The 56,599-nt window shown below is 34.2% G+C and carries 67 protein-coding genes (2 of these 67 only partly in view); 50 read left to right on the forward strand and 17 right to left on the reverse strand.

Translation table 11 applies throughout. The features are described 5' to 3' along the window. A protein-coding gene (locus tag MHB70_RS08945) for a GNAT family N-acetyltransferase (RefSeq protein ID WP_061529898.1) crosses the window boundary here: on the forward strand, positions 1–267 show its 3' end. Its footprint begins 318 nt before the window's first position; 267 of the gene's 585 nt are visible here — the last part of the coding sequence; its start codon lies beyond the left edge, outside the window; it ends in the stop codon at positions 265–267. A 23-nt stretch (positions 268–290) separates the two neighbouring features. On the opposite strand, the gene MHB70_RS08950 is transcribed toward MHB70_RS08945, so the two are convergent. Beyond that, complete coding sequence (locus MHB70_RS08950; RefSeq protein ID WP_000442807.1) at positions 291–1,193, reverse strand: aldo/keto reductase; 903 nt, start codon at positions 1,191–1,193, stop codon at positions 291–293. Positions 1,194–1,358: 165 nt separating this feature from the next. Between MHB70_RS08950 and MHB70_RS08955 the strand changes: the two genes are divergently transcribed. Beyond that, positions 1,359–2,309: a CobW family GTP-binding protein gene (locus MHB70_RS08955; RefSeq protein ID WP_000613433.1), complete on the forward strand. Its 951-nt coding sequence runs from the start codon at positions 1,359–1,361 to the stop codon at positions 2,307–2,309. Between the two features lie 136 nt (positions 2,310–2,445). Here MHB70_RS08955 and MHB70_RS08960 read toward each other — a convergent pair whose 3' ends face one another. Further along, entirely contained in the window at positions 2,446–2,916 is a 471-nt protein-coding gene (locus MHB70_RS08960; protein WP_001048673.1) for a GNAT family N-acetyltransferase, read from the reverse strand. A 137-nt stretch (positions 2,917–3,053) separates the two neighbouring features. Beyond that, the gene (locus MHB70_RS08965) at positions 3,054–4,004 is read right to left on the reverse strand and encodes a metal ABC transporter substrate-binding protein (protein WP_001126163.1); all 951 of its coding nucleotides are present in this window, start codon (positions 4,002–4,004) and stop codon (positions 3,054–3,056) included. A 264-nt stretch (positions 4,005–4,268) separates the two neighbouring features. On the opposite strand from MHB70_RS08965, the gene MHB70_RS08970 reads away from it, so the two are divergent. Continuing rightward, positions 4,269–4,418: a hypothetical protein gene (locus MHB70_RS08970; protein ID WP_000540935.1), complete on the forward strand. Its 150-nt coding sequence runs from the start codon at positions 4,269–4,271 to the stop codon at positions 4,416–4,418. 116 nt (positions 4,419–4,534) lie between these two features. After that, entirely contained in the window at positions 4,535–5,194 is a 660-nt protein-coding gene (locus MHB70_RS08975) for an oxidoreductase (protein ID WP_001042745.1), read from the forward strand. Positions 5,195–5,223: 29 nt separating this feature from the next. Here the strand turns inward: MHB70_RS08975 and namA are convergent, their stop codons facing one another. Next, positions 5,224–6,261, reverse strand: a complete 1,038-nt coding sequence (namA, locus tag MHB70_RS08980) for an NADPH dehydrogenase NamA (RefSeq protein ID WP_000555707.1) — start codon at positions 6,259–6,261, stop codon at positions 5,224–5,226. Between the two features lie 133 nt (positions 6,262–6,394). On the opposite strand from namA, the gene MHB70_RS08985 reads away from it, so the two are divergent. The 6 genes from MHB70_RS08985 (at position 6,395) to MHB70_RS09010 (ending at position 11,264) form a co-directional block, all read left to right on the forward strand. After that, entirely contained in the window at positions 6,395–6,847 is a 453-nt protein-coding gene (locus MHB70_RS08985) for a methylated-DNA--[protein]-cysteine S-methyltransferase (protein ID WP_000283917.1), read from the forward strand. Positions 6,848–6,872: 25 nt separating this feature from the next. Continuing rightward, entirely contained in the window at positions 6,873–7,871 is a 999-nt protein-coding gene (locus MHB70_RS08990) for a DUF2628 domain-containing protein (protein ID WP_000388939.1), read from the forward strand. Positions 7,872–7,942: 71 nt separating this feature from the next. Beyond that, complete coding sequence (locus tag MHB70_RS08995; RefSeq protein WP_000824261.1) at positions 7,943–9,604, forward strand: peptide ABC transporter substrate-binding protein; 1,662 nt, start codon at positions 7,943–7,945, stop codon at positions 9,602–9,604. Positions 9,605–9,663: 59 nt separating this feature from the next. Further along, entirely contained in the window at positions 9,664–10,080 is a 417-nt protein-coding gene (fosB, locus tag MHB70_RS09000; protein ID WP_000911701.1) for a FosBx1 family fosfomycin resistance bacillithiol transferase, read from the forward strand. Between the two features lie 13 nt (positions 10,081–10,093). Next, a complete protein-coding gene (locus tag MHB70_RS09005; protein ID WP_000543132.1) occupies positions 10,094–10,636 on the forward strand; it encodes a short-chain dehydrogenase in 543 nt (180 codons plus the stop codon). A gap of 16 nt (positions 10,637–10,652) precedes the next feature. Beyond that, positions 10,653–11,264 (forward strand): phosphoserine phosphatase 1, encoded by a 612-nt coding sequence (locus MHB70_RS09010; protein WP_000859190.1) that lies wholly within the window; start codon positions 10,653–10,655, stop codon positions 11,262–11,264. Positions 11,265–11,310: 46 nt separating this feature from the next. Here MHB70_RS09010 and exsB read toward each other — a convergent pair whose 3' ends face one another. Then, on the reverse strand, positions 11,311–11,892 hold the full coding sequence (gene exsB / locus MHB70_RS09015) for an exosporium protein ExsB (protein WP_000817491.1): 582 nt from the start codon (positions 11,890–11,892) through the stop codon (positions 11,311–11,313). A 181-nt stretch (positions 11,893–12,073) separates the two neighbouring features. Here exsB and cotH point away from each other — a divergent pair, with 181 nt between their 5' ends. The 8 genes from cotH (at position 12,074) to MHB70_RS09055 (ending at position 19,853) form a co-directional block, all read left to right on the forward strand. Then, positions 12,074–13,150: a spore coat protein CotH gene (gene cotH, locus MHB70_RS09020; protein ID WP_000938007.1), complete on the forward strand. Its 1,077-nt coding sequence runs from the start codon at positions 12,074–12,076 to the stop codon at positions 13,148–13,150. A gap of 104 nt (positions 13,151–13,254) precedes the next feature. Then, positions 13,255–13,872 carry an NUDIX hydrolase N-terminal domain-containing protein gene (locus tag MHB70_RS09025; protein ID WP_000153580.1) on the forward strand — a complete coding sequence of 206 codons (618 nt, stop codon included), beginning with the start codon at positions 13,255–13,257 and terminating at the stop codon, positions 13,870–13,872. Between the two features lie 104 nt (positions 13,873–13,976). After that, positions 13,977–14,579 carry a DedA family protein gene (locus MHB70_RS09030; protein ID WP_000880689.1) on the forward strand — a complete coding sequence of 201 codons (603 nt, stop codon included), beginning with the start codon at positions 13,977–13,979 and terminating at the stop codon, positions 14,577–14,579. A gap of 96 nt (positions 14,580–14,675) precedes the next feature. Beyond that, on the forward strand, positions 14,676–16,055 hold the full coding sequence (locus MHB70_RS09035) for a putative polysaccharide biosynthesis protein (RefSeq protein ID WP_002038509.1): 1,380 nt from the start codon (positions 14,676–14,678) through the stop codon (positions 16,053–16,055). A gap of 184 nt (positions 16,056–16,239) precedes the next feature. Continuing rightward, on the forward strand, positions 16,240–17,181 hold the full coding sequence (locus tag MHB70_RS09040; RefSeq protein ID WP_000933700.1) for a magnesium transporter CorA family protein: 942 nt from the start codon (positions 16,240–16,242) through the stop codon (positions 17,179–17,181). A 198-nt stretch (positions 17,182–17,379) separates the two neighbouring features. Next, on the forward strand, positions 17,380–18,276 hold the full coding sequence (locus MHB70_RS09045; RefSeq protein WP_000418718.1) for a permease: 897 nt from the start codon (positions 17,380–17,382) through the stop codon (positions 18,274–18,276). A 3-nt stretch (positions 18,277–18,279) separates the two neighbouring features. Continuing rightward, positions 18,280–19,149, forward strand: coding sequence for a TIGR03943 family putative permease subunit (locus tag MHB70_RS09050; RefSeq protein ID WP_061529899.1), 870 nt, complete (start codon positions 18,280–18,282; stop codon positions 19,147–19,149). A 197-nt stretch (positions 19,150–19,346) separates the two neighbouring features. Continuing rightward, positions 19,347–19,853, forward strand: coding sequence for an acyl-CoA thioesterase (locus MHB70_RS09055; RefSeq protein WP_000141169.1), 507 nt, complete (start codon positions 19,347–19,349; stop codon positions 19,851–19,853). A 126-nt stretch (positions 19,854–19,979) separates the two neighbouring features. Here MHB70_RS09055 and MHB70_RS09060 read toward each other — a convergent pair whose 3' ends face one another. After that, positions 19,980–20,066 carry a YjcZ family sporulation protein gene (locus MHB70_RS09060; protein WP_000505094.1) on the reverse strand — a complete coding sequence of 29 codons (87 nt, stop codon included), beginning with the start codon at positions 20,064–20,066 and terminating at the stop codon, positions 19,980–19,982. Between the two features lie 160 nt (positions 20,067–20,226). Here MHB70_RS09060 and cls point away from each other — a divergent pair, with 160 nt between their 5' ends. From cls to MHB70_RS09080, 4 genes are all read left to right on the forward strand, one after another. After that, positions 20,227–21,411, forward strand: a complete 1,185-nt coding sequence (gene cls / locus MHB70_RS09065) for a cardiolipin synthase (protein ID WP_033658410.1) — start codon at positions 20,227–20,229, stop codon at positions 21,409–21,411. A gap of 30 nt (positions 21,412–21,441) precedes the next feature. Further along, on the forward strand, positions 21,442–21,912 hold the full coding sequence (locus MHB70_RS09070; protein ID WP_000340531.1) for a spore coat protein: 471 nt from the start codon (positions 21,442–21,444) through the stop codon (positions 21,910–21,912). 182 nt (positions 21,913–22,094) lie between these two features. Then, positions 22,095–22,274 carry a hypothetical protein gene (locus tag MHB70_RS09075; protein ID WP_001045965.1) on the forward strand — a complete coding sequence of 60 codons (180 nt, stop codon included), beginning with the start codon at positions 22,095–22,097 and terminating at the stop codon, positions 22,272–22,274. 101 nt (positions 22,275–22,375) lie between these two features. Further along, entirely contained in the window at positions 22,376–22,996 is a 621-nt protein-coding gene (locus MHB70_RS09080) for an NAD(P)-dependent oxidoreductase (RefSeq protein WP_000861677.1), read from the forward strand. Between the two features lie 24 nt (positions 22,997–23,020). On the opposite strand, the gene MHB70_RS09085 is transcribed toward MHB70_RS09080, so the two are convergent. From MHB70_RS09085 to MHB70_RS09095, 3 genes are all read right to left on the reverse strand, one after another. Then, entirely contained in the window at positions 23,021–23,503 is a 483-nt protein-coding gene (locus tag MHB70_RS09085; protein ID WP_061529900.1) for a DUF456 domain-containing protein, read from the reverse strand. Position 23,504: 1 nt separating this feature from the next. Beyond that, the gene (locus tag MHB70_RS09090; RefSeq protein ID WP_000353739.1) at positions 23,505–24,812 is read right to left on the reverse strand and encodes a hemolysin family protein; all 1,308 of its coding nucleotides are present in this window, start codon (positions 24,810–24,812) and stop codon (positions 23,505–23,507) included. Positions 24,813–25,020: 208 nt separating this feature from the next. Next, positions 25,021–25,890 carry a hypothetical protein gene (locus MHB70_RS09095; RefSeq protein WP_000055276.1) on the reverse strand — a complete coding sequence of 290 codons (870 nt, stop codon included), beginning with the start codon at positions 25,888–25,890 and terminating at the stop codon, positions 25,021–25,023. 256 nt (positions 25,891–26,146) lie between these two features. Between MHB70_RS09095 and cbpA the strand changes: the two genes are divergently transcribed. From cbpA to MHB70_RS09115, 4 genes are all read left to right on the forward strand, one after another. Next, positions 26,147–26,794, forward strand: coding sequence for a cyclic di-AMP binding protein CbpA (gene cbpA / locus MHB70_RS09100; RefSeq protein WP_001220521.1), 648 nt, complete (start codon positions 26,147–26,149; stop codon positions 26,792–26,794). A gap of 448 nt (positions 26,795–27,242) precedes the next feature. Next, complete coding sequence (brnQ4, locus tag MHB70_RS09105; RefSeq protein ID WP_395935011.1) at positions 27,243–28,580, forward strand: branched-chain amino acid transport system II carrier protein BrnQ4; 1,338 nt, start codon at positions 27,243–27,245, stop codon at positions 28,578–28,580. A gap of 66 nt (positions 28,581–28,646) precedes the next feature. Further along, a complete protein-coding gene (gene csaA / locus MHB70_RS09110; protein WP_001263027.1) occupies positions 28,647–28,976 on the forward strand; it encodes a chaperone CsaA in 330 nt (109 codons plus the stop codon). Between the two features lie 20 nt (positions 28,977–28,996). Beyond that, on the forward strand, positions 28,997–29,524 hold the full coding sequence (locus tag MHB70_RS09115) for a DUF1572 domain-containing protein (protein WP_061529901.1): 528 nt from the start codon (positions 28,997–28,999) through the stop codon (positions 29,522–29,524). Here MHB70_RS09115 and MHB70_RS09120 read toward each other — a convergent pair. Continuing rightward, the gene (locus tag MHB70_RS09120; protein ID WP_044810160.1) at positions 29,497–29,802 is read right to left on the reverse strand and encodes a hypothetical protein; all 306 of its coding nucleotides are present in this window, start codon (positions 29,800–29,802) and stop codon (positions 29,497–29,499) included. The genes MHB70_RS09115 and MHB70_RS09120 overlap by 28 nt on opposite strands. Before the next feature lie 4 nt (positions 29,803–29,806). Beyond that, the gene (locus tag MHB70_RS09125; RefSeq protein WP_000770733.1) at positions 29,807–30,103 is read right to left on the reverse strand and encodes a hypothetical protein; all 297 of its coding nucleotides are present in this window, start codon (positions 30,101–30,103) and stop codon (positions 29,807–29,809) included. Positions 30,104–30,192: 89 nt separating this feature from the next. Here MHB70_RS09125 and spoIIP (MHB70_RS09130) point away from each other — a divergent pair, with 89 nt between their 5' ends. The 5 genes from spoIIP (MHB70_RS09130) (at position 30,193) to MHB70_RS09150 (ending at position 34,993) form a co-directional block, all read left to right on the forward strand. Next, on the forward strand, positions 30,193–31,347 hold the full coding sequence (spoIIP, locus tag MHB70_RS09130; protein WP_001079305.1) for a stage II sporulation protein SpoIIP: 1,155 nt from the start codon (positions 30,193–30,195) through the stop codon (positions 31,345–31,347). Between the two features lie 265 nt (positions 31,348–31,612). After that, a complete protein-coding gene (locus tag MHB70_RS09135) occupies positions 31,613–32,110 on the forward strand; it encodes a GNAT family N-acetyltransferase (RefSeq protein ID WP_000617587.1) in 498 nt (165 codons plus the stop codon). Positions 32,111–32,121: 11 nt separating this feature from the next. Beyond that, positions 32,122–32,862: a M15 family metallopeptidase gene (locus MHB70_RS09140; protein ID WP_000747716.1), complete on the forward strand. Its 741-nt coding sequence runs from the start codon at positions 32,122–32,124 to the stop codon at positions 32,860–32,862. A gap of 23 nt (positions 32,863–32,885) precedes the next feature. Then, on the forward strand, positions 32,886–33,332 hold the full coding sequence (locus MHB70_RS09145; protein ID WP_000178277.1) for an NUDIX hydrolase: 447 nt from the start codon (positions 32,886–32,888) through the stop codon (positions 33,330–33,332). Positions 33,333–33,517: 185 nt separating this feature from the next. Then, a complete protein-coding gene (locus MHB70_RS09150; protein ID WP_061529902.1) occupies positions 33,518–34,993 on the forward strand; it encodes an amidase family protein in 1,476 nt (491 codons plus the stop codon). 49 nt (positions 34,994–35,042) lie between these two features. Here the strand turns inward: MHB70_RS09150 and MHB70_RS09155 are convergent, their stop codons facing one another. After that, complete coding sequence (locus MHB70_RS09155; protein ID WP_000267075.1) at positions 35,043–36,260, reverse strand: MFS transporter; 1,218 nt, start codon at positions 36,258–36,260, stop codon at positions 35,043–35,045. A gap of 273 nt (positions 36,261–36,533) precedes the next feature. Here MHB70_RS09155 and MHB70_RS09160 point away from each other — a divergent pair, with 273 nt between their 5' ends. The 7 genes from MHB70_RS09160 to MHB70_RS09190 all read left to right on the forward strand — a co-directional run bounded on the left by MHB70_RS09160 (position 36,534) and on the right by MHB70_RS09190 (position 42,713). Then, positions 36,534–36,962, forward strand: coding sequence for an NfeD family protein (locus MHB70_RS09160; protein ID WP_000929499.1), 429 nt, complete (start codon positions 36,534–36,536; stop codon positions 36,960–36,962). A 2-nt stretch (positions 36,963–36,964) separates the two neighbouring features. After that, entirely contained in the window at positions 36,965–37,933 is a 969-nt protein-coding gene (locus tag MHB70_RS09165) for an SPFH domain-containing protein (RefSeq protein WP_000561128.1), read from the forward strand. After that, the gene (gene spoIIP, locus MHB70_RS09170; protein ID WP_002093778.1) at positions 37,911–39,158 is read left to right on the forward strand and encodes a stage II sporulation protein P; all 1,248 of its coding nucleotides are present in this window, start codon (positions 37,911–37,913) and stop codon (positions 39,156–39,158) included. The genes MHB70_RS09165 and spoIIP (MHB70_RS09170) overlap by 23 nt, the downstream gene beginning before the upstream one ends. Before the next feature lie 92 nt (positions 39,159–39,250). Continuing rightward, positions 39,251–39,841 carry a histidine phosphatase family protein gene (locus MHB70_RS09175; protein WP_001166469.1) on the forward strand — a complete coding sequence of 197 codons (591 nt, stop codon included), beginning with the start codon at positions 39,251–39,253 and terminating at the stop codon, positions 39,839–39,841. Positions 39,842–39,847: 6 nt separating this feature from the next. Further along, entirely contained in the window at positions 39,848–40,624 is a 777-nt protein-coding gene (locus MHB70_RS09180) for a Cof-type HAD-IIB family hydrolase (protein ID WP_061529903.1), read from the forward strand. A 145-nt stretch (positions 40,625–40,769) separates the two neighbouring features. Then, the gene (locus tag MHB70_RS09185; protein ID WP_000377478.1) at positions 40,770–41,315 is read left to right on the forward strand and encodes a MarR family winged helix-turn-helix transcriptional regulator; all 546 of its coding nucleotides are present in this window, start codon (positions 40,770–40,772) and stop codon (positions 41,313–41,315) included. 201 nt (positions 41,316–41,516) lie between these two features. After that, complete coding sequence (locus tag MHB70_RS09190) at positions 41,517–42,713, forward strand: MFS transporter (RefSeq protein WP_061529970.1); 1,197 nt, start codon at positions 41,517–41,519, stop codon at positions 42,711–42,713. Here MHB70_RS09190 and MHB70_RS09195 read toward each other — a convergent pair. Further along, a complete protein-coding gene (locus MHB70_RS09195; protein WP_000497988.1) occupies positions 42,682–43,143 on the reverse strand; it encodes a DinB family protein in 462 nt (153 codons plus the stop codon). The genes MHB70_RS09190 and MHB70_RS09195 overlap by 32 nt on opposite strands. A gap of 171 nt (positions 43,144–43,314) precedes the next feature. Between MHB70_RS09195 and alr the strand changes: the two genes are divergently transcribed. Continuing rightward, positions 43,315–44,490 (forward strand): alanine racemase, encoded by a 1,176-nt coding sequence (gene alr, locus MHB70_RS09200; RefSeq protein WP_002093776.1) that lies wholly within the window; start codon positions 43,315–43,317, stop codon positions 44,488–44,490. Between the two features lie 48 nt (positions 44,491–44,538). On the opposite strand, the gene MHB70_RS09205 is transcribed toward alr, so the two are convergent. Together MHB70_RS09205 and MHB70_RS09210 are read right to left on the reverse strand one after the other, a co-directional pair. Continuing rightward, on the reverse strand, positions 44,539–45,414 hold the full coding sequence (locus MHB70_RS09205) for a GNAT family N-acetyltransferase (protein ID WP_001019357.1): 876 nt from the start codon (positions 45,412–45,414) through the stop codon (positions 44,539–44,541). Positions 45,415–45,437: 23 nt separating this feature from the next. Continuing rightward, positions 45,438–46,316 (reverse strand): hypothetical protein, encoded by an 879-nt coding sequence (locus MHB70_RS09210; protein ID WP_000941385.1) that lies wholly within the window; start codon positions 46,314–46,316, stop codon positions 45,438–45,440. A gap of 418 nt (positions 46,317–46,734) precedes the next feature. Here MHB70_RS09210 and MHB70_RS09215 point away from each other — a divergent pair, with 418 nt between their 5' ends. Next, complete coding sequence (locus MHB70_RS09215; protein ID WP_061529904.1) at positions 46,735–47,943, forward strand: macrolide family glycosyltransferase; 1,209 nt, start codon at positions 46,735–46,737, stop codon at positions 47,941–47,943. A gap of 320 nt (positions 47,944–48,263) precedes the next feature. After that, positions 48,264–49,109: a YitT family protein gene (locus tag MHB70_RS09220; RefSeq protein WP_000831972.1), complete on the forward strand. Its 846-nt coding sequence runs from the start codon at positions 48,264–48,266 to the stop codon at positions 49,107–49,109. A gap of 103 nt (positions 49,110–49,212) precedes the next feature. On the opposite strand, the gene pdxR is transcribed toward MHB70_RS09220, so the two are convergent. After that, positions 49,213–50,613 carry a MocR-like pyridoxine biosynthesis transcription factor PdxR gene (pdxR, locus tag MHB70_RS09225; protein WP_000348006.1) on the reverse strand — a complete coding sequence of 467 codons (1,401 nt, stop codon included), beginning with the start codon at positions 50,611–50,613 and terminating at the stop codon, positions 49,213–49,215. A 130-nt stretch (positions 50,614–50,743) separates the two neighbouring features. Here pdxR and MHB70_RS09230 point away from each other — a divergent pair, with 130 nt between their 5' ends. Then, the gene (locus tag MHB70_RS09230; RefSeq protein WP_001101104.1) at positions 50,744–51,166 is read left to right on the forward strand and encodes a GNAT family N-acetyltransferase; all 423 of its coding nucleotides are present in this window, start codon (positions 50,744–50,746) and stop codon (positions 51,164–51,166) included. A 101-nt stretch (positions 51,167–51,267) separates the two neighbouring features. Next, positions 51,268–52,395: a metallophosphoesterase gene (locus tag MHB70_RS09235; protein WP_000411335.1), complete on the forward strand. Its 1,128-nt coding sequence runs from the start codon at positions 51,268–51,270 to the stop codon at positions 52,393–52,395. Positions 52,396–52,462: 67 nt separating this feature from the next. On the opposite strand, the gene MHB70_RS09240 is transcribed toward MHB70_RS09235, so the two are convergent. Then, positions 52,463–52,663 carry a hypothetical protein gene (locus tag MHB70_RS09240; protein WP_050569263.1) on the reverse strand — a complete coding sequence of 67 codons (201 nt, stop codon included), beginning with the start codon at positions 52,661–52,663 and terminating at the stop codon, positions 52,463–52,465. Between the two features lie 170 nt (positions 52,664–52,833). Between MHB70_RS09240 and MHB70_RS09245 the strand changes: the two genes are divergently transcribed. The 7 genes from MHB70_RS09245 to esaA form a co-directional block, all read left to right on the forward strand. After that, entirely contained in the window at positions 52,834–53,400 is a 567-nt protein-coding gene (locus MHB70_RS09245; RefSeq protein ID WP_001181779.1) for a GNAT family N-acetyltransferase, read from the forward strand. Positions 53,401–53,406: 6 nt separating this feature from the next. Next, on the forward strand, positions 53,407–53,967 hold the full coding sequence (locus tag MHB70_RS09250) for a 2'-5' RNA ligase family protein (protein ID WP_000270900.1): 561 nt from the start codon (positions 53,407–53,409) through the stop codon (positions 53,965–53,967). After that, positions 53,964–54,449 carry a GNAT family N-acetyltransferase gene (locus tag MHB70_RS09255; protein ID WP_053446439.1) on the forward strand — a complete coding sequence of 162 codons (486 nt, stop codon included), beginning with the start codon at positions 53,964–53,966 and terminating at the stop codon, positions 54,447–54,449. The genes MHB70_RS09250 and MHB70_RS09255 overlap by 4 nt, the downstream gene beginning before the upstream one ends. Before the next feature lie 12 nt (positions 54,450–54,461). Next, positions 54,462–54,833, forward strand: a complete 372-nt coding sequence (locus MHB70_RS09260) for a cupin (RefSeq protein WP_000688064.1) — start codon at positions 54,462–54,464, stop codon at positions 54,831–54,833. Further along, complete coding sequence (locus tag MHB70_RS09265; RefSeq protein ID WP_053446438.1) at positions 54,830–55,258, forward strand: GNAT family N-acetyltransferase; 429 nt, start codon at positions 54,830–54,832, stop codon at positions 55,256–55,258. The genes MHB70_RS09260 and MHB70_RS09265 overlap by 4 nt, the downstream gene beginning before the upstream one ends. A 343-nt stretch (positions 55,259–55,601) precedes the next feature. Then, positions 55,602–55,898 (forward strand): WXG100 family type VII secretion target, encoded by a 297-nt coding sequence (locus tag MHB70_RS09270; RefSeq protein ID WP_000918601.1) that lies wholly within the window; start codon positions 55,602–55,604, stop codon positions 55,896–55,898. 126 nt (positions 55,899–56,024) lie between these two features. Next, positions 56,025–56,599: the beginning of a type VII secretion protein EsaA gene (gene esaA / locus MHB70_RS09275; protein WP_341343684.1), read on the forward strand. The gene runs 3,181 nt beyond the window's last position; only the first 575 of its 3,756 coding nucleotides appear in the window; it begins with the start codon at positions 56,025–56,027; its stop codon lies off the right edge, out of view.

The following is a 56,599-nucleotide window of genomic DNA, read 5'->3' on the forward strand; positions in this document are numbered from 1 at the left end:
TGGATTGATTCGAGATTTAGTGGAAAAGGCTATATGGTAGAGGCTGCGAAAGGTATAACGGATTATGCTTTTTCTGAACTGAAAGCAAACCGCGTAGAAATTCGTTGTGATGCTCTAAATAAAAAGAGTAGAGCGATACCTGAGAAATTAGGTTTTAAATTAGAGGGTATTTTAGAAAGTGCCAGTGTTGCGGTAGATGAAAATGGATTAAGGGACATGTGTGTATTTGCAATGACTAGAAATACATATGAAAAAGAAGAGCTGTAAAGAAACAGCTCTTCTTTTTCATATTATGGTACAGGATGACCGTTAGAGCTTTCAAAAATTGTAAACCATTGTTGACGATCTAAGTTAACTTTTGTAGCAAGAGCGGCCGTTTTTATACGATCTAATTTCCCAGAGCCAACGATTGGCATCATGTTAGCTGGATGAGCAAGTAGCCATGCATACATAACCGTATCGATGCTAGTAACACCTAGCTCATTAGCAACTTTTTGTACAGTTTCACGTACACGTACTGCACGTTCAGTTTGACCGGTAAAGATTTCGCCACCAGCAAGAGGTGACCAAATCATTGGATTGATTCGTTTTTCTTGGCATAAATTAATCGTACCTTTTTCAAAGTGCTCAAGCTGCAGCGCAGATACCTCGATTTGATTTGTAATGAGCGGGAAATCTAAATATGAACTTAACATATGAAACTGTGAAGGTAAAAAGTTAGATACACCGAAGTGACGAACCTTTCCTTCTTGTTTTAAGCGTGAGAACGCTTCTGCCACTTCATTTGGATCCATAAATGGATCAGGACGATGGATGAGTAATACATCAATATAATCTGTATGTAAGTTTTGTAATGAATCCTCCGCGCTCTTTATGATATGTTCAGTACTTGTATTGTAGTGAGCAACATATCGCTCTGGAAATTTTGGTGATGGGGGAGCGATTCCACACTTGGTAACAATTTGCATGTTTTCTCGTAAGGAAGGCTTTAGTTGTAAAGCTTCTCCAAACAGCCCTTCACACGTATATCCGCCATAAATATCAGCGTGATCGAAAGTAGTAATCCCCATATCCATGCATTCTTCAATGAAAGAAAGTAACTCTTGTTTCGTCATATTCCATTCTGCTAAACGCCAAAATCCTTGAATAATACGAGAAAATTCTAGTGTTTCGGCCATTTGAACTCGTTCCATTATAAGTACCCCCTTGATGTATGATTATTATTTTGAAAAGGCTTTCTTACTACATATTATTATATAGTTTGAGGAGCGTACAAACAATAAATATGTTTTGCTACAAAAACGATTTTCTCTATATGCTATAATGTAGACACATATAGCTATAAGGAGATGTAAGGGATGATTCCAGTAACAATATTAACTGGTTTTCTTGGATCAGGGAAAACGACTTTATTAAATCGTATTTTATCAGAAAATCACGGTAAGAAATTAGCGGTGATTGTAAATGAAATAGGACAAATTGGTATCGATAATCAGTTGATTATGAATGTTGAAGAAGAAATTATGGAAATGACTAACGGTTGTCTATGCTGTACTGTACGTGAAGATTTACTCGTTGCGTTAAAACAATTACTGGACGTAAAAGCAGAAGGGAAAATGGACTTTGAAGGCTTAGTAATTGAAACAACAGGTCTTGCAAATCCAGGCCCGATTATTCAAACATTTTTTTTAGATCCTGTTATTCAATCTGCATACCAAATTAATGGCGTTGTAACTGTAGTAGATAGTTACCATATACATAAACATTTTGAAAAGGGACTAGAAGCAAAGGAACAAATTGCATTTGCTGATGTAGTGTTGGTGAATAAATTAGATTTAATTGAAGAAAGTGAAAAGGAAAATCTTTTGCATGAACTGCAAGGTATTAACCCCACTGCAAAGTTAATCGAGGCAACTAACTGTGAGGTAGATATACCATCATTATTACAAATTCAAACGTTTAAAACGAAAGATACGTTACAAATTTATCCTCATAAAGAGCATAATCATTTAGAAGGTGTAAAATCATTTGTACTACGTGAAGAGCGTCCGTTAGATTTACAAAAACTAAATGAGTGGATGTCAGCTGTCGTGCAAGAGCTAGGGGAGTATTTATATCGTTATAAAGGGATTTTATCTATCGATGGAGTAGATAAACGTATCGTGTTCCAAGGTGTACATACATTATTTGCTGCTTCGTATGATAGAGAGTGGCAAGAGGGTGAAAAGCGAGTAAGTGAAGTCGTATTTATCGGTAAAGATATTAATAAAGAATGGTTCCAAGAACATTTTGGGGAGTGTGTGAAATAAGTCTGCGTCAACTGCAGGCTTATTTTTATATGAGCATTCTATTGAGATTGTACTAGATTTCAATAACGAAACACATAAGGGAAAGAAACGGAAAATAGAAAATAACATTGATAAATATATAATAACAAGCCTGTTTTCACAGGCTTGTGTTTTCGTTTATTAGTAACTCCATTACAACACCTACAACTGGACCCTCATCATCAATATCCCCGTTTAAATGGAAACCAAATGATTCATATAGGCCCATGGCAAGTTTGTTGCCCGGATGTAAACTTAAGTAAATTATTTTACATGTAAATTGTTGTTGTAAAAATTGAATGAGTAAGCGAAGGAAACGCTTTGCGTATCCTTTTCCTTGATGTTGTTGGTCAATCATAAAACGATCTAACCAGATGCTTTCGTGTTTTTTTGAATACCAACCGTACATTGCGTATCCAACAAGTGTTTCTCCATCATATAAACCTACTGACGTCCCGTTTCCTTCATATAATGATTCTGCTAAAGAAAACGCATTACTTTCAATAAATTGCTGCTGGTTTTTTGCGACGTTTAAAGCAGCTACTGAACGCCAATTTTTTGCTGTTACTTCACAAATGTGAAGATTCATAATTCCAACTCACCTTCTAAAAGAGTATAGCTTAAAGCTAATATGGATAATTTTACTTGTTATTTTGGTCAAGTCAAGGATACATACATAAAAAGGCAGCTGAACAATAGATTCAGCTGCTTAGAAAATATAGTAAATTAGTTTGTTGCTTCTTTCAATGTGTTTACGTTTTCTTCCATTAAAGTAAAGTAATCTTTATTGTTCTTCGCATCATCTTCAGAAATAGTAGCAAGGTGATTTAAGCGTAAAACTGTTGTACCAGTTTCTTTTTGAATAACTGATGCGACTTTTGGCGTAGAGAAAGTTTCAAATAAAATATATTTTAGACCGTGTTCTTTTACTGTTTTTGTAATGTCAGCAAGCTCTTTTTGAGATGGCTCATCAGAAGCTGAAATTCCGGCGATAGGAATCTGTTTTAAACCATAGCGTTGTTCCCAATAACCATAAGCAGCATGAGAAACTAAAATTTCTTTCGTTTTCGCATTTGCTACAGCAGCTTTAAATTGATCGTCTAAATCGGTAAATTTAGTTTGAAGTGCTGCAAAGTTTTTCTCGAATTCTTGTTTATGGTCAGGTTGTAATTCCACAAGAGCATTTTTGATTTTTTCAGCTTGTTTCATCGCAAGAGTAGGGTCTATCCAAACATGCGGGTCTTTATCATGATGGTGATCATCTTCTTTATGACCATCTCCGTGATCGTGATGTTCTTCTTCAGAAGAAGCACGAAGTTTAATTCCTTTTGATGCATTTACAATTTTAACATTTTCTTTTTGTAATGTTTTTTCCATCTTCTCAGCAAATGGTTCTAATTCAGCACCGTTATAAACGAATAAATCGGCTTTTGCAACTTGTACTGTTTGTTTTTGACTCGGTTCAAATGTATGTGAATCGGCACCAGGAGGGTAAATTGCTTCTACTGTTACATAGTCGCCACCAATTTTTTTTGCGAAATCTGCAAGAGGGAAGATGGTTGTATAAACAGTTAGCTTTCCATCTTTCTTGGCAGTACCTTCTTTTTTATTTGAGCAGCCAGTAAAAATTAAAGTGAAAATAAGTAAGAATGAAAATATAGTCAATCTTTTAGGCATGAAGTTCTCCTCTTTTCTTTTTTTACGGATATATCTTCAATTATAGAAGAAAAATATCATTTTAATACAAAACGGAATAATTACGTTTTAGTTTGCGAACTTAGTATAATACATCTTTCATAAAGTTGCAATAAATAATAATCATTACGATTTGATTTTGTTATAAAGTTGTCAAATATAGATGTATTATTTTTGTGAATGCATGCATATGTGACAACGCTGCTTTCATATATTTGAAAGGAAGGTGAAGAGGGGGATGAGCGCTTGGGATATTTAATGGAAGCTATCTTATTGATATTAGCGGTAGTATTGCCATTATCTTTCGTTTTAATCTTTTTAAGACGCTTAATAAGTAATTTAGGGAATGCATCAACGATAACGAAATTACCAGAGAAAGAAAAGAAAAAAGAGTAAGTAAAGCACTATGCATACGCATAGTGCTTTACTTATGGTAAAATAAAAAGAAGGAAACTCCTAAAAGTTGCATGTCACTGAAGGAGAGAAAAGTAAAATAAGAGGTATATGCATATATGAATAAGCGAACAGCGTTAGTACTTGGTGCAAGTGGTTTAGTTGGACAAGAGATAACGCGTCTATTACTTGAATCAGATTACTACGATTCGGTTACTATTTTTGTAAGAGAACCAATGCAATGGCAACATGAGAAGTTACAGCAGAAGAAAGTAGATTATTCGGCATTAGAAGAATATAAAGAATTTTTTGCAGTAGATGATGTTTTTAGTTGTCTAGGAACAACAATAAAAAAAGCAAAAACAAAGGCGAATTTCAAAAAAGTAGATTATGAATATACGTTACGAGCTGCTTGTTTAGCTGAAAAGCAAGGGGTGCAAAACTTCCTTGTTGTGTCTTCGATGGGAGCAAATCCTAAATCATTTTTCTTTTATTCACAAGTAAAAGGGAAAATGGAAGAGGAATTGCAAAAGTTAGTGATTGGTGGTATTCATATTTTTAGGCCGTCTTTATTAGTTGGAAATCGACAAGAGTTTCGTTTTGGTGAACGAATGGCTGAAAAGTTAACTCGAATTATTCCTTTTATATTTAAAGGGGCTTTCAAAAAGTATAAACCAATTTCAGCTAAAGATGTGGCGAAAGGGATGTATATAACTGCGCTGCGAGAAGAATCTGGTCTCCACATTTATAATTCAAATGAAATTACAACGATAGAATAAATAAAACCGAGAAGAATGGCTTCTCGGTTTTATTTATTCATATTGATTTTCCCAGGAGCCCGCTTATATTGATACGGTTCTTGCAATTCAAAACCAAGTTCATTTGCGGCTATTCTTGGGAAGTACGGATTGCGAAGTAACTCACGTCCGATAAAAATTAAATCTGCTTCGTTATTATTTAATATTTGCTCTGCCTGTGCCCCAGTCGTAATCAATCCAACTGCCCCAGTTGCAATGTTAGCATGTTCTTTAATATGTTTAGCATATTGTACTTGGTAACCAGGATAAACATCAATATGTGTCGGTACAACTGCACCAGAACTACAATCGATTAAATCTACTCCTTGTTCTTTCATCCATTTTGAATACCGAACGTAATCTTGAACGGTTAGCCCGTCAGGATGATAATCATTTGCTGAAATACGAACAAATAACGGTCCGTCCCAAACTTCATTTATAGATTCGATGATTTCACGTAAGAAACGATAGCGGTTTTCAGATGAACCGCCATATTCATCCGTTCGTTTATTGGAAAGTGGAGAAAGAAATTCGTTAATTAGATAACCGTGAGCGCCATGTATTTCAATAACGTCAAATCCAGCTTGTTTTGAACGCAGTGCAGCCTTCTGAAAAGCTAGTGCGGTGTCTTTAATTTGCTCTTTACTCATTTCCAGTGGTATTTTCATTGTTTCATTAAATGGAATTGCTGAAGGTGCTAACGCATCTGTTTCTAACTCAGCTTTTCTTCCGGCGTGAGCGAGTTGAATGGCAGCTTTTGCACCATTATCATGTATAAAAGTTGTCGCTGTATGTAATCCTTCAATTAGACTGTCGTCCCAAATACCTAAATCTTTGTTAGAAATGCGACCTTCAGGTAACACAGCTGTTGCTTCAATCATAACTAAACCGACTTGACCGGCAGCCCTAGTTCCATAATGAACGAGGTGGAAATTCGTTACTTTTCCATCCTCATTTTCCGAAGAATACATACACATAGGCGACATGACGATACGGTTTTTTAGTGTAACATCCTTAATTGTGTAGGGTGAAAAAAGTTTGGAATGCATCAAATAGCCTCCTTGATTGAATTTTCTTATATTTTACCATTCTCTTTTTTGTTTCTCTAATAAAACGCTTATACGAAAAATTTTGTCTATTCGTGTTACAATGACTAATATGAACTGAATTGGAGGATGACATATGTACCAGGCTTATTATAAAAGTGAATTAGGTTTGCTAGAAATTACAGCGAACGAAGAAGGCATTACGTCTGTTATATTTGTTGATGAACGACAAGAAGAAAATACAAATGAAATGATAGATCAATGTATAAATGAGCTAGATGAATATTTTAAAGGAAAAAGAAAAGAGTTTACTGTACCACTGTCTGCAGAGGGAACATCATTTCAAAAAAATGTATGGGATGCGCTCTACACTATTCCTTATGGCGTAAGTGCTTCATATTTAGATATTGCGGAGAAGGTTGGTAATACGAAAGCTGTACGAGCAATAGGAGGAGCAAACAGTCGTAATCCCATTTCAATTATCGTTCCGTGTCACCGTGTAATAGGAAAGAGTGGAAAGCTTGTAGGGTATGCGGGTGGTTTATGGAGGAAAGAGTGGCTGTTAAAACACGAAGGTATTTTGAAATGAAGTATGAATGGAAAGAGGGATTGTTTTGGAATGTATAAATTGTGGGCAACCTTGTGCGAATGAACAGTTAAATTGTGCAAACTGTCAGCAAAAACTGCATAATAAACAAGGTGAAGGAAGCTCGCTAATAGACAAAGAATTAGAAGAATATGTAGGGAGACAATATCCGTACTACAAAAAAAAATGGGAGCTTGAAAATAAGCGAATTGCAAAATGGAGCTGGAATGGTTGGGCTGCTATTTTTAATGTAGGTTGGCTTGGCTATCGTAAGTATTATTTACCTGCTGCACTATTTATACTGTTATTAGTAGTGTGTGATGCGTTTTCATATTATATGGGCTTCAACGTAGCATTGCCAATCATTAATATGGTGCCTCTTACGTTTTTATTACTCGTTTTTATCTTATTCGGGCTAGGGATTTTTGCGAATGGATTATATTATCAATTTGCAGAAAGACGTATATACCGCATAAAGGCACGTGAAATTAAAGATGAATCGGTTGAAAATTATCTCATTCGTGATAGTGGAGGAACGAGTAAAATGGGAGCAACGATCGTTACAATGTTAGCAGTTGCTAGTATTTTGTTCAGTCATTTCTTTTTCCCAACTGATCAGGATATTATTCAAAAAGTTCGTACAAGCTCGCTTTATGAATATCCAGTCTTTTCAATTGGTGAATCGTTCGAAAATTATTTTCAAAATTCAGGATGGATATACTATCGTGGAACGGAAGGATTAGAATTAGTAGAATTTCAGGGGGAGAGTCCTGAGATGCCAAGGAAAAAGGTGACAATTCAATTTATTGTTGATTATAAATTGGGAGAAGTGGAACCATATTCACTTACGATTAACGGTGAATCTAAAAATGAAGAAGAGTTTTTGAAAATAATGGAGGAAATATTTAAAGTTCAAAATCCATTTGATATAGAGGATGGCTTACAAGTAAATACTATTCAACAAAGCGGAGGGAAAGCAATTTCTGACCGCTTTTTTTCTTTTTATGAAAATAAATATTTAAAATAATCAGAATCTTTTGTATAATAAAATATATTATACAAGTTTTAACTTATACATATAGATTGGGGGAAGGAAGAATGAAAAGAAAGACAACAACAATTGCTGCACTTGCGTTATCGACTAGTGTACTGGTTGCGGGATGTGGGAATGGGGAGAAGGCTTCGACAACGAAGAAAGAATCAAGTAAGGGAATGGCAGATAAACAAGTTTTAAATTTGCTAGAAACAGCTGAAATTCCTTCAATGGATACATCTAAATCAACAGATTCTGTATCTTTCCGTGTATTTGTAAATGCAATGGAAGGATTATATCGTCTAGATAAAGATAATAAACCAACTCCAGGTATGGCCAAAGATGTGAAGATTAGTGAAGATAAAAAGACATATACATTTGAATTACGTGATGCAAAATGGTCAAATGGTGATCCAGTTCGAGCGCAAGATTTTGTATATGCATGGCAACGTACATTAGATAAAGCAATAGCAGCAGAATATGCATTTATTTTATTTGATGTGAAAAATGCACAGAAAGTAAATAAAGGAGAAGTACCGTCGGATCAATTAGGTGTTAAAGCGAAGGATGATAAAACGTTGGTAGTAGAATTAGAGCAACCAGCACCTTATTTCCTTGAGCTTACTTCGTTCCCTACATTCTTCCCATTAAATGAAAAGTATGTAAAAGAACAAGGGGATAAATACGGATTAGAAGCAGATAAATTATTGTACAATGGACCATTTACAATGAGTGAATGGAAACATGAACAAAGTTACCAGTTAAAGAAAAACCCAAATTATTGGGATAAAGATGCTGTAAAATTACAAGAAATTAATGTGGGTATAGTAAAAGAGACAAGTACTGGGGTAAATTTATATGATAGTGATCAAGCAGACCGTGTCATTTTAAGTTCTGAGTTTGTAGACAAATATAAAAAGAATAAACCAGATGAATTTAAAACGAAGCTAGACCCACGTATGTATTTCCTACGTTTTAATCAAAAAAATGCAACGTTTAAAAATCAAAAGGTTCGTGAGGCGATTGATTTAGCGTACGATAAAAAAGGAATTGCGGATGTAATTTTGAATGATGGATCATTGCCAGCGTATTTCTTAGTACCTGAAAAGTTTACGACAGGACCAGATGGAAAAGACTTCCGTACTGTAAATAAAAATTTCCGTGACAGTAAAGATAATGCTGCGAAAGCAAAAAAACTGTGGGAAGAAGCGAAGAAAGAACTTGGTCAAGATACAATTACAGTAGAATTACTAAATGATGATAACGGTAGTCGTAAAAAAGTGGGCGACTTTATTAAAGAAGAATTAGAGAAAAACTTACCAGGTATTAAAGTGAATTTGAAGCAACAACCATATAAGCAGAAGTTAGATTTAGAAAAGAAATTTCAATATGAATTCTCATTATCTGCATGGAGTCCAGATTATCCAGACCCAATGACATATATTGATATGTTCGTTACTGGAAGTTCATTTAATGAAATGGATTATTCAAATCCGAAGTATGATGATTTAGTAGCGAAATCAAAAGGAGAACTACTAAAAGATGACGCAGCACGCTGGAAAGCACTTGCAGAAGCTGAAAAAATCTTAATTGGTCAAGATGTTGCAATCTCTCCTACGTACCAACAAAGTACAGCTTACTTAGAGAAGACGTATGTAAATGGTATTGCTAACCATACGTTCGGTGGCGACTTCAGTTATAAATGGGCATATATTACAAAAAAATAGTATAATAAAAGATGAGTGAATTTTCGCTCATCTTTTGTTTGTTTAAGGAGGAACGTGGAGTGTTGAAAGGAATCAATCATCTTTGTTTTTCAGTATCAAATTTAGAAAACTCTATTCTGTTTTATGAAAGAGTGCTAGAAGGAGAACTATTAGTTAAAGGGAGAAAACTTGCATATTTCAATATATGTGGAGTATGGATAGCACTGAACGAAGAGGCACATATTCCAAGAAAGGAGATTCATCAATCTTATACGCACCTCGCATTTTCTGTTGAACAAAAAGATTTTGAACGCCTGTTACATCGGTTAGAAGAAAATAATGTTCATATTTTACAAGGAAGAGAACGTAATGTGAGAGATTGTGAGTCTATATATTTTGTTGATCCTGACGGTCACAAGTTCGAGTTTCATTCAGGGACACTGCAAGACCGTCTAAATTATTATAGGGAAGAAAAACCACATATGACATTTTACTAGGGAGGAAGAGCATTTGCATGCACTTGTAATCGGGGGAACAGGGATGTTAAAGAAAGTTTCTATGTGGCTTTGTGAGCAAGGATTCCATGTTTCTATTATTGGACGAGATGAAGTGAAATTAGAATATGTGAAGCGAGCAAGCTCTGCACCAGAAAATATCACATGCCTTCCGTTAGATTATCATAATAATGACGAAGTAAAGATAGCTATTAAAGGTACAATTGAGAGAAATGGTCCCATAACATTAGTTGTGGCATGGATACATTCAAGTGCAAAGTATGCGTTATCACTCATTTGTAAGGAGATAGAATTTTCGTCAGAGACATACAGTTTATTTCATATTTTAGGCAGTAAAGCATCGCGTATGAATGCAGGGAAAATAGGTGGTACGCTTTGCCTGTATCATAGAATTATATTAGGTTTTATTTTAGAAGATACATTCGGAAGGTGGCTTACTCATCAAGAAATATCAGATGGAGTAATTAATGGGATTGAAAGTAATTGCAATGAATGGATTGTGGGGCAAATAGAACCATGGGAATTACGACCAAATTGATAAGGGGGAATGGGAAATGAAAACAACTGTATATGTAACAAGGCACGGTGAAACAGAATGGAATGTAGCGAAGCGAATGCAAGGACGGAAAAATTCAGCTTTAACTGAAAATGGTATGTTACAAGCGAAACAATTAGGGGAGCGTATGAAGGATTTACCACTCCATGCCATATATAGTAGTCCAAGCGAAAGAACACGTCATACTGCTGAATTGATTAAAGGGGAACGCGATATTCCAATTATAGAAGATGAACGTTTCTATGAAATAAATATGGGGATATGGGAAGGGCAAACAATTGCTGATTTGGAAATGCAATATCCAGAAGAAGTACATTTATTTTGGAATGAACCACATCTTTTTCAGTCAACATCAGGGGAAAACTTTGCGGCCGTTTATAAAAGAGTAATTGAAGGGATACACTTTCTTTTAGAAAAGCATAAAGGAGAAAACATTTTAATAGTTACTCATGCTGCAGCAGCGAAACTACTTGTAGGACATTTTGCAGGTCTTGAAATTGAACATGTATGGGAAGAGCCATTTATGCATAGCGCGAGTCTTAGTGTAATTGAATTTGATGAAGATCTTGGTAAAGTAAAACAATTTGCAGATATAAGTCATTTTCAGTAAACGTAAAAAAGGCCGCAACGCGGCCTTTTTTGGTGGACATAAAAAACTAGCAATTACGTTTTTTATACCAGAAGTGATCGAATTTTTTATTCTTGCAAGAAGAAGACTTGTGTCTGCTATCTTTGCAATCATTCCATTTGTGTCCGTCATCGTGACAGTCTCTACCGTGATCACATGAATCATCGCAAGAGTGACCGTGTCCGTGAGGGAAGAATTCGCATTTTTTACAGAAACTTCGTTTTGTCCAGTAAAATTTCTTTTCAAAGCGTATGCATTTTGTAACGAAAGTACAATGTTTTCTACGAGTACGTTTTGTAACTAAAACGCATTCTTTTCTACGCGTCACTTTCGTAACGAATGTCCATTTTTGAACACGAACACGAGTACATTTCGTAACAAATGTCCATTTTTTTACGTGCGTACATTTTGTAACGAACGTACAATGTTTCACGCGAGTACATCTTGTTCTTGGACATCTACCTCCTGTAGTGCATTTACATCCTGTAGTACATTTATGATGAGAGAATTTATCATCATCGCACTCAAAAGTACTTGGATCTTGATGTAAGAAATCCTCCATCCCAGCACTTTTGATTTCTTCAACAGCTTTTCTAATATCACGTTTCATAGAAATCCTCCTTATCATGTATTAAAGTGAAAAGGTATTCTTTTTCCTTAACATGATATGAGATATGACGACGTTCTGAACAGGACAAGAGTGTAATTTTATATAAATAGATGATAGCGGATGTATGGACAAGACAAGGCGCATACATTGAATGAAGAGAACTGAGAAGGGATGAGAAAACATGCTGCCTTCATATGATTTTTTTGTTCATCCAATGTACTTAGTGGAATTGAAAAAAGATATTTGGTCAGATAGTCCAGTGCCAGCAAAATTAACTTATGGAAAAAAGAAGTATGACATTGATATCGTATACCGGGGTGCTCATATTCGCGAATTTGAGAAAAAGTCTTATCATGTTGTATTTTATAAACCGAAAAAATTTCAAGGCGCGAAAGAGTTTCATTTGAATTCTGAGTTTATGGATCCGTCACTCATACGAAATAAATTATCTTTAGATTTTTTTCATGATATTGGTGTACTTTCGCCAAAATCACAACATGTATTTATAAAAATCAATGGTCAAATTCAAGGTGTATATTTACAGTTAGAATCAGTTGATGAAAATTTTTTGAAAAATAGAGGATTACCGAGTGGTTCTATTTATTATGCGATAGATGATGATGCGAATTTTTCATTAATGAGTGAGCGAGATAAAGATGTTAAGACAGAGCTCTTTGCGGGTTATGAATTTAAATATTCGAATAAAAATAGTGAAGAACAACTAAGTGAATTTGTATTTCAAGCGAATACTTTGTCGAGGGAAGATTATGAAAAAGAAATTGGGAAGTTTCTACATGTAGATAAATATTTACGATGGTTAGCTGGAGTAATTTTCACGCAAAACTTTGACGGTTTCGTTCATAACTATGCACTATACCATAACGATGAGACAAATTTATTTGAAGTTATACCGTGGGATTATGATGCAACTTGGGGGCGAGATGTACAAGGGAGACCGCTTAATCATGAATATATTCGCATTCAAGGGTATAACACGTTAAGTGCAAGATTGTTAGACATACCTGTATTTAGAAAGCAGTATCGAAGTATTTTAGAAGAAATATTAGAAGACCAATTTACAGTTTCGTTTATGAGGCCGAAAGTAGAAGCGTTGTGTGAATTGATTCGTCCATATTTACTACAAGATCCATATATGAAAGAAAAATTAGAAACGTTTGATCAAGAGGCTGATATGATTTATGAATATATAAATAAAAGAAGGAAGTATATACAAGACCACTTACATGAATTGGATTAATTTTGAAAGAGATTGGAACATTATCAATCTCTTTTTTTGTATAATAAAGGTGTACCAAAAAAGTGAAATGATATGTATTTGATAGAGAATGGGGTTGTGTAGAGATGACGATTAAATGGATTGATTGGGTAAAACAAATACAATCTATAGCCCAAGCGGGTTTAACGTATTCTAAAGATGTGTACGATATAGAACGTTTCCAACAATTACGAGACATTTCGATTTCGATGATGTCACATTACACAAAAACAGATTGGGAAGTAGTAGCGAAACTATTTGCAAGTGAGACGGGCTATCAAACACCAAAAGTTGATATACGAGCAGTTGTTTGTCAAAATGAAAAGCTATTATTTGTGAAGGAAAAAAGTGATGGGAAATGGGCATTGCCAGGTGGATGGGCTGATGTTGGTTATACGCCAACAGAAGTAGCAGCAAAAGAGGTTTTCGAAGAGACAGGATATGAAGTAGATCGTTTTAAGCTACTAGCTATATTTGATAAAGAAAAGCATCAACCATCGCCTTCAGCAACGCATGTATATAAGATTTTTATTGGTTGTAATATTGTTGGTGGGGAAAAGAAGGTTAGTATTGAAACAGAAGAAATAGAGTTTTTTGGTGAAGATGAATTGCCGGATTTATCAATTGCTAGAAATACAGAAGAGCAAATTAAAGAAATGTTTGCTTATATGAAAGACCCACAGAAAGAAAAAATAATAGATTAATGCTGCTTGAATTGTACATATTGTTAAAATGAAGATATTGGCAGATTGCAATCTTTATGTGATAATGGGATGGTATGTGAAGAAAAAAGGAGATAGAAAAGAACATGTTAGCAAATATAATAGATCAGTTATTGCAATTTTTTGCAAGCTTAGGGTACTTTGGAGTAGCTCTTGCTTTAATGATTGAAGTAATCCCAAGTGAAATTGTACTTTCGTATGCTGGCTTTTTAGTAGCGGATGGTAAAATTAGTTTTGTGGGGGCAGTTATCGCCGGAACGATTGGTGGTACTTTAGCGCAAATCTTTTTATACTGGCTTGGATACTACGGAGGGCGTCCGGTTGTAGAGAAATATGGGAAATATCTACTTATTAATAAACACCATTTAGACATAGCGGAAGGTTGGTTTAAACGTTACGGAGCAGGCGTAATATTTTCTGCACGCTTTATTCCAGTAGTACGTCATGCGATCTCTATTCCAGCAGGACTAGCTAAGATGCCATTAAAACTATTTACACTTTATACGGTTGTAGCGATTATTCCGTGGTCAATTCTATTTATATACTTAGGTGAAAAACTTGGTGGGAATTGGCGTCATATTAAAGAGTATGCATCTGATTATACACATTACATAATTATAGGAGCTGTGCTCTTTATTGCACTATACTTCGGTTTAAAGTATTTGAAAAAGAAAAAAACAACACGTTAAAGTCAATGATGATTCATTGGCTTTTTTATTTGTTTCGGTTCTAAACAAAAGGAGTTGTCCATAATGTGTAATAATAAAGCGTAGCGGAGGAATGTGATGAAAGGGTCACCGTTTATACGTGGAACGATATTTTTAACGATGGCAACGATGATATCTAAAATGTTAGGGTTTATATATATTATACCATTTACAGCAATGGTTGGTACGAGTGGGTACGTTCTATACGCGTATGCATATCGTCCTTATACGATTATGCTGAGTATAGCGACGATGGGGTTACCGCTCGCTGTTTCAAAGATGGTATCAAAATATGATCAACTAAATGATTATCATACAGTTAAAAGAGTACTAAAGAGTGGTATCGTTTTTATGTTAATAATGGGAGTTGTATCGTGTGTCACACTGTATGTATTAGCCCCGCATTTAGCTGAACTTGTAGTTGATGGAAGTGATCAAACGGGGAATAGTGTAACTGCTGTCGCTACTAACATTCAAATTGTAAGTTTTGCGTTAATACTTGTACCAGTAATGAGTTTATTAAGAGGCTTCTTTCAAGGATTTCAGTCGATGGGCCCTTCTGCATTAAGTGTAGTTGTAGAGCAATTCTTTCGGGTCTTAACTATATTGATAGGAAGTTTTGTCGTATTATATGTTTTAAAAGCTTCTGTATCGCTAGCAGTTGGTATTTCAACGTTTGGTGCTTTCATGGGAGCAATAGGTGGATTAGCTGTTTTAACTGCGTATTATGTAAGAAGGAGAAGGCATTTAAAGAAAAAAGAGATGGCAAGTATACCGCAAACGACGAAATCTTTCTTCTCGTTGTATAAGGAGCTCTTTACATATTCTATTCCTTTCGTCGTGGTTGGTTTAGCTATTCCTTTGTATCAGACTATAGATACATTTACAATTAATAAACTACTTATACAAATTGGATATATGCAAGGAGAAGCGGAAAAAATCAATGCGATTATTGGTCTTGTTCAAATGGTTGTACTTATCCCAGTTTCAGTTGCGACTGCTTTTAGTATGTCTCTCGTTCCAGAGATGACGAAAGCTTATACAGCAGGGAATACGAAGTTACTATATAAACATTTTACAAAGACGAATCTATTAGTAGTAGGGATTACGGTACCAGCGGCGATTGGAATGATGGTGTTAGCAAAACCAATATATACGCTTTTGTTTAGTACGGGGAATGATCCGGAGATAGGGAGTGTTATTCTACAATATTATGCTCCTGCGTGTATACTATTTTCACTCTTTACTGTAACGGCTGCCATGCTGCAAGGAATTAATCAACAACAGAAAACAGTATTAGGTTTAGTAATCGGAATTATTGTAAAGATAATATTAAATATTGTATTGCTTCCGTATTTCGATTATGTAAGTTTTATCATTTCAACTTACGCTGGCTATACGATTTCAGTTGGTTTTAACTTGTGGATGCTTTCTAAATATGTTATAAAGGCAACATAAGCTTTTTAAGGCAGAGAATCCTCTGTCTTTTTCTACGTTTATAATATTTTTCACGTAAAAGCGTTTTCAAAATAATTTTTCTATTGAAATTTAAACGTATGTTTCATATGCTGAGAATGGCGGTTCAAAAACTGTTATGTAAGAGAGGTAGATTCCTACATGTAAAAAGAATCGGGGTGATAGTATGTTAAATATGTATTTAACAGACCGAAACGGAAAACTACAAGAGATTGAGGAAATGCAAAAGGGTTGCTGGATTAATGTACTTCATCCAACTGAAGAAGAAATTCAGTATTTAGTACAAACTTTAAATGTAGACTTAGATTTCATTAAAGACCCTTTGGATGATGAAGAACGCTCTCGTATTGAAAAGGAAGACAATAATACCTTAATCATCGTCGATATTCCGACAGTTAGGCATGATGAAGAGGGGAATTCGATTTATGACACGATTCCAATAGGTATGATTGTAATGCCAGATTGTTTCGTTACAATTTGTTTAGAAGAGAATCCAATTTTTGAACGTTTTATTAATCAACGTATTAAAGAATTTTATACGTTTAAAAAGACACGCTTTGCACTGCAGCTCTTATATACGATTTCTACTTATTATTTAAGATACTTAAAGCAAATAAATCGAAAAACAATCGATTTAGAGCACCAATTAAATAAATCAATGAAAAACAAAGAAATTTTTACATTGTTAGGCCTTGAAAAAAGTTTAGTTTACTTTACAACATCACTAAAGGCTAATAAAATTGTAATTCAAAAATTAATGCGAAACAGTACATTTTTAAAAATGTATGAAGACGATCAAGATCTATTAGAAGATGTATTAATTGAAAATAAACAGGCTATTGAAATGGCGGAAATATATAGTCACATTTTAAGTGGAATGATGAATACATTTAGTTCCGTTATATCAAATAATTTAAATAGTGTTATGAAACTGTTAACGTCTATTACAATTATTTTATCTTTACCAACAATGGTTTCTAGTTTCTTTGGAATGAACGTAAAGGTTCCATTTGAAGGTGAAGCGTATGGTTTTGTAATTGTACTCATTATATGTGTAACTTTATCGTTCACATTGGCATTTGTTTTTTGGAAGAAACGTTACTTTTAACAATAAAAAAGCTGCTCTAGCATAGTTGTAAAACTACGCTAGAGCAGCTTTTTTGCTATGAAATCTCAATTTTGGAATAGAATATAACATGTGAAATGTAATGTGTATGAAGGTTATGAATTCCGTATAAGCCTTGTCCAATTAATAAAATGGGGTTAAAATTACATATTGTTAAAGAAAAGTTGGAGGAAATACATCATGGAATTGTTTCAATTACCGAAAGCATTCCTGCAAATGAATACAATTTTTATCTCAATATTAATCGAGGCACTTCCGTTTGTGCTAATTGGTGTATTTATTTCAGGATTCATTCAAATGTTTGTGACAGAAGATATGGTGGCAAAATGGATGCCGAAGAACCGATTTCTGTCAGTTTTATTAGCTACTTTTTTAGGCATGATGTTTCCAGGATGTGAATGTGGAATTGTTCCGATTGTAAGACGGTTAATCGGAAAAGGCGTTCCGCCATACGCAGGGATTGCATTTATGTTAACTGGACCGATTATTAATCCGGTTGTACTATTTGCTACATATGTCGCTTTTGGAAGTAGTATGCACATGGTATGGTATCGTTCTATTGTAGCGATTATCGTAGCAATTATCGTTGGAATTATATTATCATTTATGTTTAAAGAACATCAATTACGAGACGATCACTTCCCAGAAGTGAATCATAAGCGTCCGTTACGTAAAAAAATGTGGGAGGTATGTACGCACGCAGTTGAGGAATTCTTCTCAATGGGAAAATACTTAGTACTAGGTGCGTTAATTGCAGCAGCGGTTCAAACGTTTGTACAAACTTCAACACTTCTTGCTATCGGACAAGGGCCGTTTTCTTCATCAGCTGTAATGATGGGACTTGCCTTTATATTATCACTTTGTTCAGAAGCAGATGCATTTATTGCTTCGTCATTCCAAAGTACATTTTCAACAGCATCACTCGTCGCGTTTCTCGTATATGGACCGATGGTGGATATTAAAAATATGTTTATGATGCTTGCGACATTTAAAACAAAATTTGTAATTGTCGTTACAGTTACAGTTACTCTTGTTGTTTATGCAAGCTCACTACTCATTTATGCGATGGGGTGGTAGGTTATGTTTCGAGCATATATATTATTAGGTTTCACAATATTAATTGCACAGCTTCATATTTCAGGTAATATTACGAAATATATCAATATGAAGTATGCTTATTTATCAACAACAGCAGCCATTATTTTAGGGTTTTTAACGATTGTTCAAATTATTATCGTTTTCCAAAAAGAACATCAAAAAGAAAAAGATCAGCACAATTGTGGTTGCGATCATAGTCACTGCGGGCATGATCATTCGAAAGATGAGAATACATGGTGGAAAAAAGTGTTTTCTTACACATTATTCTGTTTTCCAGTCATTACAGGATTGTTTTTCCCAATTGCAACATTAGATTCCGATATTGTTAAGGCGAAGGGATTCCATTTTCCAGTAGCGCAAGCAGAAAGTAAAGATCCATTTATGACAAGGCAATTTCTAAGACCTGATACGAGCATTTATTACGGGAAAGAAGGATACCGTGGTGTAATGGAAAAAGGGAAGAAAGAGTTTGTTACGAAAGACAGTATTACTTTAAAAGATGAAGATTTCTTAAAGGGTATGGAGACGATTTATAACTATCCTGGCGAGTTTACTGGGAAAAAATTATCTTTTAAAGGGTTTGTATTCAGAGATGATTCTTCTAAAAAAGAACAATACTTCTTATTCCGTTTCGGTATTATACACTGTGTAGCAGATTCTGGTGTATATGGTATGTTAGTGAAAAAACCAGAAGGGGTAGAGTGGAATAATGATGACTGGATTCAAGTCGAAGGAGAAATAACAACTGAGTTTTATCAGCCGTTCCATGCAAATATTCCTGTTTTAGAAGTAACGAAATGGAATAAAGTTGAGCAGCCGAAAGAACAATATGTATTTAGAGGAGCCGATTGATAACATCGGTTCTTTTTTATGGACTAAAAGTTCTGAATGTTGTTAATATTAAATGTGTAGTTCACTTAGTGTAGTGAACAAGTACATGGTTAGTTGAACTCATTGAAAGTATACGGACAGCCCGACTTCCACCTAATTTCTTCTGGGAGTCTTACTACCCGCAAATAGCAGGATAATTAATCAAAGGAGCGATAACAATGACTGAAGTAAAGGGGAAAACAGCTAATGAGTCTAGAGTGTTTAAAACGAGCCGAGTATTTCCAACGGATTTAAATGATCATAATACACTATTTGGTGGAAAAATATTAGCGGAGATGGATATGGTTGCTTCTATTTCAGCAACGAGACATGCAAGAAAAGAATGTGTCACAGCGTCTATGGATTGGGTTGATTTCTTACATCCTGTTCGTTCATCTGATTGCGTTAGTTATGAATCCTTTGTAATTTGGACGGGAAGAACTTCAATGGAAGTTTTTGTGAAGGTAGTGGCTGAAGACTTAATTTCAGGTGAAAAGCGTATAGCTGCAACGTCATTTGTTACATTTGTTGCACTTAGTAAGGAAAATAATCCAGTTCCTGTACCACGAGTTATTCCTGAAACAGAAGAAGAGAAAGAATTACATCGTATTGCTGTATTACGTGCGGAACAACGTAATATTCGTAAGGCAGAGAGTAAGAAAGTAGCCACATTGTTAACTTTTTGAATTGAATATATAGCCGTTAAGGTTACCATAACAAACGATAATGGTTTTAAAATAAAAAGCGGACACCTAAAAATAGGTGTCCGCTTTTATAGTTTTTTCATCCACATATCATATGACAATAACTACTTAGCAGAAGCAAGCAGCACCGACGATGATTAAGAGGATAAATAATACGACTAAAAGCGCAAATCCATTACCATGTGCGAAGCCCATTGTTATTTCCTCCTTTTATTTTAAGATACAACATACAATATGCAAATGAGCTGTTGTTTGATATGGACATATATCATGTAAGGACATTTTTTCTTGAATGATTATGTATAAAAAAAGGGAAGATATAGGAATAACAGTAAGTGGAGAAAGGAAATTATCCATGAAGCACTTTTTCGCTCTAATCCTTTTTTTTATAGGTGTATTCATATGGATGAACATCGATGTGGAAATGGGGAAAAAAATGGCTAGTGAATATGAATTAGGACAAGTTCGATTAGGCGAATTTCAACTATATACGAACGGAGAAGAGTTATATAGGAGATTATTTGAGGATATAAACAATGCGGAAAAGTATATATATATTCATTTTTATATTGTAGGTAAAGATGAAATAAGCAGAGAGTTTTTACAGTTATTAGAGAAAAAAGCATCTAGCGGGGTAGAAGTGAAGTTGTCAGTCGACCGTATAGGTGGATATAAGCTGAAGAAAAAGATACTGAATCAATTAAAAAGAAAAGGTGTCCAGTTCACATTTAGTAAAAAACCTAAACTGAAAAATATATTCTATTCTTTGCATCAACGAAATCATAGACGCATTGTTACGATAGATGGAAAAGTATCATACGTCGGTGGTTTTAATATCGGAAAGGAATATCTTGGACAAAATCAGAAATTTGGTCCATGGCGTGATTATCATGTACGTATCAATGGGAATGGTGCAACTGATATGGAAAGAAAATTTGCTGAAGATTGGAAAGAGGATACCGGGGAAAAAATGCCTGCACATGAAAGTTTACCTGCACAAGGAAATGTAAAATATCAATATTTGTTTTCAAATGGAAAAGGTTTATGGCAGAAATATGGTGCGCTTATAAAGCAGGCTAAAAAGTCTTTAATAATTGCTACACCTTATTTTGTACCAAGTAAAGAAATGATGAAAGAGTTAAAAGATGCATTGCATCGTGGTATCAATGTGAAAATTCTCGTGCCATTTAAAAGTGATGCCGTATTGTTAAAACAAGCTGCTTATCCGTATTTGAAAGACATGTTACATGCTGGAGCGGAAATTTATCAATATCGCAATGGATTTTTTCATGGGAAAGTAACGATCATTGATGGAGAAATTGTTGATATCGGTACAGCAAATTTTGATAATAGAAGTTTTTATTTAAATTGCGAATCTAACTGTCTCATATATGACAAAACAGTTGTTGCTGACGTATGGAGTCGATTAAAGGAGGATTTTCATAAATCAAAACGATTTTCTGAACAGGATTTTGAGGAAATTAGTAAATGGGATTGGTTTTTAGCAAGAATAGCGAATGTTTTAGCGTCATATTTATAGCATATAGACAAAAGGAAAGGAGGAACTTTAATGGACTGTATGAAAGAATTAATGAAGTATAGTTACATGTTAATTTATAAAGTAGGAGAGTATACTGAAAAAATCCGGGATGAAGAATTAAAGGATATAATACAGCACCATTTACCGTATATGTTACAAGCATATAATGAACAAGTGAATTTTCAAGAAGGAGAGAATGTACAGCATATAACATGTGAACCAATTTCGTTTCATTTGTCTGAAATGGAAATGGAAACGGAAAAGGAAATAGATAATACATATACAGGAGATATCCAAATTGCAATCTGTTATATTTCACATTTGAAACGATTAGCATTAAAGTTTGCTCAAGTTGCAGTGGAAGTTGCAAATCCAGAATTTCGTTCGTTTTTGGAAAACTGTTTCCTGAAAATGAATCGTTACGCTTATAGTGTGTGGCAATATGTTGTGAAGAAGGAGTATAAAATTACACATGTATATGAAAACGAGAAATTTGCATAAAAAACTAAGGCGGAATAGTTGTCGCCCTAGTTTTTTACTTTCATGCAGAGAAAAGGGATAGATGTAATTATTATTAGAAAATTTACAAACATTTACCGTATATTTACTATTTTTCAATCTTTCCTTTAAAAATAGAGAGTAATATGGGATTGTACATATTCTATCAAAGGGAGGAAACGCAAATGAACAAATGGGTTAAATCATTAACTGCTATGGCACTTGCAAGTTCTTTATTAATGGTAGGTTGTAGTAAAGGTGAGGACAAGAAGAAAGAAGAAGACACAACAACACAACAGGATGAGAAAAAGGATAAAGAAACAAGTGGAACAGAGAAGTCTACTGATTCTAAAGAAAAGAAATAAAGTAATAAAAAAGCTTCCTCTTATATATGAGGAAGCTTTTTTGTTGTATATTGATTGAGAGTATTGAAAAAATAGAGAAAGAATGAGAGAGGAGTAAACAAATGAAAGTATGTGTATTGGGAGCGACAGGTAGAGTAGGTTCGGAAATAATAAAATTAGCATTAAAGGATTCATCCGAAGTGACGGCATTCGTTCGTGATTTAAATAGAATGGAAATAGAACATGACAGGTTACATGTTATAGAAGGAAATATATTAAACGAAAACGATATAAAGAAAGCGATAGAAGGATGTGATATCGTAATTAGCGCTCTTGGAACGGATGGAAATGGGACATTAGCAAAGAGTATGCCAAATATTATAAAGTATATGGAAAAAGAAGGCGTTAAGAAAATTATTACGATAGGGACAGCTGGTATTTTACAAGCGAGAACAAATCCAAATGTATATCGTTTCCAATCATCGGAATCAAAAAGGAAAACGACAACAGCAGCAGAGGATCATTTAGCTGCATATAAGGCGCTTCATAATAGTGATTTATGTTGGACCATTGTTTGTCCGACGCATTTAATAGACGGTGAGATAACAGGGGTATATCGCACTGAACAACATATATTGCCAGAAGATGGAGCGAAAATTACAGTTGGTGATACAGCACATTTTACATGGGATTTATGTAATGAAAATATATATGAAAATAGTCGAGTTGGTATTTCATATTAAAAAACCATCCCAAAAGCGGGATGGTTAAAAGATGATATAACATACGAAAATGATAATCATAATGATTTGGAGAATAGCTTTCGCTACAGTACTGCTTAAAAAACCAACTACAGTAGCAACTCCTACTAGAAGGGCGTCTTTTGGCGTCTTTTTATGCATGAGCTCTGTGAAAAATACCGATAAGAACGGTATAATTATTAAACCAAAAGGTGGGAAGAAGAACGATCCAACAATGATAGAAATCATACCGACACGTTCGCCCCATTTTGAACTTCCATATTTTTTTAGGAAATATCCATTAGCAATAAAATCAGCGACGAAAATGAATAGGGTGAAAATGGCTTGAATGACCCAAAAAGTAATTGTTAGTTCCCCGCCATTTATACCAAAATGGTAAATCAAATATCCAGCCCATACAGCTAAGATACCTGGGATAATAGGGTAAATAAAGGCGAGAAATGAAATGATGAAACAGGCAATGATACAGATTGTTAAGAAAACAGTCACTTTATAACTCCTTTTTAATATCTAATTTATGTACAGCAATTTTTTTGATTTGATGTCCATCAAGTTCTAATGCTTTAAATTGAAACCCAGCATATTCAATAGAATAACCAGCTTCAATATTTAAGTCAACCGCTTGAGAGAGGAGCCAGCCTCCAATTGTATCTAAATCGCTATCATCAATATGTAGGCCAAACATATCATTTACTTCAGAAATGAGTACTTTTCCATCTAAAACAGTAAGCTTCGGGGTACGCTTTTCAATCATAGGTGATTCATCCGCGTCAAATTCATCTTGAATTTCTCCAATAATTTCTTCAAGAATATCTTCCATTGTTAAAAGCCCAGCAGTACCACCATATTCATCCATAATGATTGCCATCTGAACGCGATTCTTTTGAAGATGTACTAATGTTTTACGGATTGGAACAGTTTCAAATACAGTTAGTACGGGATGTATATAAGATTCAAGTGGTTTATAAATACCTTTTGTTTGATCATGAAATATTTCTTTCGTATTTATCATCCCGATGATGTCATCTTTATCTTTTTCAATTATAGGATAGCGTGTATATTTTTCAGTTGCGACGATATCCATATTTTCTTCTAAAGTATTTTCGGTAGATAAGCAAACCATTTCAGTACGAGGGACCATGATTTCTTTTGCAACCCGGTCATCAAATTCAAAAATATTATTTACATATTTATATTCGGTTTGGTTTATTTCTCCGCTTTTAAAACTCTCACCTAAAATGAGTCGTAATTCCTCTTCTGAATGAGCAAGTTCATTTTCTTTCGCTGGCTCTAAACCGAGTAGTTTTGTGAAAAATATAGCTGCACTATTGAGTAGCCAAATGAACGGATACATAATTTTATCAAATAAAATAAGTGGTTTGGCAAATTTGAGTGTGATTGCTTCTGCTTTTTGAATTGCGAAAGACTTTGGAACTAATTCACCTAATACAACGTGGAAAAATGTAATAACGCTAAAAGCAATAATAAAAGATAACGTGTTAGCCATTGTTCCAGTCATGTTGATTTTTTCAAAAAGCGGTCGTAGTATATGTTCCACAGTCGGTTCACCAAGCCAACCAAGCCCTAAAGAAGTAATCGTAATCCCGAGCTGACAAGCTGATAAATAAACATCTAAATTAGATAGGACACTTCTTGCAGCTAAAGCTTGTTTATTACCTTCATTTGCAAGTTGGTCAATTCGGCTTTTTCGTACTTTTACAACAGCGAATTCTGATGCAACGAAAAAGCCCGAAATAAGAATAAGTACAAAGATGAGAAAAATATTTAATATGTCCAAGTGTGTTCTCTATTCCAAAGTTTGAAATAAAGATGTCACCTCCTGCAATTATGTTATACTTTTATAATAAATCCAAATGAAAAGAATAGTCAAAGGAAAAGGGGAAATATTGGCATGTTTATAGTGTAGTTTTAGAGTTTGTTGTTATTTTGTCCTCGATACAAAAGGAATAACCCTCTACTTTCAGAATATAGAGGGCTATGTAACTTTACGGTTTTGGGATACTTCGTGTTATAGTGTATGTTTGTTGTTTAGAGTTGTTTGTTGTCCAAAGTGCTTGGAGAAAAGATAAGACGCTGTATGGGATATACAATAGTAGTAAACCGATTGTGACAATTACAGGTGCAGTACCACCAAATTGAACGATAAATTGTAATAATCCGATCGCGTGAAAAGTACATTCCATAATTAAAAAGGAAAAAATAATAGAACTTAAAATAGATTTATGATTCGAAGTAAGTGCTAAAAATAATGTATCAACAAGGAAAGCAGAATTTTTCATTTCATATTCACTTGTGTTATACAGGAAAGGGAGCCATTTCTTTATTGCTTGCATAACGATAATCATAGAGGTACTACATACGATGATCAAAGATGAGAAATAAGAAAACTTTATAAAGTTTGCAATATAGAGAAGAAGTAGTAAGATAGAACATTGTAAAAATACAGTGCAAAAAGAGTACGGTATCCAGTGTAGGAAAGTAGTGATCTTTTTAATTGAATTTGGTGCTTTTAAAAATAGATGACCGATTCCTAAACTTATAAAGAAGCCAATTGCAAGAGTGAAAGTGAAACGAACAATTGATAAAAAATATATTTCCCATATGTAAGGGAATAGTGGTGTTGAATGAGTAGAAGTATGTATCATCTGATTTGCTGAGAAAAAAATAGATTCATGCATCCAATCAATTTTTGGAATTGATATAGAAGAAAGTTGATCGAAGTTTTGGAAAATACTTATTAAGCCATTTTGATAAGAATAATTATGTGTAATAAAAAGAGCTGGGATAGGACTTATGACAAAAATAACAATGACACCAATTATAAATTTGCATATATGCGAGCGTAACAAAGACATATAACCACCTACTCTTTGAATATTCAGAAAATTCTTATTCTTATTTTAGCGTTTTTCTAATAAAGTTACAATATCTTTTTCATTAAGTCATTCAGAGAGAGGCTTTCCTAGTGAAGATATGCAAGTGAAGGATTCATGAATAAATTATGACAAGAAAATGAATAATTTTCAGAAAAATAAAATAAATTATTTATTTTTTTCCGAATATATAATATAGTTATGGCACAGAAAGTATTTTAACATAAGGAGGCTTTTTATGAGGATTAAAGGGAATTACGTGCCGAAAAGGGAAGTTTTACTGTGCTCAAGTTCGATTACGATAGGGGAAGCATTGGAGCATTTAAATAAAACAGGGTATCGTTGTGTACCAGTTTTAGATGAAAAAAAAGAGAAATTTTTAGGGAATATATATAAAGTAGATATTTTAGAATATAAAGGATCACTTGACGAAAGTGTAATACAATTATTGAACGATAAAGAAGGATTTGTGAGAGAAGATTCATCTTTCTTTAAAGTATTTTTTACAATAAAAAAATTACCTTATTTATCAGTAGTTGACGAAAAAGGAATTTTCCTTGGAATTTTAACGCATAAAAAAGTTTTTGAGTTATTAGAAGATGCATGGGGCGTTCATTCTAGTAAATATTCTGTCATGATTGGAACGCAAGACTATAATGGAGCGATCCAAAAGTTATCGACAGTTTTGAAGAAATACACTGGTATTCAAAGTTTAATGACTTTTGATAATGATGCTCTATTAGTTCGTAGAATTATGTTTACATTAGGAGAAGAGTTTGAAGATGGTGAATTAGAAACACTTCAAAAAGATTTAGAAGATCATGGATTTAGAGTTGTGTATGTAGAAGAGATGAATAATCCACGTGAAGTAGAAACGATAGAGTAACATGCAAAAGCCATCTAACATATGTTAGATGGCTTTTGAAATTATTTTAAAATAATAATCTAGAATGAGTCTAGTGCTCGAATAACATTTGTGTGAGAGAATATAAAATGTAGATAATTTTGATTTTCAAAAAAATCAATTTGAAAATATGTTTTTATTTTTCAACTAAATATGTTACTATATGTGTGATAAAAACAAAGAGGTCTGACAACTATACTCCACGTAATAACACTCTAATGATTTAAATATTCAAAAAAATCAAAAAATCAAAAACAAAAAATAATGACGAGATTAATAATTAGAGTAATAATAAGGGGAATGGAGAAATTATGGAGAAAGACACTGCTTTGTAAGGGGCATATTTTATCATCTTGAGCAGAGAGGAGGATGCATAGCATATTGTGAAAATAAAGATAAACAATGAAAAAGTGCTATGCAAATGAAGAGTATGAAGGGACGATTGAGGCCAGGTGATACGGTAGCAATTGGTTTAATGCTATTTGCATTATTTTTAGGAGCAGGAAATTTAATTTTCCCGCCAGTTTTAGGTCAACAAGCAGGAGAGAATGTTTGGATTGCTACGATAGGATTCCTTGTAACGGGAGTCGGATTACCCCTATTAGCTGTAACAGCTGTCGCGTTTGTAGAGGGGGACTTGAAAGCGCTATCTTCTAGAGTTCACCCTATATTTGCATTTATTTTCCCATTGGTTAGTTATTTAGCAATTGGACCATTTTTCGCAATCCCGCGTACGGGAGCCGTTTCGTTTGAAATGGGTATGAAGCCGTTTTTATCAGATGCAATGGTTTCAGAGTGGTACATGCTATTTCTTTTCACTATATTTTTCTTCGGAATAACGTGGTATTTATCATTAAATCCATCTAAATTAGTCGATTGGTTTGGAAAATTTCTTACACCATTATTAGTATTAATTGTTGCTGTTATTGTCGGGAAAGCAATTATTGATCCAATTGGAGAACCGGCTGCACCTTTAGCTGCTTATAAAGAGAATGCTTTCTTTGGTGGATTTATTCAAGGATATTTAACGATGGATGCGATTAGTGCACTTGTGTTTGGGATTGTTGTAGTACAAGTTATTCGCTCAAAAGGGATAAAAGAGAGCGGACAAATCGCAAAAATAACAGTTGTATCAGGGATTATTGCTGTATTAGGCTTAACGTTAATATATTTATCACTTGCATATCTCGGATCTACAAGTACATCACTTGGTGTGTCGGAGAACGGTGGTCTTATTTTGACGAATGTTGTAAATGAGTTATATGGAACAAGTGGCAAAATTTTATTAGGACTTGTAATTATACTCGCTTGTTTAACAACTTCTGTTGGATTAACATCTGCGTGTGCTGGCTTCTTCACAAACTTATTCCCAAGACTTTCGCATAAAACGATTGTAACTATGGTATGTGTATTTAGTTTAATTGTATCTAACCTAGGGTTAACACAATTAATCACAGTAACATTACCAGTGTTAATGATCATTTATCCAGTTGCAATTGTATTAATCGTTCTTTCATATTTCCATAAATGGATAGGGAAGCGTAATACAATTTACATTGGGGCGATTTTAGGTGCGTTGTTAATTAGTTTCTTTAACGGTTTAGAAAGTGCGAACATTAAAATTGATGCGATTTCTAATGTACTTCAAATGTTACCATTATATAAAGAAGGAATAGGATGGTTAATCCCATCATGTATTGGCGGAATTCTTGGTTTCTTCTTCTATAAATCAAATGAATCAAGTGAATTACAAAAGAAAGGTGCTTAGGCGCCTTTCTTTTTTTAAAGGGGATTTTTGTATTTTGTCTAAGTAATAAATGGGAGGAATGATAAAATGGCTAATTTTGAAGATTTTTTAACTTTTGATGTAAGAATTGGAACAGTAACACAGGCAGAGGAATTTAAAGAAGCGAGAGTACCAGCGATTAAACTAGAAATTGATTTTGGGGAGCTTGGGGTCAAGCAGTCAAGTGCTCAAATTACGAAGAGATATAATCCAGAAGACTTAATTGGTCAGCAAATTGTTGCTGTTGTAAATTTTCCGCCAAAGCGTGTAGCTGGATTTAAATCAGAAGTGCTTGTATTAGGGGGAGTTCCTGAAGCGGGAGATGTTGTGTTGCTTCAGCCTAATATGGAACTGCCAAATGGAACGAAAATTAGTTAGTGTGAAGGTGGGGGGGCAATATGGATATCGGACGAGAATATTTACAATGTGCCATTTCTAATTTCAAAACAACAATGCAGCAAGGAGAACGGGCACTTTCTCAATTATCATACGAACAAATACAATGGTCTTCTCATGAAGAAACAAATAGCATAGCGATTATAATGAAACATTTGCACGGTAATATGCGTTCCAGATGGACGGATTTTTTAACATCTGATGGTGAAAAAGTTGATCGTGACCGAGATGGTGAATTTGAAGGAGGCTATTCTTCAAAGGAAGAAGCCCTTGCAGCGTGGCAAGAAGGATGGGAATACGTTTTTAATACGATGAATACTATAATGCCGGAACATCTATTGAAGACGGTATACATTCGTGGTGAAGCACATACGGTCCTGCAAGCAATTGAAAGGCAAATTTCTCATTATGCTTTGCATATTGGACAGATTATTTACATCGGTAAAATGTTAAAAGAAAATGAGTGGGAATGTTTAAGCATTCCTAAAGGACAGTCCACTCGTTATGTAGAGAAAAAACGTTCAACATAATAATATGAAAGAAATCGATATAAAATAGGCAGCAAAAAAATAAGCCAAATGATAGACGGTTCCGTAAGCATAAGAATGCTACCAACAATAAGGCCGTATATAATAAGAAAGAAACAAAAAAGTGTATTCATAGGGATAAAACGTGGGATGAAGAGTTGTTGCTGCTTAAAACAACTGTTGTGAAATAAATAAAAATGGAAGTACCGTGTAGTGGTAATAAGGTCTTTCTTTCGTGTAATTCTTTTTCTACATGTATGACAAATGAACGGTGGCTGCATTTCGTTACGCTCCATTTTTTATTTTCATAATAATGTGAGACAAAAGTAGGTACAAAGTGTATGTTCCTATATACGCTCCTGCAATAAGGAAAAATGGATTCAGTAAAATTCCATGAATGCTCGTCATGAAAACTAAATCTTGTATTAAAACATCGTATACATTAATGGAAATAATTGTACCGAGTACATACAGTGCCAAGTACGCAGAAATATGTAACACAATAGAGACTTTTGGATGTTTAGCGGACAAATAAAAAATGAATGATAGAGCGATTGGTAATATTCCTATTAATAGCTTCAATTCATTTCACCTCATTAACAATATAGCCGGAATTTAAACGGTCTATTCTCTAGAGCTTGTACATAACTTGAAATAGAGAGGGTGATAGTATGAATCGAGGCTTTTTTTATGTGAAGTTTACAAGTGTACGTAAGTTAGTTTTATTTATTATTACTACGGTACTAGCGACTTTTTTTCTTATTAGTATGATGGTAACCTCTATGAAAGAGACAAAGTCAACGTATTTATATAATTGGTTAAATGAGTTATCGATGAATGGCTACATGTATGTTCTTGGAAAAGAAAATCATTATTTTACACAAGAGTATCGAAATTTGAATCAAGATTTTTCAATCTCTTCGTTTCTCTTTTCTATGGCTACGAATATTCGTTTTAACGATGTACGTAGTTTTGTCGGAAAAGAGCTTCCTGGCTTTGGTAAGTACGATACAGAAATCGTTATCGCAGGTGAGGGAACAAATTATTCTAACTTACCGATAGAGTCGAGTGTTCCTCTTGAAGAAGTAGTGAAAGAACGGACTGGAGAAGGTGGACAAGCGCCAAAGCCTGATACGAATAAAGAGAAAAAACAACCAGCTCAAACGACTGGAAAAAGACAAGTTGCATTTATATATCATTCGCATAGCTGGGAATCTTATTTGCCGTTACTGAACTTAACGAATGATCCAAACCCGAATAAAGCGACAAGTTCTGTAACGAATATTTCCATAGTCGGCGACCGATTTCGTGAACAATTAGAAAGCGAAGGAATCGGATCTACTAACGATAAGACTGACGTTGGTCAAAGGTTAATTAGTAAAGGGTTAAATAGTAATAGTTCTTACAAAATGTCACGGGAAATTGTACAAGAAGCGATGGCTGGTAATAAAGAATTACAATACTTCTTCGATTTACACCGTGATAGTGCACGAAAAAATGTAACAACAAAAACAATTGGAGATAAATCATATGCTAAGCTTGCTTTTGTAATTGGAAAAGGTAACAAAAACTATGAAAAAAACTTACAATTAGCAACTGCGTTACACGAGACGATTAGTAAGAAATATCCGGGAATGAGCCGTGGTGTAATTCAAAAAGGATTCCAAACAGGGAATGGAGTTTACAATCAAGACCTATCAGGACAAGCGATATTAATTGAAGTTGGCGGGGTAGATAATACAGAGGAAGAACTAAATCGATCAATTGATGCACTTGCTAAGGCATTTGGTGAATATTTTTGGCAAGCGGAAAAAGTGAATGGATAAAGTGAAATTTGAATGAGTGGTAGGCATTGCAATGGTTATCAGCCTACATCAATTAGGGGAAAACGTAAGTGTAAAGCTTACGTTTTTTGTTTGTCATGAAACGAGGATGATAAGATGTCACATTATAGACATAATTTATAATTGCTATAGTAATATCGAAATTTGTCTATTTATAATAGGGGAATTAGAAAGGGATTTTCGCAATAATAGAGAAAATCTTTTTACAAGGAAAATTTTTTACAATGAAATAGGTAGGGTGATTTAAGTGATTAGGGAGATCAAAGTAGAAGATGCAGCATCATTTTTGCAATTAAGTAAGCAATTAGATGAAGAAACGAAATTTATGTTATACGAGCCAGGAGAAAGAAAAACTACAGCCGAGCAACAAGAGCAAATGATTCATCGATTTATACAGAATGAAAAAGCAACAATATTTGTAGCGATTGAGGAAGAGAAAATAGTAGGATTTATTTTAGTGAATGGAAATAACATACAAAGAAAGAGACATGTTGCAGCCATTGTAATTGGTATATTGCAAGAGTGTAGTGGGCGTGGTATTGGAACGAGCTTGTTTAAAGAGGTTGAGAAGTGGGCAAGATTACATGATGTATGGCGTTTAGAATTAACGGTAATGGCCCATAATACAAGAGCTCAGGCACTATATAGAAAAGTTGGCTTTGAGAAAGAGGGTGTCAAAAAAGCTGCTCTTATTATCGATGGACAAAACATTGATGAGTATGAAATGGCCAAATTATTAAAATAAGAGGTCGTTATATGAAAAAAAGATGGACACTACTTGGTATCGTAGCGGCGATACTCATTGTTGGAGTAGCAGGAATCAATTATAAAATGTATAAGGATAAGCAGGCACAGGAAGTGAATGTAAATAACATATTTCCGAAAGCGAAAGAAACGATTGCGAATATGGATGGGGATATTGCGGTAATTAGTAATCCAAATTCGATGCTTGTACTTGTGAATAAAAGTAGGCGTTTACCAGATGGGTATAGACCGCCAGATTTAGTTATTCCGAAAGTACGTTACTCTAGTGAGGGGGATCAAGAAAAGAAAAAAATGAGGAAAGAGGCAGCTAGTGCGCTTGAGGACATGTTTCAACAAGCTGATAAAGAGCGTATTTTCCTTTTTGCAGTCTCTGGATTTAGATCTTTTGATCGACAAAAGGCATTAAATACGATGTATAAAAAACAAGATGGAGAAGTGAAAACTGCGATGTCTAGCGCGATTCCTGGTACGAGTGAACATCAAACTGGACTAGCTATGGATATTACATCGCAATCTGCTAAATTTCAGTTAGAGACAGTTTTTGGAGAGACGAAAGAAGGGCAGTGGCTTTCTGAAAATGCCCATAAATTTGGTTTTGTGATTCGATATACAAAAGAAAAAGAATCAATTACGGGCTATCGGTTTGAACCATGGCACGTAAGGTATGTGGGAAATCCACAAGCTACATATTTATATGAAAATCAACTGACGCTTGAAGAAGTAACAGAGTGAACAATTGAGGGGAGAGAAATACAATGACGATGTTATATAAGAAAAAAGTACATGCATATATTACAAGAGAAAAAGAAGGGATGAAGCAATTACTTGTTTTTAAACATCGTGATATACCTGAAGCTGGTATCCAAGTGCCAGGGGGAACAGTTGATGAAGGAGAAACGTTAGAAGCAGCAGTTTTACGTGAAGTACAAGAAGAATCTGGATTACGTCATTTATGTATAGAGCGTTTCCTAGCAGATTACATCATACACGTGAAGGAAAAACAGGAATATCAAAAACGCCACTTTTTCCACGTAACGTTACTAACGAATGTAAAAGATATTTGGGAACATATAGTAAGTGCCGGTGAGGAAGATGAAGGTTTAGTATTTTGCTACGAATGGATTGATATTGCAAAATGCCCTGAATTAGCAGGAAAACAGGGAGAGTTTTTACATTTGTTAGATGAGGTATATGCACAGTAATAAAAAGAGTTTGAAGCGAAGGATGATTCGTTTCAGACTCTTTTTATTTTTCGGGAAATTAAAGGTGTATTAAAAAGTAAGTTGAAACTTTTTAAAGGGATATTAATTTGGAATAGGATGAGGTGAAAAAATGAAAAAGTAAGAAGTATTCGTAAAAACTAAAAGGGATATAAAGGAGAATATAAATGGAAATTCAGTTTAATCCAGTATTAAAAAAAGAATTAACAATTCATGATATACAGACCGCAATGGAAGAAGGGACGTTATCTTCCAAAGAATTAGTTATGTATTATCTTCATAGAATTGCACAATATGATCAAGATGGACCGAAAATTAATTCTATTTTAGAAATAAACCCAGATGCTATTTTTATTGCAGAAGCGTTAGATTATGAAAGGAAGATAAAAGGTGTAAGGGGACCATTGCATGGTATACCTGTTTTGCTAAAGGACAATATTGAAACGAATGATTCCATGCATACAAGTGCAGGTACGATTGCCCTAGAACAAAATATAAGTAGCGAAGATGCATTTCTCGTTACAAAACTGCGAGAGGCAGGAGCGGTGATAATAGGTAAAACGAATATGACAGAGTTAGCAAATGCAATGTCTTTTGAAATGTGGGCTGGATATAGTGCAAGAGGTGGTCAAACAATCAATCCATATGGAACGGGCACGGATGATATGTTTGTTGGTGGCTCTAGTACAGGGGCCGCAATAGCAGTTGCCACTAATTTTACAGTATTATCTGTTGGGACAGAAACGGATGCCTCTATTTTGAGTCCAGCTGTTCAAAGCTCTGTAGTAGGCATTAAACCAACTGTCGGTCTAATTAGTCGTAGAGGAATTATTCCGTTCACTTATTCACAAGATACAGCGGGACCATTTGCTAGAACAGTAACAGATGCCGCTATTTTACTAGGGAGTTTAACTGGAGTGGATGAGAAAGATGTAGCTACTCATAAAAGTGAAGGTATGGCATATGAAGATTATACATCTTATCTTGATGTTAATGGTTTAAAGGGAGCGAAGATTGGTGTTTATAGTAATGCTCCAAAAGATTATTACGAAAATGGTGAGTATGATGAAAATTTGTTTGAGGACACGATCCAAGTATTACGTAGTGAGGGAGCGACAGTAGTAGAAAATATTGATATTCCTTCCTTTCATAGAGAATGGAGCTGGGGAGTTCCGCTTTATGAGCTGAAGCATAGTTTAGATAACTATCTTTCAAAATTACCTTCTACTATTCCCGTACATTCTATTTCAGAATTAATGGCGTTTAATAAAAACATAGCAGAAAGAGCTTTAAAATATGGACAAACTAAGTTGGAGGGAAGAAAAGATTATCCTAATACGTTAAGAAATCCAGAATATTTACATGCAAGATTAGAAGATATATATTTTTCGCAAAAACAAGGTATTGATTTTGCATTGGAAAAATATAATCTTGATGCGATACTATTTCCGTCTTATATAGGCTCTACTATATGTGCGAAAGCAGGTTATCCGTCTATAGCAATACCAGCAGGGTATATGGAAAACGGGAGACCTTTTGGAATTACGATTGCAAGTACTGCTTTTCGTGAAGGAATATTAATTAAACTAGCGTACGCTTTTGAACAAGCGACAAAGCATAGAGAAATTCCCAACTTGTCATGAATAGAATGTACAAAAGGACAGGAATTTCCTGTCCTTTTTGATTTATTGATTAAAGTGAAATATCTTTCTGCTCTGTCTTATGATATTTTAATAGGCTAAAAGATAAACAGGCAGAACATAAAATAAGAAAAGAAGCAATCATATAAATCGTACGAACACCGAACATATCAGTAATAATGCCAACGCTAAGCATAGAAAGACCAGAAGCTGTTGAAAGAAGGGCGCCGTGTGCTGTATACATTTTCGATAATAGAGAAGGGGCGACACTAGATTGTAAAACCGTCGTTTGAGAAATATCTCTAATTTGATAACATGGTCCCATTAGAACACATAGGAAAAGCGCAATAAATCCACTGCTTGTTATACCATATAAAAATGTAAGAATACTAAATATAAGTGATCCTATCGCCATGGAGCGTATTAAATTTTTTTGAATATATGTACTTATTTTCCACGCTAATAGACCACCAATTAACGTGCCCACATAATAACTTGTGTTAATATATCCCCACCATTCTTCTCCTTTATGCAGAACAGTCGTTACATATGCCATCGTAATAGCGCCAATCCATATCGTCCCTGCTAAAGTTTCAATTAAGTCCATTAATGTAACTGTGCGCAAAGAAGGATGATGAAATAATAGTTTCCAGCCTTCAAATAAAGCTGTGTTTTTTGAAGAAGAAGGCTCTGTTACTCGTTCGGTATGGATGGAATGTAATGAAATATGCAATGCAATACATCCGAAAATCATTAAAATAATATTAATCATGAATGTAGAAGTAGCGCCAATGAGCAGAACGATAATACTTGTAAATGAATAAGCTGCCGCTTGTACAATTTGTGATGAAAAGGAAAAGATACTATTTACTTTTACTAATCTTTCTTTTGGTGTTAGGTGTGGAACAATACTGTATAATAATGGAGCACTCCACCCACTACATAAAGAAATGAAAAAAATGAAAGTTAATAGAGTTACAATGTTTGTGGAAAGGACCGGAAATAATAGCGTTAATAAAATGAATAGGGCAGTTTTTGTCCATTGTAATATAAAAAGTACTGAATAAGATGAAAAATGATTCATTATAAGTGGTGCAGATATGTTTGCGATCAAATTTGTGATAACTTGTAATAATGGAAAAAGGGCAGTAATAGTAGCTGATTTAGTTGATATATAGATATGAGTTGTAATAATCATTATGTAAACGATGTCAGCAAGAGTAATACAGATTTTTGATCCTAAATAGTATGATATTGAATGATTCCACATTAAGGATATCACCTTCCAAAAAAATACAAATTAGAGTTAGAGTTATTATAAACTGAAAAAAATAATTTTAAAAGAATTAAATTTTTTGTCATTTTTTGAAAGGAATTTTCATGTATAATGAAGAATATATTGATATAGTATTTTATTAATACTTATTGTAACAGCGAATATGTACGATAGCTTGCAGTAAACGCCCAAGTATGAGAAAGGGCGGATAAACCATTCTTTTCTTCATATACATATAGAAAATGAGAAAGAAAGTGAGGGTTGCATATGGCTGGTTGGGTGATTTGGTTTATTATAGCGGGTATTTTATTTATCGCGGAAATGTTGTCGATAACGTTTTATATGCTTTGGCTTGGAATTGGAGCTGTTGTCGGAGGTCTTATTGCTTTATTTGCTCCTGATGCACTATTGTTACAAGTTACTGTTGGTGCGATTGTAAGTTTAACATTGACATTCTTTACGAAAAGAATTTCAAAAAACTTTCGAGAAGCAAAAGGTTTTACGGATACAGTAGATATGCTTGTCGGTAAAAAAGGAATTGTTGTGCAAGCGATTACAAATGAAACGAACGGTATTGTGAAGGTGGATGGAGATACTTGGACAGCTATTGCAGATGTTCCGATTGACACTGGAGAAAAAGTCGTTGTTATAAAGAGGCATAGTACTATATTACAAGTAAAAAAGGAGAGTGAATAAATATGATAGCATTAACGTTAACGATTATATTCGCGCTAATTGTAGTTACATTTATCGCATTAACAATTAAAATTATTCCTCAGCAAAAAGTTGGGGTTGTTGAAAGATTTGGTAAGTTTCAGCGTATTATGCACCCAGGATTAAATATATTAATCCCAATTGTAGATCGCGTTCGTGTATATCACGACTTACGTATTCAACAAACGAATGTACCACCACAAAAGGTAATTACGAAAGATAACGTACAAGTAGAAATTGATACAATTATTTTCTATCAAATTGTCGAACCTGAACTTGCGACATATGGTATCTCAAACTATGAATATGGTGTTCGTAACATTACTTCTGCAACGATGCGTCAAATTATCGGTAAAATGGAACTTGATGAAACGTTATCTGGTCGTGAAAAAATTTCAACAGAAATTCGCTTAGCGCTTGATGAAGCAACAGAAAAATGGGGCGTTCGTATTGAGCGTGTTGAAGTAGTAGACATTAACCCGCCAAAAGATGTGCAAGCATCGATGGAAAAACAAATGAAAGCAGAACGTAATAAACGTGCGATTATTTTAGAAGCTGAAGCAGCAAAACAAGATAAAGTTCTTCGTGCGGAAGGGGAAAAACAAAGTAAAATCTTGATGGCTGAAGGGGATAAAGAAGCACGTATTCGAGAAGCTGAAGGTTTAAAAGAAGCGAAAGAATTAGAAGCGCAAGGGGAAGCAAGAGCAATTGAAGAAATCGCAAAAGCAGAACAAAACCGAATTGAATTACTTCGTGCAGCAGATTTAGATGAACGCGTACTTGCTTATAAATCATTTGAATCATTGATTGAGGTTGCAAAAGGACCAGCAAATAAAGTCTTTATTCCATCTAATGCAATTGAAACACTTGGTACTCTTGGGGCAATCGGAGAAATCTTTAAAGAAAAACAAGCGAAGAAATTGCCTTCAAATGATACAGGTAAAGAACAATAAGAGTGAGGAAGAGGAATGGGATGCCATTTCTCTTTTTTGTGCGTATATTACGAAAGGCTTGTACATATCCATGTATAAAGAAGGTGATACAGTGAAAAAGTATGCAACTCGTATACATGGGAAAAAACTAATCTCGTTACTTTTTTTATATGCGCTAATAGTAATAATTATCGCGTCAATTTTGACGTCGCTTTTACATACAATGAAATCAAGTTATGCGAATCAATGGTTTGGAAAAGTGTCTATGCAAGGTTTTGTTCAAATGATAGAAAGTGAGAATCACTATTATGGATTTGATTATTTTAAGCAGAATAAACGGGAGTCTGTTGGGAATTTGATGTTCTCTATTGCGACAGATTTGAAAATTAAAGATTTAAGAACATTTGTCGGTAAAGAAGTACCTGGTATGTCAAAGTATTACTCTAACATTATCGTAGCTGGGGAAGGGACAAACTTTACGAATATCCCGAATGAATCTAGTGTACCGATTGAAGAAGTAACGAAAGAGCGAGAGGTAGCAAAAGATAAAGTTACAGAAGCAGAAAAGAATAATCCGGTGCAGAAAAAGAACGGAACGAAAAAAGGTGAAAATGCAGTATACATTTACCATACACATAGTTGGGAATCCTTCTTTCCTTTATTACCAGGAGCTACCGATCCATCGAGTCCAGATGTAAATGTGTCCTTATTAGGAAAACGTATGAAGGAGCAACTTGAAGAGCAAGGAATTCCAGTAGTTCATGATAAAACGAATATGGGTGATTTACTGGCAAGTAAAAAATGGAAATGGTATCAATCGTATACAGCATCTCATGGATATGTAAAGGAAGCATTAGCACAAAATAATAAAATTACTTTTCCAATTGATATACACCGTGATGATCAGCGCAAGAAAGTAACTACAAAAGTAATTAACGGGAAATCGTATGCAAGATTATATTTTATAATTGGGATGGAAAATGAAGGACGTACTGAAAACGAAAAAATTGCAAGAGCAATCAATAGTTATTTAGATGAAAACTATTACGGATTAAGTAGAGGGATTTTTCCGAAGTATAAAAAAGATGGAAACGGCGTTTATAACCAAGATTTATCTAAAAACGCGATGTTAATTGAAGTTGGTGGTGTGGATAATACGTTAGATGAATTATATAACACAATTGATGTATTAACGGAAGCATTTAGTAAGTATTATTGGAATGATGCGGAGAAGGTAAATGGGTGAGGGACGGGAGACCGTTCCTTTTTTATTATGAAAAGTTAAAAATATGATATAATGTAGTCTTCTGAATATTAAATCAGGGAGTGGGGGAACGAATGCAAATACTATTAATACGACACGGAGAATCCGAAGCGGACATCCTGAATGTACATGAAGGAAGAGCTGACTTTGAATTAACAGAAAAGGGAAGACAGCAAGTACAAAGACTTGTACAGAAAGTGAAGGCTGACTTTCCACCAGATTTCATTTGGGCAAGTACATTAAAACGTGCCCGTGAAACTGGTAAAACATTAGCGGAAGCAATTGGTTGTCCAATTCAATTAGAAGAGGAATTAATGGAGTTTAATAATGGGGTGCAAGCCGGCTTATCTTTTGAAGAAGCGAAAAAATATCCTGAGCCAAAGTTTCTTCATGACCGTTTTGAAAATGGAGAATCATTTATTGAATTTAGAATGAGAATAGAAGGAATCTTTTCTAAAATCGTGACAGAGAATACATATGATCGGATAGCAATCGTTGCACACGGTGGTGTAATAAATAGTCTATTACGAGCATTTTTCCAAATGCCAATTTCAATGGATTATTACTTTAAAATAGGAGATACGGGAATAAGTTTAATTGAAATTGATGGTGAACAAAAAACGGTACATTTCATTAATGATACGAATCATTTAGGCGGGATGTAGAGACTTATGTATAAAGTCGTATTTTTCGATGTTGACGGTACGCTTTTAAGTGAGATTGATAGAAGTATGCACGAAAGTACAAAAGAAGCGATAAGAAGGTTAATAGATAAAGGGATTCACGTAGTTGTTACAACAGGGAGACCATATAGTTTATGCTCACAATTTAAAGAACTAGGCATAGACACATTTATTTCTGCAAATGGTGGACATATAAAGTGTAAGGAAGAAGTTATTCATAAATCGATACTTTCAAGTGAAATTGTTCATGATATTTCAAATTTCGCTGAATTACATGGTCATAGTGTTTCTTACTTTACAGAAGAATTTTCTATGAATGGTATAGCCTCAAAAGATGAACGTGTAATACGAGCATTAAACGAAACTTTAAATTTAGAGCGGTATCCTGATAAAGTTAGAAACTTATCAGAAGAGATGTATTGTATATGTCTGTATGCTGATGAAATGGAAGCTCAAAAATTTTTTGAAAGATATCCAATGCTTACGTTTGAACGTTTTCATGGTTATGTTATGAATGTGCTGGAAGATAATAAAGTATCGAAGCTAACTGCAATCCAAAAGGTATTGGAACATTTAAATATTTGTAAGTCAGAAGCAATGGCATTCGGAGATGGTGGAAATGATATTGAAATGTTACAGTATGTAGGTTTAGGAATTGCGATGGGGAATGGTGGAGAAGAGTTAAAAACAAAAGCTGATTTCGTTACAAAGAAATCAAGTGAAGGTGGCATTTCGTTTGCTTTAAAAGAGTTTAGGATCATTTGAAAAAATAATTAGTCAGTGAAAAAAATCCTGTTTTCATAATAGAATTTTTTTCTAACAATACTCTTGCAATAAAAGGAAGGAAATGAGTATAATATAAAAGTAGTTAGGTAAGCTAATTAAATAGGGGGAAGGAGAGTGAAAATGAATGGATTCAAAAAAAGGTGCTCTTCCTTTAGGGATTGATCCATATGCAGAGTTAATAAAAAAGACAGCATCAGCGGAAACAGATCCAATCGCAGCAAAACTTGGTTTGTTAATGTTATGGACGTCTGATAATGTTCTTGATGCTGTTGACGTAGATTTAGCTCCGCTTGGTATTTCGGAAAGCAAATTAGATTTTTTATTGTTATTTATTTTGCGTGAAATGGAATCGAATGGAGAAGAAGTGAACATGAGTCCGTCGGATATAGCGAGTCGATTAGGGATTACACGTGCTTCTGTCACCGGCTTATTAGATTGGATGGAGAAACGAGAGTTAATCGTAAGGTTCCATCATTCTGAAGATCGAAGAAGATTAAAGGTGAAAATTACTCCGAAAGGAAAAGAACTAGTTACACATTCTTTACCGACTTTTTGGTCATCTTGCGCTTCGTTAGTTAATGACTTTAATCAAGAAGAGCGTCAAGTGTTAGAGAAGCTATTAAATAAAATGCAAGTAATTATGCAGATGAAATTAGGCGAAGGTAGGTAAATAAGTTGATTGTGAGAGTCAACTTTTTTATTTAAACATATAATTAGGTTACCTTATTATATATTTAGCTAATTTAAAGGGCGATAATGTATTTATTAACGTAAACGAATTAAGTGAGTGTTGAAGGGATTTTATTTTGAGTCATTTACTTTATAAGTTTTCAATCGATGAGGAAAATCAATGTAAGGGGGAGATTTTATGATGGAAATATCAAAAGAAGTAAATAGTGGGGGGAATTATACAGTAATGACAGCGGTGTTATGTTGGGCAGGTATGGTAGTTATGTCCAGCCTATATGTGACGATTCCTTTAATCGCTCTATTTTCAGACATTTTTAAAGTTTCATTAGCGCAATCTGCGGCTACAGGCAGTATATTTTCGGTAGGTTTTGCTATAGGTTGTTTGTTATTTGGGGCAATCTCTGATAAATATGGGCGAAAAAAAGTGATTTTTATTGGATTGCTTGCACTGTCGATTGTTTCTTTTTTCTTAGGGTTTGTGGATAGCTTATTTTGGCTTATTATTCTTCGAGGGTTACAGGGAATAGCAGCAGCTACATTTTCTCCAGTGGCGTTAGCTTACGTTGTAGAAATGTTTCCAGTAGAGAAAAAAGTTACAACCATAGGGTTTGTTAGTACCGGTTTTTTAGTAGCTGGAATTGTAGGGCAAGTAATAAGTACTGCTGTTAGTCAGCATTTTGGATGGCATATGGTGTTCTTTCTTCTTAGCTTTGTCTATATCATTACTGCTGTATGGGTTCATTATTCTCTTCCGAAAGGGGAAACGTCTCAAGCTTATACGGATATTTTGGGGCCAATGAAACAGATGGGGAAAGTTTTTACACATAAAAGCTTAGTATGGAGCTATATGGTTGCGTTTGTTTTATTAATGGCTTTTGTTAATATGTATACTGTTTTAGGGAATTATTTGAGCTCTTCTACTTACAATTTAACAGCAGAACAAATTCTATATTTTCGCCTAGCAGGGTTATTTGGTATGTTACTATCACCATTTGCAGGTCGTTTAACAAAGAGGTTCGAAGTAAAGAAAGTTCTTCAAGGAGGATTGTTAGTTGCTATTTTTAGTCTAAGTTCAATGGGATTTATTTCGACACTGCCGTTACTTGTGATGATGAGCGTCTGCTTCGTAATAGGTATTGCTATATCGGTTCCATCTTTAGTTTCTCTTGTCGGCCAATTAGGAGGGAGAGCAAGGGGAATAGCGGTTTCTATTTATACTTTCGTTTTATTTTTAGGAACTAGTATAGGACCTATTATTTCTATTTATCTTATGAAAATAGGGAACTATGCTCAGACGTTTATTTTATTAGGAGTCATACTCTTTATTGGCTTTGTTTCCACTCTTTTCATTCAAATAAAGGAATGCAAGGATCTTTAACATGCTCAACTAGTAAAATGTGAATTTGACTGCGATGATGATAAAAGTGAGCGACGATTTCAAGTAACCATTCGAATCGAGAATAAGCAATATCCCAATAAGCAGTCATAATTTCCGCTAATTCTTCATTGGAATAGGATAAAAAAGTTTTAGAAAGTAAATCGTACCCTTGTATCATCATTTGTTGCATTTGAGCAATTGTTTCGGGTGTTTGTTCTATATAAAAGGTATGTAATTCTTTTTCCGAAATACCATTTAAGATGAGTAAATCAGCATGGCAAATAAGGGAAAGATGTGTACACATTTCAAATAATGACCGCTTTGATTCAATCGGTGTTATTTTCAAATCACTTTCATTATATTGATTCAGTATTTGGATAGAAGTATCAACAGCAACTATTAGTTGATGCAACGCAGATTGTACAAACATTGTAATTCTCCTCATCTCCATATATAATTAATTCTTAAGGGTATTATATCATACTTAAAATTCCGAAAATTCTAGTAGTTTGACTAGCATAGTGAAACGTATTATATTGTAAAAGGTCATATGAAACGTGAAATAGAATGGAATGCAATTATTGAGTTAGGAGTTAGACCAATGAGTTTGAAATATGGAAGAGATACAATTGTTGAAGTTGACTTAAATGCTGTAAAACATAATGTAAAAGAATTTAAAAAACATGTAAACGATGAAAATATTGCAATGATGGCTGCTGTAAAAGCGAATGGGTATGGCCATGGGGCAGTTGAAGTTGCGAAAGCTGCGATTGAAGCAGGGGTGAACCAGCTTGCAGTTGCATTTGTCGATGAAGCGATCGAATTAAGAGAAGCTGGAATCACTGTACCAATCTTAATATTGGGTTATACATCAGTTGCAGCTGCGGAATCCGCAATTCAATATGACGTTATGATGACAGTCTATAGAATAGAAGATTTACAAGGCATAAATGAAATTGCACAACGTCTTCAAAATAAAGCACGTATTCAAGTGAAAATCGATACAGGAATGAGCCGTATCGGTTTGCAAGAAGAAGAAGTTAAACCATTTTTAGAAGAATTAAACCGTATGGAGTATGTAGAGGTAGTAGGGATGTTTACACATTACTCTACGGCAGATGAAATTGATAAATCGTATACGAATATGCAAACAAGTTTATTTGAGAAAGCTGTAAATACAGCAAATGAATTAGGGATGCAAATACCATACATTCATAGTTCAAATAGTGCAGGGTCAATGGAACTAAGCAATACATTTCAAAATATGGTTCGCGTTGGTATTGGAGTTTACGGCATGTATCCTTCGAAAGAAGTGGATCATACAGTCGTTTCCTTACAGCCTGCATTGTCATTAAAATCAAAAGTAGCTCATGTTAAACATGCGACGAAAAATCGTGGTGTTAGTTATGGAAATACGTATGTAACAACGGGTGAAGAATGGATTGCGACTGTGCCGATTGGTTATGCTGATGGCTATAATCGCCAGTTATCTAATAAAGGGTATGCATTAATTAATGGAGTTCGAGTGCCGGTTATTGGTCGTGTTTGTATGGATCAGCTTATGCTGGACGTTACAAAAGCGATGCCAGTACAAGTAGGGGACGATGTGGTATTTTACGGCAAACAAGGTGAAGAAGAAATTGCTGTAGAAGAAGTAGCGGATATGTTGAGCACAATTAATTATGAAGTTACATGTATGTTAGACAGAAGAATTCCTCGTGTTTATAAAGAAAATAATGAAACGACTGCGGTTGTAAATATATTAAGAAAAAACTGAATCGATATGATTCAGTTTTTTCTTTACTTTTCGTAAATGAAAATTGGGCTATTGATGTTTTTTGAACAAGTCATAATAATTATGCTTCATTATAATTTCAAAGCCACAATGTGTATATAACTGTAAAGCATTGTTATTTTTCGTTTCGACGTCTAATTCAATCGTTGAAACTCCTTCTGTAATGAGGGTATGTACCATATAACTTAGAATATCTTTACCATATCCTTTACCTTGATAAGAAGGATGGACTGCGAAGCCTGAAAGTGTAGTAGATCGCTCTTGGTGAGTAACTGTAATCGTTCCAATTGATTTTTCATTCATAAGAGCAACGTAAACTTGATGAGAAGGTGACTTCATCATTTTTTGCAACCATGTGGATGTATTTGCTACAGAATCCCCGAAAGCTTTACTAGAGATTTCTATGAGATTAGGAAGTAATTCTGAAGATGCGATGGAAAGTTTAATAGTATTCTTCATTGTTTCTCGTTTTTTATTTGATTTACACGTCATATTATACTCGCTGTATAGATAAGGTAATTTCATTTGATTTGCAAATGCTTTCCCAGATGAGGAATCTCCGTTAATGATGAGAAGAGCTTCGTCTATGTCTCTTTTTTGTATTTCGTTCATGGCAGTTTGTAAAAGGGCAGTGCCTATATGTTGTTTTCTATAGTTTGGGTGCACGAATCCTATTAACTCCAGTTTAGTCGGTCTTTCAAAGTCGTACATACTTAATGCACCAATTAATTGGGTATCATCAAAAAATAGAAAATCATTGATTTCTTTTTTATTACGAGCAGTTAAAAAGTTAACATGTAAATCTGATGAGTAATCAATTTGATCGTATTGTCCGCAAATATGAGCTAAATCTTTCATTTGCTGAATTTCGTTTGCTGTTAAAGATTTCTTTTTTTCAATGTTCATTTCATAATCCCTCGCAATCGTTTTTAAAAATAGGATGGGTAACTTAACCATTTCTTTAATTCCACACTACCTTGAACAGATAACAGTCGGTACAAATAACGATAAGGCTGTCTACATTCCTCAAGATGAGGAATAGACATAATTGTTTCGTAACCACTTTTAAAGGCATGAGCCTCTTTTTCTGAAAGTACATATTCTAATCCGATAAAATCAAACTCTCGCGGGGCAACTGCATAAGCTTCTGTATCTACTAAACCAGTAATAGTTATACCATCTGATAAAAACTGAGTAGGATCCATATCAATTAAGACGAGTGTAGATTCCTTTGGTGTTGGTAAGGTAGAAAGTTGTGACTCAAAAGTATGAAATGCGTTATATATGCTCTCGTTATCGGAATAAAACCTATTCACAAGTTCTTTACTCGCTTTTAAAATGTGTGGCTGGAATTCCACTAGTGGAACTTGGAGTGTACGTGACGGATTTCCTACGAAATGGGCTGAATACTTATGTATTTGTGCTAGTCCTTTTCCTAGGCTGAATAAAATAGAATCTGGTTGCCCAATAAAAGATTGAACTGTATTACCTACTAATTTTTCAGCCACAATGAATTCTCGGCCATCTAAAATATGTTTTTCTAAAATTGTTGGGATAGGAAGATTTGTATGTTTTTGCAGCAATGCATGTACCGTTTCTAAATGATGTACGTTCCTTGGATCAATTCCAAAGAGATTTTTGCATCCCCACCAAAAATCATTATTTGGCTCTTCATTCATTTTAGAAGAACGAACGATAACTTCTGCATCTGCTGTTTGAATGAGAAAAACGTCACTTGCATGATCTTCATAGCCTGGATGTAAAGCTCGGATGGATAGAATAGGTGAAGTGAATAGTTGTTGTAACATGAAATTCCCTCATTTTTCTGTAAATTCTATAAATTCATTATATAACAGAATATGTACCCCGTGGATCATGATAGGGGACAATATAGAGCATACATAAATTTATAGTGAGAAATCAGCATGGAAATTATATTTTTCTAGTTTTGTATGAATTATCAAAATAATGTTTTCGAATGATAAACGTGAAAAATGCTCGAATGTAAAGTTCGTATGATACGAGATATGAAAAGTAAAAGGGGAATGAAGTGCCTATTTATAAGGTTCTGTACTCGTAATAGTGCGGGCTTTAGACAATATTTCTCAATAATAAAATGAAGAGAAAGATAGGAAGAAGGAGAATAGATTCCTATATAATAGATTTAAATTAATTAACATGATTAAGTATTAATTAATGTGTGTTGAATCGAAAGGAGAGAATGGTATGGCGAACGTACTCGTAATAAATTTCCCTGGAGAAGGTCATATTAATCCGACGATAGCAGTTGTTAATGAGTTAATTCGACGTGGGGAAACAGTTGTATCATATTGTATTGAAGATTACAAAAACAAGGTTGAAGCAACAGGCGCTGAATTTCGATCATTTGAGAATTTTCTTTCGCAAATTAATATTATGGAACGAGTTAATGAGGGTGGTAGTCCTTTGACGATGCTGTCCCATATGATTGAAGCATCAGAACGTATTGTTACTAAAATTGTAGAAGAAACAAAAGGAGAAAAGTACGATTACTTAATATACGATAATCATTTTCCGGTTGGACGTATTATAGCGAATATTCTACAGTTGCAAAGCGTTTCTTCTTGTACAACCTTTGCTTTTAATCAGTACATTACTTTTAATGATGAGCAAGAATCGAGCCCAATAGATGAGACCAATCCATTATACCAATCTTGTGTAGTGGGAATGGAAAGATGGAAAGAGCAGTATGGAATGAAATGTAATAGTTTGTATGATATTATGAATCATCCTGGCGATATTACGATTGTATACACTTCAAAAGAATATCAGCCACATTCGGATGTATTTGATGAATCGTATAAATTTGTCGGTCCATCAATTGCTACTCGAAAAGAAGAGAACAGTTTTCCTATTAAAGATTTAAAAGATGAAAAAGTGATTTTTATTTCTATGGGAACAGTTTTTAATGAACAACCTGCCCTGTATGAAAAATGTTTTGAAGCGTTTAAAGATGTAGAAGCGAAAGTCATATTAGTTGTTGGTAAGAAAATGAATATAAGTCAATTTGAAAATATTCCGAATAACTTTAAGTTGTATAATTATGTGCCGCAATTAGAAGTATTACAGCATGCTGATGTATTCGTGACACATGGTGGTATGAACAGCTCGAGTGAAGCGTTATATTACGGTGTCCCGTTAGTTGTAATTCCGGTAACAGGAGATCAGCCTTTAGTTGCGAAACGAGTGACTGAAGTAGGAGCTGGAATAAGGCTTAATCGTAAAGAATTAACTTCTGAATTGTTACGTAAGACTGTAAAGGAAGTAATGGATGATGTAACGTTTAAGGAAAATAGTCGTAAAGTTGGAAAGTCACTTCGAAATAGTGGTGGGTATGAGAGAGCAGTTGATGAAATATTTAAAATGAAAATGAATTCATATTTAAAGCTTAAATAAAGTGAAACTTTAATCAGTGTGGACTTTGTTCATCTACAACTGATTGTTAGCTCACACGAATCGGGCGTTTTTGGGTAGCCGACTCTTTGTTTCAGCTTGAAATTTGAAACGGGAGTCTACTGCTCGCGAATAGCAGAATAAACGCTTAAAACACACTTATTGTAATATGTAAGTGTGTTTCTTCTATTAGGCTTTAAATCAATTACATAAAAATCACTGTAAAGGTGAAACTTCTGTGTATATAAACTGATATCTTTGTATTAGTAGTAAGATTACGTTAAAATAATACTAAGAAAATATATAAGTTTTGGGGGTAATGAATGAAGAGAGTATTTGAATACGTATTATTAACAATTGGCTCCATTATTGTAGCGGGTTCACTAGAGCTTATTTTAGCGCCTAATGGACTAGTAGATGGCGGGGTAACGGCTATTGCTATTATGGCAAATAAAGTTGCAGGATTACCGCTGTATGGCGTGTTTTTAGGACTTAATATTCCTATTTTACTATTTACTGCAAAAGTAATGGGGAAGAAATTTTTTATACGTACATCGTATGCGAATGTCGTTACAACACTCGGATTGATTTATTTAAAACCATTTCCAGCGATTACAACTTCTGAACTATTAATTGTACTTTATGGTGGCGTACTGTTTGGAATTGGTGTAGGGATTGTAGTGAAAATGGGCGGAGCAATAGATGGCTCAGAAATGTTAGCAGTTTGGATGAACAAACACTTTAAGGTACCAATTAGCACATTTTTACTTGCTGTAAATGCAGTTATTTTCATTTTTGTGGCCATTTTATTTTCAATCGAACAAGCGATGTTCTCATTAGCAATTTTCTATATTGTTACGAAGATGATTGATTTCATATTAGATGGCATTAATCAAGGAAAGAGCGTCATGATTATTTCTGGTAAGAATAAAGAAATAGGCGATCTACTTATGAAAGAATTGCAATTATCCGTTACGTATCTACATGGAGAAGGCGGTTTTTTAGGAGAGCATAAGAGAATCATTTATTGTATTACAAACCGTTTCATTTATCCGAAAATGAAAGATCTCGTTCTCTCTGTAGATCCAACTGCTATAATTGAAGCTTCTTATTCAACAGAAACAACTGGTGTTAAGCGTCCGGGAAGGACCGCTCGATCAGGTGATTAACTAAAAGAAGATTGTCCAAAAAGCTATTTTGGACAATCTTCTTTTTTGTTTTGTTGAATTGTTATTGTATTACGAGTTAAACTCAGCGTTAGCAAATTCTCTTTTAACTAGGAAACCAAGCTTCATTCAATAAGTTTACTACCGTTTCAATTTTATTTTCGGGAATACTACCGAAACCGAGTAATACGTAAGATTCTTTGCGTAAATCATTTACAAAATCATAGGGAGAAAGTGGATATAACTTAATACTTTGTTTCTTAGCTGATTCAATAAGTTCTTGTTCATTCATATTGTTATGGATACGTAGAACAATATGAAGACCTGATTGTTCACCAAGAATTTGAACATTAGTACCCATTTCTTTCACAATGAATTTTACTAATGTATGATGTTTTCTTTTATACAACGTACGACTGCGGTTAATATGACGTTCCCAATTTCCACTTTGTATAAAATTAGCGAAAGCAAGTTGTTGTGTAGTAGAGACTGTTTGTTTAAAAATACCTTGCAACGCTTCATACGTTTTTAAAAGATGCGGTGGTAAAACAACATATCCCATTCGTAAAGAAGGTAAAAAAGATTTTGAGAAAGTCCCCATATAAATAACACGTTCATTTGAGTCAAGACTTTGTAAAGACGGAATTGGTTTACCTGCGTAACGGAACTCCCCATCATAGTCATCTTCAATAATATATCCATCGCGATCATTGGCCCATTTTAACAATTCCAATCTTCTAGATAAAGGCATAATCATTCCAAGCGGAAATTGATGTGATGGCGTAACGTATGCGACATTGGAATTTGTATTGTATAAGTTAGAAATACGAATCCCTTTTTCGTCTAATGGAATGGGATGAATTTGTTGATTGCAGCTTTTAACAATTGCATGTATACGGTGAAATCCAGGGTTTTCAATGCCGTACTCTTTTGTAGGACCAAGCAGTTGAATTAGTAGCCAAAGAAGTGGCTGTGTTCCGGCACCAATCACAATTTGATCAGGTGAAGAATATACACCGCGCGCATGATATAAATATGTTGAAATATGTTCTCGAAGAACGAACTCACCTTGTGGGTCTTCTTTAGCAAATAACGCATTTTCGTACTTTAGTATTGCTTCTTGTAACGCTCTTTTCCAGTTTGTAATCGGAAAAGCAGTTTGATCAATAAGACCTTGGCTACAATCATATTCAAACGGATCTTCTATTAAACTGCTCTTTTCCTTTGCCATATTTAATTTTTTATTCGGGATAACGTCAATATCGACATTTGCAACAAAAATACCACGCTTCGGTTTACTTTCTACATAACCTTCAGCTAATAATTGTTGATAAGCTGATTCAACAGTAATGCGGCTAATATTAAGTTGTGACGCTAAGTTTCTATGTGAGGGAAGACGTGTACCAACAGAAATAGTTCCCTGTATAATTTCATATTTTATAAATTCGTAAATTTGTAAGTAAATAGGTGTATTGCTTTCTAATTGCAATGGGATAGTAAAATCCATAGTAAGAACTCTCCTTTAAAACTGGCCTTATAAAAAATAATTAAACTGTCACTTAAGTGAAGGGCAGATACTCCCTATAATAATGATATAACATTTAGAAAATTATACAAATTGTTAGGGGAGAGTTCAAATGAATGTTAAAGAAGTAGTAACAGAAGCACAATTACATGAAGTATTACCTATTTTACAGCAATTACGAACACAGCTTTCCGAAGAGGAAGCAGGCTTTTTATTTCGAAAAATGAAAGAAGAAAATTATAAACTATTTTCGTTACGTAATGAAGATGATGAAGTTGTTGGCCTTGCCGGTGTAGCAATTTGTACGAACTTTTATAATAAGAAGCACGTTTTCGTATATGACCTTGTAACAGCAGAAGCACATCGTTCAAAAGGATATGGGAATGTATTACTTTCTTATATAGAGAACTGGGGAAAGGAAAATGGATGTGAGTCTATCGACTTAACATCAGCGTTTCCTAGAATTGATGCTCATCGTTTTTATGAAAGGGAAGGGTATGATAAGGTAAGTTATTCTTTTTATAAAAAATTATAAAGAAAGATAGGTTCTATATGACATATTATAGAACCTATTTCATTTAGAAAGGTTTATAATTTATTTTGTATAAATAAAGAAAATGATTGGAGCGTTTATACTTGGAGAAAATAAAGAAACTATCTATCCCTAATAATGCTAGAGTTATCATAATATCTGATATTCATGGAGAATTGAACCTTTTAAAAGAATTACTACATAAAGTTAACTTTAAGAATGAAGATTATTTAATTATTAATGGAGACCTTTGTGAGAAAGGAAGCGATAGCATCGGCGTAGTAGACTATGTAATGGATCTTGTAGAGAGTAATTTAAATGTTCACGTTGTTGAAGGGAATTGTGAAGTTTTAGTTGATGCTCTTCTAAATGAAAATCCAGGTCTCATTAATTATTTATGTACGAGAAAGCATTCGATTTTTAATGAATGGTTAGAACAATTACATTTTTCTATTCAGGAAGATACTTCAATTCAGGAAGTGAAGGAAGTACTGTTAAGTCACTTTTCAAAAGAAATAAATTGGCTAAATAAGCTGCCAACAGCGATTGAAACAGAAGATTATATTTTTGTACATGCTGGACTGGAAGATAGAGTAGATTGGAAAGAAACAGCGCGCAAAAATGCGATAGCAATGCCAGAGTTTTTTAATAAATCGCATAGAGCTAATAAGTATGTAGTTGTTGGGCATTGGCCTGTTGTGAACTATTCTGAAGAAGCCCCGTCTAACAATCCAGTTATTGATAAGGAGAAAAAAATTATTGCAATTGACGGCGGGAATGCGATTAAAGAAGCAGGACAATTAAACGCATTTATCATTCAGAGGAAACTAACAGGTGATACGTTTTCTTATACATATGTAGACTATTTTCCAATTTATGAAGCAACAGCAGAATTTAATGCTGATGCAACAATGCAGGGAGGGGTTACATATCCGTATTATTACATAGAGCCGGTGGAGAAGAGGCGAGATTACACAATATGCAAGCAAAAGGAAACGAATAAATTACTCAATGTGAAAAATGAATATATTAGGCAACGTGAGTCAGGTGAATACACAGTGAAAACCGATATTTCTTGTGCGCAAATAGGTGTTAGAAAAGGGGATATTGTTTCTCTCATTGATGGTAGCTGCGCAGGGTATGATTTAATTAAAAAAAATGGAGTAGAAGGCTGGATAGAGAAAGGGATTCTACTTGAGATAAATAAGAAGGAAAGTAAAATATTGAGCTGAAATAGGAGGGATGTAACCTCCTGTTTTTTATTAACTGCGTTACGGTCACATATATCATCTTTAGCTATTATGGAGGATTTATCTTCTGGCATTCCGTTTTGTAAATGCTTGTACGAAACTTTTCATTTATTTCGGATACTTCCGTAGTTAATAACATATGAGTGAACAGAAGGAATTCTTTACAATGCTGAAAGTCATTTCGTTTAGCGGTATGATTCCGTTTCATATCTTCTTGGAATCGTTGATATATCTCTTGAACTTTTCCCAAAATAAATTCCTCCTGAAATATGGTGAGATTAAAGGTTAGAAGACTACTTTCTTCATAAATATTAAGTGCCAAATAACAAAATGAAACAATATATTATAGAGTTTTGTTTTGATTTTTCTGAAAAAATATTATAATTATATATGAAATAAAGAGGAATGTAGGAGGAAATTATGCAAAACGTTATAAAAAAGGGGAACAAAGTTACAATTCGTACAATTGAAGAATCAGATATAAAAACATTATGGAGCCTCGTATTTAAAGAAGAAAATCCAGAATGGAAGAAGTGGGACGCGCCATATTTCCCTTACTCAATGCAAGAATACGCACCTTATAAAGAAAAGATGTTAACTCGTTTACAAGAAGAACCTCTATCAAATTTAATTATAGAAAATAACGATCAAATTATAGGTACAGTCGGATTTTATTGGGAACATAAACCGACGCGTTGGTTGGAGATGGGAATTGTTATTTATGATCCAACATACTGGAATGGTGGCTACGGTACAGAAGCATTAACATTATATCGAGATTTATTATTTGAAAAGATGGAGATTGGTAGAGTAGGGCTCACGACGTGGTCTGGTAATGAACGAATGATGAAAGTAGCTGAGAAAATAGGAATGACTTTAGAAGGTAGAATGCGCAAATGCCGATATTATAACGGAACATACTATGATTCTATTCGAATGGGAATGATTCGTGAAGAATGGGAAGCGATATATGTAACGAAGGGGTGAGGAAGCATGTACGCTATTATTGCAACATTTGATAGTGTGTTTATTAATAAGATTATAGAATTGCAAAATGAACTAACGAATATAATAGAGTCAAATCAATTAGCGGGAGTAGAACCGCATATCACACTTGCGGACTATAAGGAGTTAGATGTTAATTTATATACTAAGAAATTAGAGGAGTTTGTAGCTATTCAAGAGAAAATGGCTGCAGTGACTTTTTCTTCTGTTGGAACTTTTCCTACAAACGGAACGATTTTTCTAGCGCCGACTATTACCGATGAATTGTTAACACTTCATCATTCTTATCATGATCATTTCCAAGCTTTTCATAATAATCCAAATTCATATTATGTACCGGGCAAATGGGTTCCGCATTGTACGATAGCGAATCATTTGAACTCGACTCAGTTTTTAAGCGCAATGGAGTATATATATGGGAATTTTGATGTTAAAACAGCTTCGATTGAAAAGTTAAAATTAATTAAGGTAAATTATGAAAATGGTTCTGCCGTTTCTTCTAGTATAGTAGCAGAATATAATTTAAAGAGAATGGAGACATCGAGATGACATATGTAATTAGAGAAATGAAGCAAGAAGATATTCATGCTGTACAAACAGTAGCGAAAGTAGCTTGGCATGATACATATGAAGGCATTATTCCGAGAAAGATTCAAGACAGTTTTTTAGACGAGGCATATTCTGATGAAAAAATGAAATATCGTCTTAAAAATACACATTTATTCGTTGCGGAGGAAGAGGGAGAAGTAATAGGATTTGCTAATTTTTCACCAGTTAGATTGCAAAACGAAGCAGAATTAGGTGCGATTTATTTGTTACCAGATCAGCAAGGGAAAGGGATAGGAAGTGCTTTATTACAAAGAGGAATAACGGTATTAAAAGGAATTCGGAAACTATACATTCATGTAGAAGCAGCAAATGAAAAAGGTAAACATTTTTATGAAGCGAAAGGTTTTGCTGAATTAGAGCAATTTGAAGAAGACTTTGAAGGACATTTGATGCAGACAGTAAGGATGGTTTTATACATATAAGGAGGACTAGAAGTGAAGATTTTTGATTTTAGTGAAAAAGCGGGAAAGCGCATATCAGTATTTCAATCTAATTTCATAATGTCGAAAATAGTAAACCACCAAGGGAATGTACATATCGGTGCTATGCATTTACAAGAGAATGGAATAATTGGATATCATGAAGCAGTTGTATCACAGCTGCTTCTTATTATGGACGGAGAAGGATATGTGTGTGGGGCAGATAAAGAAAAAGTAAAGATAAGAGCTGGACAAGCTGTGTTTTGGGAGAAAGGAGAGTTTCATGAGACGAGTACAGAACATGGATTACTGGCAATTATTATGGAAGCGGAGAATCTTGAACAATCGATAGTAATGCCTATTAAGGATGGGGGTTGTGAAAAATGATAATAAAGGCGAATCAAGAAGATACAAGTAAAATATTAAAATATGCAGCCCAATCGCTTTTTGAAGGGACGAGAGGGAATTGCCAATTAAGTACAGAGAAAGCGATTGAAATTACAAAACCAATAGTAGAAAAGGGAGCATGTTATTTAGTCATTAAAGAAGAACATAAAATATTAGGGTGGATATTAATAGGGGAAAATACTGACTATTTTTCTCGTGAAAAACTTGGATTTATATATGAGCTATACGTTTTTCCAGAGTATCGAGGGAGAGGGATATCACGAGAACTGATGGAGGCCGGTATTAAGGAATTGAAGGAGAAATATTCAGAAATTCGATTAAATGTATTTGCTGGGAATTTTGCGAAAGAGATGTACGAAGAACTTGGGTTTGTTGAAAGACAGGTAATTATGACTTTGAAGTGAGAAAAATTGCGAGGCTGTATTTCTTTTAATTAAAGAATTCCAATAGAGTTTTAATCAAACTTTTTAATGGGAAATATACGCATTCATGTTAGGTAATCTTTTTTTCTATTGTTAAGAATAACATTTGTAGAATTTGTTTAATTGATTTTTATTTTCAAGTAATAGTAGTTTCTTAAAAAATAGAAAATTTATATTATACAATATATCGTTATTATAGTAAAAGAGAAATTTTGGAAAAATATCATTTTTTTGTTTAGAAATTTTTAAATTATTGATATAATCAATTTGTAGAATTGATTATTGGTTAATTTTACTATTTTTAAATTTTAAGGGGGATTTAATAATGGCAGGACAAATTCGTATGTCACCAGAGGAGCTTAAATCAAAAGCGACTCGATATGGACAAGGTGCAAATCAAATTGAGGACATCTTACGTCAGCTACAAAACTTACAAAATGAATTAAGAGGAGAATGGGAAGGTCGTGCTTTTGAAGGCTTTGATCAACAGTTCAATCAATTAAAACCAAAAGTACAAAACTTCGCACAGCTATTACAAGAAATTAATATGCAGCTTAATAAAACTGCAGAGGCTGTTGCTAGACATGACGAAGATCTTTCTCGTAATTTCGGTCTACAATAAGACAGATAAAAAGAAATATATAATTTAGCCATGCAACCATACGTTGTATGGCTAAATTACTTTAAAACTAGAGTAAGATACGAAGTCTTTCAATTAATAGACTCGCGGTCGCAGGAGTGATAAGTAGTGAAAAAGTTCAGATGGAGCATCTTGTTGTTTATTATTTTAGCTCTTGTACTATCAACAGGGGTCTCCTATTTAGCATTAAATCAAAATGTTAAGAAAGCTAATGAGAATACTACACAAAAAATGACAGTTGCGTTGGTAAATGAAGATCAGGGCACTGTATTCGAGGGCAATAAAATAGCGTTTGGAGATCAATTTGTTAAAAATGTAAATAAAAATACGAAACAAGAATGGTACGTAGTTAGTCGTGGAGTAGCAGAAAATGGTTTGAAAAATAATAATTACAACATGATGATTGTTATACCAAACGATTTTTCTAGGAAAGCAGTTGCGATTGATTCAGAACTACCAGAGAAATTAACGTTAAACTACAAAGTAAATGCAACTGGGAATAACGATTTGAAAGCTGAGGCTGAGAATACGGCGTCTACAATTTTAGAAGATTTCAATAAGCAAATCATCGACGTTTATTTTGCAAGTATTATCGGTAAGTTGCAAGGTGCACAAGATAATATAGGGAAAATAATTGAAAAAGGAAACGTTCAAACAACTATGTACAAAAAAGATGTACATAG

Source organism: Bacillus sp. FSL M7-1020, from assembly GCF_038050415.1.
Lineage (GTDB): Bacteria > Bacillota > Bacilli > Bacillales > Bacillaceae_G > Bacillus_A > Bacillus_A toyonensis.

Excerpts from the sequence above, each read along its gene's own strand:
- MHB70_RS09070 (WP_000340531.1), top strand. The coding sequence starts at position 21,442 with ATGGACTGTATGAAAGAATTAATGAAGTATAGTTACATGTTAATTTAT.
- MHB70_RS08965 (WP_001126163.1), bottom strand. The coding sequence starts at position 4,004 with ATGCCTAAAAGATTGACTATATTTTCATTCTTACTTATTTTCACTTTA.
- cbpA (WP_001220521.1), top strand. The coding sequence starts at position 26,147 with ATGAGGATTAAAGGGAATTACGTGCCGAAAAGGGAAGTTTTACTGTGC.
- MHB70_RS09035 (WP_002038509.1), top strand. The coding sequence starts at position 14,676 with ATGAAAGGGTCACCGTTTATACGTGGAACGATATTTTTAACGATGGCA.
- MHB70_RS09255 (WP_053446439.1), top strand. The coding sequence starts at position 53,964 with ATGACATATGTAATTAGAGAAATGAAGCAAGAAGATATTCATGCTGTA.
- MHB70_RS09080 (WP_000861677.1), top strand. The coding sequence starts at position 22,376 with ATGAAAGTATGTGTATTGGGAGCGACAGGTAGAGTAGGTTCGGAAATA.
- alr (WP_002093776.1), top strand. The coding sequence starts at position 43,315 with ATGAGTTTGAAATATGGAAGAGATACAATTGTTGAAGTTGACTTAAAT.
- pdxR (WP_000348006.1), bottom strand. The coding sequence starts at position 50,613 with ATGGATTTTACTATCCCATTGCAATTAGAAAGCAATACACCTATTTAC.
- MHB70_RS09075 (WP_001045965.1), top strand. The coding sequence starts at position 22,095 with ATGAACAAATGGGTTAAATCATTAACTGCTATGGCACTTGCAAGTTCT.
- MHB70_RS09025 (WP_000153580.1), top strand. The coding sequence starts at position 13,255 with ATGACGATTAAATGGATTGATTGGGTAAAACAAATACAATCTATAGCC.
- MHB70_RS09220 (WP_000831972.1), top strand. The coding sequence starts at position 48,264 with ATGAAGAGAGTATTTGAATACGTATTATTAACAATTGGCTCCATTATT.
- MHB70_RS08985 (WP_000283917.1), top strand. The coding sequence starts at position 6,395 with ATGTACCAGGCTTATTATAAAAGTGAATTAGGTTTGCTAGAAATTACA.
- MHB70_RS08960 (WP_001048673.1), bottom strand. The coding sequence starts at position 2,916 with ATGAATCTTCACATTTGTGAAGTAACAGCAAAAAATTGGCGTTCAGTA.
- MHB70_RS09160 (WP_000929499.1), top strand. The coding sequence starts at position 36,534 with ATGGCTGGTTGGGTGATTTGGTTTATTATAGCGGGTATTTTATTTATC.
- MHB70_RS09265 (WP_053446438.1), top strand. The coding sequence starts at position 54,830 with ATGATAATAAAGGCGAATCAAGAAGATACAAGTAAAATATTAAAATAT.
- MHB70_RS09010 (WP_000859190.1), top strand. The coding sequence starts at position 10,653 with ATGAAAACAACTGTATATGTAACAAGGCACGGTGAAACAGAATGGAAT.
- namA (WP_000555707.1), bottom strand. The coding sequence starts at position 6,261 with ATGCATTCCAAACTTTTTTCACCCTACACAATTAAGGATGTTACACTA.
- MHB70_RS09195 (WP_000497988.1), bottom strand. The coding sequence starts at position 43,143 with ATGTTTGTACAATCTGCGTTGCATCAACTAATAGTTGCTGTTGATACT.
- MHB70_RS09040 (WP_000933700.1), top strand. The coding sequence starts at position 16,240 with ATGTTAAATATGTATTTAACAGACCGAAACGGAAAACTACAAGAGATT.
- MHB70_RS08950 (WP_000442807.1), bottom strand. The coding sequence starts at position 1,193 with ATGGAACGAGTTCAAATGGCCGAAACACTAGAATTTTCTCGTATTATT.
- cotH (WP_000938007.1), top strand. The coding sequence starts at position 12,074 with ATGCTGCCTTCATATGATTTTTTTGTTCATCCAATGTACTTAGTGGAA.
- MHB70_RS09165 (WP_000561128.1), top strand. The coding sequence starts at position 36,965 with ATGATAGCATTAACGTTAACGATTATATTCGCGCTAATTGTAGTTACA.
- MHB70_RS09115 (WP_061529901.1), top strand. The coding sequence starts at position 28,997 with ATGGATATCGGACGAGAATATTTACAATGTGCCATTTCTAATTTCAAA.
- cls (WP_033658410.1), top strand. The coding sequence starts at position 20,227 with ATGAAGCACTTTTTCGCTCTAATCCTTTTTTTTATAGGTGTATTCATA.
- MHB70_RS08995 (WP_000824261.1), top strand. The coding sequence starts at position 7,943 with ATGAAAAGAAAGACAACAACAATTGCTGCACTTGCGTTATCGACTAGT.
- MHB70_RS09045 (WP_000418718.1), top strand. The coding sequence starts at position 17,380 with ATGGAATTGTTTCAATTACCGAAAGCATTCCTGCAAATGAATACAATT.
- MHB70_RS09190 (WP_061529970.1), top strand. The coding sequence starts at position 41,517 with ATGGAAATATCAAAAGAAGTAAATAGTGGGGGGAATTATACAGTAATG.
- MHB70_RS09245 (WP_001181779.1), top strand. The coding sequence starts at position 52,834 with ATGCAAAACGTTATAAAAAAGGGGAACAAAGTTACAATTCGTACAATT.
- MHB70_RS09120 (WP_044810160.1), bottom strand. The coding sequence starts at position 29,802 with ATGCAGCCACCGTTCATTTGTCATACATGTAGAAAAAGAATTACACGA.
- MHB70_RS09230 (WP_001101104.1), top strand. The coding sequence starts at position 50,744 with ATGAATGTTAAAGAAGTAGTAACAGAAGCACAATTACATGAAGTATTA.
- MHB70_RS09250 (WP_000270900.1), top strand. The coding sequence starts at position 53,407 with ATGTACGCTATTATTGCAACATTTGATAGTGTGTTTATTAATAAGATT.
- MHB70_RS09060 (WP_000505094.1), bottom strand. The coding sequence starts at position 20,066 with ATGGGCTTCGCACATGGTAATGGATTTGCGCTTTTAGTCGTATTATTT.
- exsB (WP_000817491.1), bottom strand. The coding sequence starts at position 11,892 with ATGAAACGTGATATTAGAAAAGCTGTTGAAGAAATCAAAAGTGCTGGG.
- MHB70_RS08975 (WP_001042745.1), top strand. The coding sequence starts at position 4,535 with ATGAATAAGCGAACAGCGTTAGTACTTGGTGCAAGTGGTTTAGTTGGA.
- MHB70_RS09180 (WP_061529903.1), top strand. The coding sequence starts at position 39,848 with ATGTATAAAGTCGTATTTTTCGATGTTGACGGTACGCTTTTAAGTGAG.
- csaA (WP_001263027.1), top strand. The coding sequence starts at position 28,647 with ATGGCTAATTTTGAAGATTTTTTAACTTTTGATGTAAGAATTGGAACA.
- MHB70_RS09270 (WP_000918601.1), top strand. The coding sequence starts at position 55,602 with ATGGCAGGACAAATTCGTATGTCACCAGAGGAGCTTAAATCAAAAGCG.
- MHB70_RS09055 (WP_000141169.1), top strand. The coding sequence starts at position 19,347 with ATGACTGAAGTAAAGGGGAAAACAGCTAATGAGTCTAGAGTGTTTAAA.
- MHB70_RS09215 (WP_061529904.1), top strand. The coding sequence starts at position 46,735 with ATGGCGAACGTACTCGTAATAAATTTCCCTGGAGAAGGTCATATTAAT.
- MHB70_RS09155 (WP_000267075.1), bottom strand. The coding sequence starts at position 36,260 with ATGTGGAATCATTCAATATCATACTATTTAGGATCAAAAATCTGTATT.
- MHB70_RS09140 (WP_000747716.1), top strand. The coding sequence starts at position 32,122 with ATGAAAAAAAGATGGACACTACTTGGTATCGTAGCGGCGATACTCATT.
- MHB70_RS09205 (WP_001019357.1), bottom strand. The coding sequence starts at position 45,414 with ATGAACATTGAAAAAAAGAAATCTTTAACAGCAAACGAAATTCAGCAA.
- MHB70_RS09050 (WP_061529899.1), top strand. The coding sequence starts at position 18,280 with ATGTTTCGAGCATATATATTATTAGGTTTCACAATATTAATTGCACAG.
- MHB70_RS09150 (WP_061529902.1), top strand. The coding sequence starts at position 33,518 with ATGGAAATTCAGTTTAATCCAGTATTAAAAAAAGAATTAACAATTCAT.
- spoIIP (WP_001079305.1), top strand. The coding sequence starts at position 30,193 with ATGAATCGAGGCTTTTTTTATGTGAAGTTTACAAGTGTACGTAAGTTA.
- MHB70_RS09145 (WP_000178277.1), top strand. The coding sequence starts at position 32,886 with ATGACGATGTTATATAAGAAAAAAGTACATGCATATATTACAAGAGAA.
- MHB70_RS09095 (WP_000055276.1), bottom strand. The coding sequence starts at position 25,890 with ATGTCTTTGTTACGCTCGCATATATGCAAATTTATAATTGGTGTCATT.
- MHB70_RS08955 (WP_000613433.1), top strand. The coding sequence starts at position 1,359 with ATGATTCCAGTAACAATATTAACTGGTTTTCTTGGATCAGGGAAAACG.
- spoIIP (WP_002093778.1), top strand. The coding sequence starts at position 37,911 with ATGATACAGGTAAAGAACAATAAGAGTGAGGAAGAGGAATGGGATGCC.
- MHB70_RS09210 (WP_000941385.1), bottom strand. The coding sequence starts at position 46,316 with ATGTTACAACAACTATTCACTTCACCTATTCTATCCATCCGAGCTTTA.
- MHB70_RS09185 (WP_000377478.1), top strand. The coding sequence starts at position 40,770 with ATGGATTCAAAAAAAGGTGCTCTTCCTTTAGGGATTGATCCATATGCA.
- MHB70_RS09175 (WP_001166469.1), top strand. The coding sequence starts at position 39,251 with ATGCAAATACTATTAATACGACACGGAGAATCCGAAGCGGACATCCTG.
- brnQ4 (WP_395935011.1), top strand. The coding sequence starts at position 27,243 with ATGAAGGGACGATTGAGGCCAGGTGATACGGTAGCAATTGGTTTAATG.
- MHB70_RS09030 (WP_000880689.1), top strand. The coding sequence starts at position 13,977 with ATGTTAGCAAATATAATAGATCAGTTATTGCAATTTTTTGCAAGCTTA.